A 41,089-nucleotide genomic window follows, 5' to 3' on the forward strand; every position below is an offset into this window, starting at 1 on the left:
GGCGCGCAGCTCTTCCAAGAACCGGTGCGGAAGCGGCGCTCGTCCACATGTTCCGTCCCGATGCGGTATCCACCGGCGAGCAACTGGCGGACCTGCTCGATCGCCTCACCACTTAAACTTGTCGTCATCGTCTGACCGTTTGAACTATAGCCATTAGAATAGGGGGTTGAGCCTGCCTCATTGCGAACTTGGGTCACGCAAGCGATATTTTCGGCACAGCGATAGCCGGAGCGTAAGGCATCATTGACACCCACTACATGGGTGGCAAACTTCACGTCCGTATCTTGTACCGCTGGTAAGCGCTCGGCTTGTTGCTGGTTGGTAATCACCGACCCAGAGGGCACGTATTTTCCCGGGGGAATCTCCACATCTTGGATCAAGGCATGCATCATCACGATACAGCCCTTGCCCACCCGGGCGTTAAATACCGTGGAACGAAACCCGATAAAGCAATCGTCACCCACATAAACCGGTCCGTGGATCAAGGACATGTGGGTAATCGAACAATTCTTGCCGATCCACACCGAGTAGCGTGCGTTATCATCTCCGAGAACCCGGCCTTGTTCCAGACCGTGAATGACCACCCCATCTTGGATATTGGTGCCATCGCCAATGTAAAACGGGTTGCCTTCATCGGCCCGGATCGAGGTTCCCGGTGCAACCAACACATTGGCACCAATCCGCACATCCCCAATGATGTTAGAAAAGGAATGAACGTAGGCACTTTTATCTATTTGAGGCTCGGCCATATTTTTCGACCAAGGTGTCGGCGGAGCCGCTGTGCTGCGGACTACCATAACTGAATTCCTCCTTCCTGAACAATTGTCCCTTGTCCTTTGTCATTTGCGCGATCGCCACGATGCCCACGAGCGATAACAAATGACAAAGGACGAGCTTACGCCTAACGATACTGATCTTTCTTGCTATATAGGATGCGATTTTCGACACTCACCGTGTCCACAATCGCGATGACTGCGGCATCCACTGGTCGATCGCCACGCCGAGGAACCTGACGTGCTGCACTGCCTAGGCTGACGAGTACCCACTCGTCTACACCTGCTCCCACACTATCGGCAGCTACCTGATATTTGGGCAGCGGGTTGCCCTGGTCATCTAGCAATTGCACCAGGAGAAATTTCACTCCTTGCAGACTTGGTTCCTTTTGGGTACTGACGACCGTACCGCGAACTTTCGCAAGTTGCATGGGTTTAGGGGCGACCTAAGCGAATGCCGGTGGTGCTTTCCCGGAACTGCTCCACGGCTTCCGTGTAGCGAATCGGCAGCACGTACTCCAGGTTTTCATGGGGACGAGCAATGATGTGGGTGGAGACCACCTGTCCGCCCCTGACCCGGGTCACGTTATCCTGTGCGGCACCCACAGAAGCTTGCACTTCCGACACATCTCCCCGAACGATTACCGTCACGCGACCGCTGCCGATTTTTTCGTAACCCACCAAGGTTACGCGGGCAGCTTTTACCATCGCGTCTGCGGCTTCTACCACGGCTGGAAACCCGAGGGTTTCCACCATCCCGACTGCGATTGACATGAGTTTGACTCCCTCATAGTGTAGTGGTCTGTTTGCGTCCTGTCGGACTCGGTTGTTACCTACGCGCCATAGCGCCGAGCTAATACGTTCGGAACTGTTCCACGGCCTCGGTGTACCGAATCGGCAGTACGTATTCTAGGTTCTCATGCGGACGGGCAATAATGTGGGTTGATACGACTTCTCCACCATTAACTCGCTTGACCGATTCGACCCCGGCGGCCACAGAGGCTTGCACTTCGGATACGTCTCCCCGAACGATGACCGTGACGCGCGCGCTGCCGATTTTTTCATAGCCGACCAAGGTCACGCGAGCGGCTTTCACCATTGCGTCTGCGGCTTCCACAACCGCTGGAAAGCCTTTGGTTTCAATCATTCCCACTGCAATTGGCATGTCTTGTGTCTCCTGAACTGATGAGTCGTTTTACGACAACTAAGCTGCTATGTGAATATTTACGGGAATCCCCACTCTATTTTTTTGCTTAGTTAACGCTATTGTCTTCCTTTAACCAGAATAGGTGAAGCTTGTATCCCTTGACAATATAAATAATAATCATATTGGCAAATCTACGCAATCAGCCGGACTTATATTGTAAAGAAAATTAATACTTTATTAATAAAATTAATGGTGAAATGTAAAGGAGGTTCCACCGAAAGAGGCGATCGCAGAGCCTGGAACCCCCCGGGGGAGAGGCGGCGAAAGCCTCGAGGCACGGGAGGCATGGAAAGCGCGTCGCCACCACGATCGGCCTCATCGAATCGCGGTTATCCAGGAGGCACGCCCCTGACACGGTTCCCTCCCCCACTGGCATCTCCACCCAGACCCCGCCCTCCGCAGCGCGCCGCCCATCGGCTTTGGGCAAAGCATTCAGCCAACCTTTTACAGAAAAACTTTACAACCACAGCAGTTTCAACGGGCAATTCCAATGAATCAATTTCTCGTGCAAACGAGTTGGTGGGTTCCCCTCTACAGTCTGATCGGAGCAATATTGACCTTGCCGTGGTCAACTGGCTCGATCCGACGCACCGGGCCGCGACCCGCCGCTTACTTTAACCTCTTCACCACCACCCTTGCCTTCATTCATGGCGCATTCTTGTTCCGAACCACCTGGAACCAAGATCCACAACAACTAATCTTCCACTGGCTCAGCACTGGAGATTTAGACCTCTCGGTGGTCCTCGACATCTCCCAAGTCAGTACCGGGGCAATGGAATTAGTCACCGGCTTGAGTCTGCTGGCGCAACTGTTTTCCCTCGGCTACATGGAAAAAGACTGGGCATTAGCCAGATTCTTCGGCCTGATGGGCTTTTTTGAAGCCGCCATGAGCGGTTTGGCCATCAGCAATTCCCTGTTTCTCAGCTATGCCTTGCTCGAAATGCTCACCCTGTCCACCTATTTAATCGTGGGATTCTGGTACGCCCAACCTCTGGTGGTCACCGCCGCGCGGGATGCCTTTTTAACCAAGCGCGTGGGAGATATCTTGCTGCTGATGGGGGTCGTCAGTGTGGGCACTCTGGCGGGCAGCTTTAGTTTCTCGGATCTCGAAACCTGGTCGGAAACTGCCGTACTCTCCCCCTGGATCGCCAACCTCCTGGGTCTGGCGTTAATCGCCGGACCGATCGGCAAATGCGCTCAATTCCCGCTGCACCTGTGGTTGGATGAAGCGATGGAAGGTCCCAACCCGGCGTCTTTGTTGCGAAATTCCCTGGTGGTCACTTGCGGCGCTTACGTGCTGATTAAGTTATCCCCCGTGTTGTCCCTGTGCCCGATTACCCCGATCGCCTTAATTGCGATCGGTACCGTCACCGCGATCGGCGCTTCTGCAGTGGCGATCGCCCAAATCGATATCAAGCGCACTCTGTCTCATTCCACCAGCGCCTTATTGGGTCTGGTCTTTATCGCCGTGGGCATGCAGCATGTGGATGTGGCCTTATTGCTCCTGTTCACCCACGCGATCGCCAAAGGTCTCCTGTTTATGAGCGCCGGTTCGGTCATCATCACCACCAACAACCAAAACATTACCGAATTGGGTGGCCTCTGGTCGAAAATGCCCGCCACTACCCTCGCTTTTGTGGTGGGTAGCGCAGGCTCGATCGCCGTCCTCCCCCTGGGCACCTTTTGGGCAATGGAACGCTGGCTCAATGGCTTCTGGATCGTCCCTTGGTGGCTAGTCCTTATCCTGGTGGCGGTCAATGGTTTAACCGCCCTCAACTTCACCCGGGTCTTTAGTCTGGTATTCTTGGGCGAACCGCAACCGAAAACGCGCCGCGCCCCGGAAGTCCCTTGGCCAATGGCTTTACCAATGGTTAGCTTGACTATCGTCACCCTCTTAGTTCCCCTAATGCTCCAACACTGGCAACTGTTGCTCAGTTGGGCCGGCCCTTGGGCAAGAACTGGTCCGGATCCGGCAGTGTTTTCCCTCCCCTTACTGGTTTTCTCTGGCATTTTGGGCTGTGTGGTGGCCGGCCTGCTTTATATCAAACCCGCACAACGCCAACCCGTCCAACTCCCTTGGCAATCCCTGCAAGATTTGTTCGCCTATGACTTTTACATCGATCGCCTCTACCGCCTCACTGTGGTCTTCGCCGTAGAACAGTTTTCCAAAATCAGCGCCTGGTTCGATCGCTATTTTGTCGATGGATTGGTCAATTTTGTTGGCTTGGCTACCGTCTTCAGCGGCCAAGGCTTAAAATATACCGTCCCCGGTGTTTCCCAACTTTACATCCTCACCATTCTCATCGGCGTCGCCGCTTTGGGTCTGCTGATGAGTTCCCTGTTGTAAGACAAGTCCCCCGCCTACATCCGCAAGCCGTTGGCCCGCAAAACTCCACTCGAACACCTCAATTATTCGGCAGTTGAGCTCATCGCCCATGCTGCCTCATTCCTCCTTTTCCCTGCCCACTTCCTGGGGCGATCGCGGCGGGAAAACCGATGAAATTGCCAGCATCACCTAAACGCTCAACAGTTGCAATCCGCCACGGTTCCGAGGCCCTATTTCCCCCCGGAACCCACCGCGAACTCTCTTCAGCCCTTTTCCCCCAATTTTCCTCGTGCAAAACCCTCGTGACAAAGGAGCCGAATTGATTCATGCTCAGTGCTTTGATAGGGGTGCCGTTGCTCGGTGCCGCAATTGTCGGACTATTGCCCACCCAAATGGATGGAAGGCGATCGCGTCAGCTTGCCATCGCGATCGCCTCTGTCTTGTTCCTCTGGACCGTCTTTCTGGGAACCCAATTTGACCCCCATCAGGCGGGGATGCAATTTTCGCAAAACCTCCCTTGGATCGAAACCTTGGGTCTGGGCTACCGCGTAGGCATCGATGGTCTCTCTTTACCGTTATTAGTCTTAAACGCCCTGCTAACGGCGATCGCCCTCTACAGCACTAAACCCTCTATCTCTCGACCTCGGCTTTACTACTCGTTACTCTTGCTGTTAAACGCCGGCGTCTCGGGGGCGTTTCTCGCCCAGGATTTGTTGCTGTTTTTCCTGTTCTACGAACTCGAACTGATTCCCCTTTATTTATTAATCAGCATTTGGGGGGGCGATCGCCGAGGCTACGCCGCTACTAAATTTTTGCTCTATACCGCCGTTTCCGGCATCCTGATTTTGGCCTCTTTCTTGGGTTTGGTGTGGTTCACCGAGGCGAGTAGCTTCGCTTACCAAACCTTTGCTGGGGCAACCCTTCCCCTGGACAAGCAACAACTGCTGCTGGCACCTTTGCTGATCGGCTTTGCGATTAAAATTCCCATCGTTCCGTTTCATACCTGGTTGCCCGATGCTCATGTGGAAGCCTCTACGCCGATTTCGGTGCTGCTGGCAGGGGTTTTGTTAAAATTAGGCACTTACGGTTTGCTGCGCTTTGGCTTGGGCTTGTTTCCCGATGCCTGGGCCGCGTGGGCACCTTGGTTGGCTACGGTGGCGGCGATCGCCGTACTCTATGGTGCCTTAAACGCCATCTCCCAAACCGATATGAAAAAAATGGTCGCCTTTAGCTCCGTTGCCCATATGGGATATATCCTCTTAGCCTGTGCGGCAAATACGCCGTTGAGTCTGTTGGGTGCGGTGTTTCAAATGGTCAGCCACGGTTTGATTAGTGGTTTGCTTTTTCTGCTGGTGGGGGTGGTGTACAAAAAAGCTGGAACGCGCGATTTGCAAGCGATTGAGGGGTTGTTGAACCCGGAACGCGGTTTGCCGATGGTGGGTTCTCTGATGATTTTGGGGGTGATGGCAAGTGCTGGTATCCCCGGAATGGCGGGATTTATTGCCGAGTTTATTATTTTTCGCGGCAGTTTGCCGGTGTTCCCGGTGCAAACTCTCTTGTGTATGGTGGGCACGGGTCTGACGGCGGTTTACTTTTTACTGCTGATTAATCGCGCTTTTTTTGGCCGATTGTCCGAACCGGTGGTGAATTTGCCTCGGGTTGAATGGGCCGATCGCATTCCGGCGATCGTTCTGGCTGTGGCGATCGTGGTTCTGGGTCTGTGGCCTTCTGGCTTGGTGGCTTATACTGAAGCGCAAACTACTGCCTTGAGTCAGCCCACAGGCGCGATCGCTGTCTCGCCCACTGTGACCTCCCCGACGCCCTAATTCTTCATCCCTCCCACCCATCACCCCCACGGGGAAAGGCTCAGCAAATGTGCAGGTTATTTGACCCCGTAGAGACGCGATTAATCGCGTCTCTAAAAAGCCGAGGTTTCCCCCCCCCATTATGGGAACGAGTTACAGTTAAATTTCAGAACATCATCGTTAAAATTAACCCGTTTTTATTCACAAAAAAAATTTATTCGCTTGTATTGTCTTGCTGTCTTAAAAAAAATAAACTTGTTTAAAACCAATTCAGGGAGGATTCTTTCACCCATGACAAGCACAAAATTAAAACCCTCTAATCATCCATTAGCCCCCTATATTAAAAGGTTGGAATCCGGGGGAGACTTGCTACCGCATTCCCCAGAAAATATGATTGAAGTGGTGGGAATTCTCAAAAGCTACGGGGTAGTCCTTGATGCGTATTCCCGCAATCTTATCTATATTGCCAATCATCAGTTTTTAGTGTTTTTTCCGTTTTTTAAGTATTTTAATGGGGAGGTGAATCTACCAAAGCTGTTGCGTCACTGGGGACACGATCGCATTAATTTCGAGTATGCCGAATACTGCATGAAAGTCATGTTTTGGCATGGTGGAGGTGGGTTGGATACCTATTTAGATTCGCCAGAATTTTGCCAGTTAGCTTGCGAGGCGATCGCGGCTAAATTTAAGCGCAATCCGGTGATTCTCGGACTCAATCGGCTGTTTCCTGACTTTTTGCTCGAACAGGTGCGCTGCTTGGCTTATTACAGCGGTTTGGGTCAATTTTGGCGGGTGATGAGCGATATTTTTCTCTCCCTGAGCGATCGCTATGACAGGGGGGAAATCACTTCGATTGCGCAAGTGGTGCAGCATATCCTCGATGGGTTAGTGGCGGCGGCGAATAAACCGATTACTTATGCGGTGAAGATTGGCGATCGCGAATACCCCATCATCCCCAAGGAGGCAGGGTTAACCTTTCTGATGGATACCGCCGTGCCTTATGTGGATTCGATTTTCTTCCGAGGTGCGCCGTTTCCGGGCACGGTTTCCTACAACGCTCAGGCTCATCAAATTCCAGAACGCCAAAGTGCGTTTAGTTATGGTGCCCTGTATGCGGATCCTCTGCCTACCGGTGCCGCAGGGATTCCGCCAACCTTATTGATGCAGGATATGAGGCACTATCTGCCCGATTATCTGCATCGGGTCTATCGCGAAAGCTGTCGCGGGGAAGACGATTTGCGGGTGCAAATCTGCCAAAGCTTTCAAAAATCTATGTTTTGCGTGACCACGGCAGCGATGAAAGGATTGGCTCCTTATCCCCTGGATACCCAGGATGCACAACAACAACAAGCCAATCGCGCTTATCTCGAACAGTGGATGGATCGATTCGTCACCTCCCGCTTGCAGGAGGTCAACCAACCGACAACTCGCGATTGTCAGTTATTCTCGGAACCCCAAACTCATTAACCCCCACCATACACCGGGGCACCCGATGGACGTCCCCGGTTTGGCGATCGCTCAATGGTTATGGGTTGCGCTTAGCTATGAGGGACGCATGAGGAAGACACAAGCATGGGGGGCAGGCGATCGCCTCTCGGGCGAAAGCCTTTTTACCCCAGAAAGGAGTTAGGATTGCAGTTGAGGTTTTGTTTGATGGAGAAAAGACGCTCGATTGCAAAAGAATAAATAGGAAGACAATTGCAAGGGAGTGATGGAATGCACTTTTTCCGCAATGGGAAAAAGTGCATGATGCTGATTCAAAGCGGATCTCCAGTGGATGAAAGGCGCTGCGCGGCGATCGCGGAACTCCCTGGGCACGAAATAAGGGATAATAGCAACAAAAGTTACCATTAGAGTCTGCGATCGCCGTGCAACACTATGGAGAAGGGAGTCTTACAGTTTTTGCAAGTAAATTTATATTAACGTTTTTCAACTATAAAGGGAAGGCATAGTTTTTTATGACTATAATAGATTTTTAGTTATAGATTTAAGGGTTATTTAGGAGATAAGCATTGAAGCAGGCAACGCTGCACCAGCTTAGGGTATTTGAAGCGGTGGCTCGCCACAGTAGCTTTACCCGCGCTGCAGAGGAGCTCTTTCTCACCCAACCCTCTGTCTCAATGCAAGTGAAGCAGTTGAGCAAATCAGTGGGAATGCCGCTGTTTGAGCAAGTGGGAAAACGGTTGTATTTAACCGAAGCGGGTAAGGAGTTACTGGGCACTTGCCGCGAAGTGTTCGAGCGCTTGGCTCAGTTTGAAATGACGGTGGCGGATCTTAAAGGTCTCAAACAGGGACAATTGCGGCTGTGCGTGATTACCACAGCCAAATACGTGATCCCCCGCTTGTTAGGGACATTCTGTCAGCGCTACCCAGGAATCGATTGTTCTCTAACCGTGACCAATCACGAGGGGTTACAGGAACGTCTCAACGACAATCAAGACGATATCTATATCTTGAGTCAACCGCCAAGCAGTCCAGATGTGGCTTGTCACCCGTTTCTGGAAAATCCGCTGGTGGTTTTGGCATCGGTGAATCATCCTCTGGCATCGGAAACGAATATTCCTCTCGATCGCCTCAATGGCGAACCGTTTATCATGCGCGAACCGGGTTCGGGAACGCGACATGCGGTCCAAAAACTATTTGACGAACACTCGGTTGAGGTGAAGGTCCGCCTGGACCTGGGAAGCAATGAGGCAATCAAACAAGCGATCGCTGGGGAGTTGGGAATCTCGGTTCTGTCTCGTCATGTGTTGGCCCTGGAAGGCTGGCGCAATCAATTGACGATTCTCGACGTGCAGGGTTTTCCCATTCCCCGTCATTGGTATGCAATCTACCCCACCGGCAAGCAATTGTCGGTGGTGGCTCGTACTTTTTGCGACTATCTTCTGAATGAGGGTCGCCAAATTATCGAGCAAACAACGAATTTTAAGCAAACTGCCTTCGACCAATTCCCCGAGGATAAGTCTGTAGGTACCCCGGAAAATTCGTCAGTTTAGCCCGATCGCAGCTCATGCTTTTCCCAGGCGCTTTGCTCCGCCTCGCTTTGTTGCGATCGGCATCAGCCATCAATTGTTCACCGATTTGTGTGCTATTTCGACAATGGTTGACCAAACTATCGCAGACACGGCTTACCGCCGTGTCTTTCTCTTTCATCCAAACTGCTGCACCCCAATGGTGCCATTTCCCCCGTCAGCGATCGCCCAAAAGCAATCCGCCCTTACCAGACCTGCGTGCGGGCGATCGCCTCCCAAACTCTAGCCTCGGAAAACACCCATCTCAAATCCGCCAAATTTACTTGCAGATTGCCAAATACCTCTGCTATAATATATGCCAATTTTCTTATTTTGTCGATTTTTCCCACACTTTTCCACCATTTTTATTTGTCTCGGCCCCTTCGAGCGGCGATCGCCCCCGAGTTAATGATTCGCGATAACAATACCCCGCTTTCCATCACTGCAAATCTTGCCGAAAGCAATCTCGAAACAGTTCGTTAAAATAAAGCGTAGACAACCAATAAAAAACCACGGCGTTGGCTTTCTAAAAAACGGCTATGGCTAAAACCACAGAAAAAACAGAAAAAAAGAGCACAGATCGGCTCAACATCGTCCTCGATACCACCTTGAAGCGCCGATTTAAAGCAAAATGTGGCATGGAAGGCTTAGATATGAGTTTGTGGCTTAAGCTCTCTGATTGAAAAGTGGGTCGAGGGAAAAGTTGCTGAAGATTAATTCTTTTTTAATAAAGGATTAACCCCATTACAGCCCACCCCGGTTGGGGAGTGCATCAAAGCGCCAAAGCGATCGCGCGGTTGCAATACACCGTGCTAGTGTGGGGGAAAATGGGAAAAAACCAGAAACTCCCGAACCCCCTGAGAGTGGGAATTGATAAATCGGGTCAAACATGCGAAAATCGAGCAGCTAATTTATTGGCAGTAGCGAGAAATCCCTTGTTGAAGCTCAATCGAGAAAAGACCTATCTGTTAGCGGTGGCGAGTCAATGGTTGAGCCAACTGTCACGGCTGGCTATTTTATTTGCCGGGATTAGCCTGCCGGCTTACGCGCAACCGATCGCGCCTAGGGAGGATGGCACCCATACGGAAGTCACCCGCGATCGCAATCGCTACGAGATTACCGGGGGTCAAACCTCTGGCGATGGCGCAAATTTGTTTCACAGTTTCGAACAATTTAACCTCAATGCGGGGGAAATTGCCAATTTTCACGCCACACCGGCGATCGCCAATATCCTCAGTCGCATTGTCGGCGGCGATCCTTCCGTGATTAACGGGTTAATCCAAATCACCGGGGGCAACCCCAACTTATTCCTAATCAATCCCGCCGGCATTCTCTTTGGCCCAGAGGCCCGTTTAAACGTTCCCGCGTCGTTTACCGCCACCACCGCCACGGGGATTGGCTTTGACAGGCGCTGGTTGAGCGCGCAAGGCGATAGCGATTACACTCGCTTACTGGGCACCCCGAACCGCTTTGAGTTCCCCGCGCAACCGAGTCCGATTGTCAATCTCGGCAACTTAACCCTCACCCCAGGTCACGACCTCGCCCTCCTCGGGGGCACCATTCTCAATACCGGCACCCTCGCCGCCCCGGATGGCAACCTGATCGTAGCCGCTATCCCGGGTCAACACCGGGTGCGGATTTCTCAGCCCCACCATCTGCTGAGTTTGGACATCGCCCCTTCCCCAGATCCCGCCCGGGTGTCTGCACCGCTGACGTCGGTTTCTTTGCCTCAGTTGCTCACTGGGGGCGAGGTGACTCACGCCCGGGATATCCAAGTTTACCCGGATGGGCGGGTAGAATTAACCGGTGCCGGCTTGTCCGTAGAACCGGGGGATGTGGCCACAAGTTCCCACCGCGCCCACAGTGCTACCCTTTCCGCCCAGGGGAATTTAACCCTGTTTTCATCCCCAGGCGGTGGGGAATCGATGCAAACCACCGGGAATCTGACGGGGGTGGCGCAAGAAACGGTGCAAATTCGCGACAGTGCCACGGATCCTTTGCAGATTCGGGTGGGGGGCCAGTTGACGCTCTCTGGGAAGGAAATCGATATTTTTGCGTTAAATCATCCCGCAAGTGGTCTGGTGGCGGCGGGGGATATGCGGTTGCGATCGCCTAATCCGGCGATCGGCGATGCCCGGTTTTCCACCGGGGGCAATTTCCGCATCGAAACTTGCTCTACCCCGACTTGTACCCACAGCACCCCGGGAGATTTAGTCAGTCCCCAGGATCCGGCAATCTTTGCCCGGGGGGATGTGTCCTTGGGATCCTACGAAGGTGGCTCCTTGGGCATTCTGGCGGGGGGAAGCGTCACCCTGGGGGATGTGACGATTACGGGGCGCGACCCCAATGCCACGGGTTTCCCTCAATTCTCCATTCCGTTACCTGAGGGATCCCAGATAGCGGTGGATCTGGCTTCGCAACCGCAGTTGGTGGTGTTGAGTGGGGTGAATCTCTCGGATCCGCAATTGAATCTTCCGTCGTTGGATGCGGTGCAATCTGCCGGATCCCTATCCCCCACGTTGAGCGCTAGGGCTACCGGTGCGGATATTCAAACGGGCAATATTCGGATCGCCTCTGGGGATGGGGCGGTGATTTTATCCAATACTGTGTTCCCCAATCTCGCCTTACCGGGGGGCACGATCGCTACTGGCGCGATCGATACTAGCAGTGTGACTGGTAATGCAGGATATGTGATTATCTTATCCCGCAGTGAGATTAATACTAGTGGGGGCATCCTCAACGCTACGGCGCGCAATGGCAATGGTGGAAATGCAATTCTCTCCGCTGAGGGAAACATTGTTACCCAAGGGATTCAAACCCTGGGCGATTTGAACGGGGGCGCGATTCGCATTACCAGCACTACCGGCACGGTGGATACGGGCGGGGAACGGTTGGTGAGTGGGGGAGAAATCGCCAATGCGAATACGGGTGAGGTGCTGGCGGTGACGGATAATAGCGGCGAGGTGGCGATCGCGGCGCAGGGGAATATCTCCACGGGCAACATTTTCTCGTTTAGCGAGTTCAATAGCGGCGATATTCTGATTGAAAGCCGCAATGGGACGATTGACACCGGGGCGGGGAATTTAATTGCGACCTCGCGCGGGGAGGGGGGAAGTATCTCTGTGAGGTCGCCGGGAAATATCGTCGCCAATAATATACAATCAGCTAGCTTGGACGGGAGTGGCACGGGGGGAGATATTACGCTGGAAAGCGGCCAAGGCTCTGTGAGAACCGGCAGCGTGCTGTCCTCTGGGGAACTGGAGGGGGGCGCGATCGCGATTTCTGCGCCCAATTCTTTGCAACTCGGCGGCATCGATACCAGTTCCGCACTGGGCAATGGTGGCTCGGTAACGCTCACTTCGGGCGGACCGATTCAACTTTCCTTTATCACCGCTCGAGGCGGCGATCGGGGAACGGGAGGCACGGTGAATATCTCCAGCGCCGGCGTCTTCCAAGCTACCGCTACCCTCACAGAACCCGAGGTTTTCGGTGCTAGCATTTTCACCGCCGGGGGCACGGGGTCAGGTGCGATCTCCCTTCGTCACGGCGGCGGAACCACTAACCCGCCCACCCCGTTTGCGATCGGTGACGCAACTTTCAATGGCACCGCCGGGGTGGTAACTACCGGCGAAACAACCCTGACCCCGCTCCAAGTTTATCCCTCCTCCTTCGAGGAAAATAACGTGCGGTTTCTCACTGAAGACCCCCCCGCCCCCTCGCCAGCACCCAACCCGGAACCAACTCCGGTTCCGGAACCGACTCCGGATCCCGAACCGACTCCGGATCCCGAACCGATGGTAGATTATGAGAATAGACCTCCCTTGAACGAACGGGCGATCGCACCCGATACCCAGTTAGTGGCTCAACCCCTGGATACCGAACCCCTAGAAGTGGAAATCGAACAACTGGAAGCCTCTTTCACCGAACAGTTCGATCGCTATCTGGGATTCCCCACCAGCCCTACCATTAGCTCTGTGGGGGACATTCGCAATTTGGCTGCTAAGGTGGAACAGCAAACCGGCCAAAAACCTGCCTTTATTTATCTCTCTTTCGTTCCTCCAGGTCTGCAATTCAATCCGGGCAACTCCCCCCTCCCCCAAGATACCGACCAACTCGAAATTATCGCACTCACTAGTCGCGGAAAGCCCCTGCGCCGTCGCGTCGCCGGTGCCTCTCGCGCGCGCGCCATGTCTGCTGTGCGAGCTTTTCGCTCGGAACTAACGAAGCCCTCTCGCCGTCAAAGTGAAACTTATTTGTCTTGGGCACAACAGTTTTATCAGTGGATCGTGGCCCCGATTGAAGCGGATTTGCAAGCCCGCAATATCGATCGCTTGGTGTTTATTATGGATACTGGATTGCGATCGCTCCCGATCGCTGCCCTCCACGATGGCAAACAATTCGCGATCGAACGCTACAGTATGGGCATCATGCCCAGTCTGTCTCTCGCAGATACGCGCTATACCGATATCCGCAACGCGAGAGTCCTGGCAATGGGCGCTTCCACCTTCTCCAACCTTTCTCCTTTGCCCGCCGTTCCGGTAGAATTAAAGACGATTGTGGGCGATTTATGGCCCGGGGAATATTTTCTCAATGAAGGCTTTACGATGTCTAATCTCCTCTCACAGCGAGAACAGGTGCCTTTTGGCATCGTTCACCTGGCTACACATGGGGTCTTCAGACCCGGTGACCCGAGCAATTCTTACATTCAACTGTGGGAAGAACGGTTGCGCCTCAATGAAATCCGCGAACTCGGCTGGAATGACCCCCCCGTGCAGTTGCTGGTTCTCTCCGCTTGCAGCACTGCAGTGGGAGATGCCCAGGCAGAGTTAGGATTCGCCGGCTTAGCTATCAATGCAGGGGCGCAAACTGCTGTGGCTAGTCTCTGGTCCGTTAGCGATGAAGGCACTTTGGCTCTGATGAGCAAGTTTTACGAACAATTGCGCCAAACACCCATTGTCGCCGAGGCACTGCGTCAGGCACAACTGGCTCTCTTGCGCGGCGAGGTTCGCATCGAAAATGGTCGCGTGCAAGGTACTGGCAAATCCGGGAGCATTGTTTTGCCGACTCCCCTGGATCTCCAAGAGGGTCGCGACTTCTCTCATCCTTATTATTGGTCAGGCTTTACCACTATCGGCAGTCCTTGGTAACTTAGGTGAGGCTCCAGTTAAGCCAGTGGCTTCATAAAGCAATCTATGCATTGCACATAAGCCCTGGCTGCCGCCACGGCTTTATTATACCCGATGCCCTTTTTTTTGTCAAGTGCTTGAGAAACAATTTGCCGGCCAAATCTTCGAGTTTTCCTCTGGAGTCCATGTTAAAATTTTGGGGATAATCTCGAGCATTCATCTTGAGCGCCAACCAGAAACAAAACTTAATTGTTTTGACCTGCAATGGTTATGCTAGCACCAAAAAAAAGGGTTTTCCGGCTTGCAGACCACAAAACACCAGCTTCGAGGGGGAACTTAGCCGCGCTTCTCTCTCTGGGAAAAAGATAGGTGGGTTTTCATCGGTGCGATCGCAAGTGTTGTTAATATGTCCTCTCGTCGATTGGGACAAAAATTTTTGAATCGGCATGGATGAAATCGCCCTAAAACGGATGTTGTTGACAAATGTAATTGATATCGGGTAGAATGGAACCAATGGGGGAGGCAGGAACCTTGTGCAATGCTTTGCTTGCATGGCGGGGTGGGATGGAAAGCTTGGCATTCCCCACCCTAGGGGTAGTCAATTCCCAATTCTGAATTCTCAATTCCCAGCCGCGATCGCTTCTTGAAGAATTTATCGCCTTCTCCTCTTGTGGGGAACAGATACCAATGGATAAACTAACAACAGAGCCATTGCATTTCTACAGTGGCTCTTTCTCCACGGGAACAATAATGGAGTTTTTAAAGCAGATGGTCTCGAACAAAAGGGTTAAGGGTTGGCAATATCCGGTATGCTTTCCGGGGTTAGTGGCGATCGCGAGTTTTGCGGCAACTGAGGTGAAAGCAACACCCACTGGCGGAGTATTCCACCCCGAGGAAGCCGGGGAGAGAGTAGAGGTGGCGATCGCCGAGGATAGAGAGTCCCCGACAACCGCAGCATTCCAGCAGATTCTCGCCTCAACACCTCAAAATCATTATGAATTCGACCTACACTTTCCGGGGGGCAACACCACCGGCGATCGGGATATGCCACGTATGGGAAACATGCCCCAAACCGATAGGGCGATCGCTCCTTTCATATCTGCTGGGGATAAAGATAATGCCGCCTTGGCGAGAGAATCCTTGCCCTGGCGGGAATGGCACGCCCAGACACAACCCCCCTCACCGCCTCCAGAAGCGCCCTCACCGCCCACAGAGGATCCCGATCGCGACCCCTTTTTGCAACCCGGTCCGCAAGTCGAACCCACCCCACCCGACGAGGAAGAAGAACCCGTCATCGAATCCCCCGACGAGGAGACGGGACCAGAAGAGACTCCCAGCCCTCAAATTCCCGTGCGAGAAATTCGCGTCAGCGGGAGTACCGTGTTAACCGAAGAGCAAATCGAGGCGATTACCGCACCGATTGAGGGAACCTCCGTCACCTTAGAAGAACTGCGCCGAATCGCCGATCGCATTACCCAAGAATATCTCGATCGCGGTTATATCACCTCCCGCGCCGTCTTGGTGGATCAAGTGGTCGAAAATGGCATTGTAGAAATTCGCGTCATCGAAGGAAGCCTGCAAGAAATCGAAGTGCAAGGCAACAATCGCGTGAGAGATTCCTATATTCGCTCCCGCATCGAACTCGGCGCAGGTTCTCCCTTAAACACCGCCAACCTCGAAGATAGACTGCGGTTATTGCGCCTCAATCCCTTATTTGAAAATATCGAAGCCAGTTTGCGCGCCGGGGAAGAAATTGGAGCCAGCATTCTCACCGTGCGCGTGCAAGAAGCCAACCCCTTTGGCTTGAGCGTCGGGGCGGATAACTTATCGCCTCCCAGTGTGGGGTCCGAGCGCTTGGGAGGGGTAATGAGCTATCGCAATATTACCGGCTTTGGCGACGAAATATCGGCGGCATATTATTGGGGCGTGGGAGACTCCCAGGTGTGGGATTTTAGCTATCGCATTCCCATCAATGCCATGAATGGCACCCTCGGAATTCGAGTAGCACCGAATAGTAATGGGATTATTCAGCCCGAATTTAGAGAGTTAAATATTGAAGGAGAATCGGAACTTTACGAAGTGAGCTTTCGCCAACCGTTGGTGCGATCGCCCCGGCAAGAATTTGCCCTTTCCCTGGGTTTTACCCATCAAGAAAGTCAGACCTTTGTGGATGAAGAACCCTTTGGGTTTGGTAGCGGTCCGGATGAAGATGGGATCGGGAGCACCAGCACCATAAAATTCGGCGTGGATTACCTGCGGCGCGACGTGCGGGGGGCTTGGTCATTGCGATCGCTATTTAACCTCGGCACCGGCTTTCTCGACGCCACCGTGAATCCCGATCCGATTCCCGACGGGCGGTTTTTTAGCTGGATCGCGCAAGTACAGCGCGTGCAGCGGATCGGCAATTCTCAACTGTTAATCGTCCAAGGAGACCTACAGTTATCCACCAATAGCCTGCTTTCCTCCCAACAATTTGTCATCGGTGGCGGCGCATCCTTACGCGGCTATCGGCAAAATGTGCGCTCCGGAGATAATGGCTTTCGCGTCTCCGTAGAAGACCGAATTATTCTCATGCGCGATGCTTCCGGAACCCCCATTTTTCAATTAGCTCCGTTTGTGGATGTAGGAGCCGTTTGGAATCACCCAGATAATCCCAACGAATTACCGGACGAAACCTTTTTAGCCGGGGTAGGAATGGGGATACTCTGGCAATTATTCCCCGGTTTGAACCTGCGTCTCGACTACGGTCGTCCGATTTTCGAGATTGACGATAAAGGGGACAATGCCCAAGATGAAGGCTTTTATTTTACCGTAAACTATCAACTGTAGTCAAGCGAAGCGGGGAAAAAATCGGTGTTACCACAGCAGTTCGATTTGAGAATTGATAAGCAAGGGTGGAAACCTTTGCATGCAGCGCGATCGCGCGGAGGCGGAGCCTCAGGAGGGGTGCCTCTGCGATCGCCTGGGAACCAGTTAAATCCCCTGGGAACGAGTTAAACCGATCGAACGCAAGATGATGCGCCCGCTTTCCATCCGCCTGCGGGTATCAGCGTCGCCTCTCCCCTCATCTTCGCCCCCTGCGGCGTTTTGTCCCCATTTTCCCCACCGAAGTCCAAACACCGAGATTCCGGCGCACAGGGGGCTGACGCCGAGTGCAAAACCCGACCCTGAAAGAAAATTGGGCAGAGTCTGGCTACAACCATTACACTCCATCCCTTCATCCGTTGATATCCTAATACTTTTAGCTCTCCTACAATTTTGTGGTATGACTTTGGATTCACCTGTTCTCCCCCATTTGACCGATCGCTGGTTACGCACGGTGCGACCCTTAGGGGTCTATGCCCTACACGGTATGACATTCCTCGGGGATGCGCTGATTGCGATTGATTCCGTGCGCGGACATTTGCTAGAAATTGACTGCACCAACGACAACACCACGGTGCTAAATCCCTATCAAGCGTCCGAGTTTATGGACACCACGGGGGTGGCGTTGTGGGAAAATACCCTTTGGTTGACCAGAGAAAACAGCGTTTATTTTTGTGAAGATGCCGGAAGCGATCTGGGCAAAACCGAGTTGAAACCCCAACATTTTGTCACCCTGTCTTATCCCGCCAATGGGGTGGCAGTGTGGGGATCCACGGTTTATGTTAGCTGCCAAAAAGCCGGCTATATTCTGATTTTCAATCGCAAAACCGGGGAAGAAATTACCCGATTTCCCGCCCCCGGAATTGGGGTGCAAAATTTAACAGTTCGCGAGGAAGAATTGTGGGTTTGCGACAGTGAAGAACAAACCGTGTTCTGTCTCGATCGCGCCACTGGGGAACTGTTATTTAGCGTGCTGACCCCGTTTGAACGACCCTCGGGGTTGGCATTTCACCGCCATCCGGAAACCGGACAAGAGGTGCTTTACGTGGCGTATGCGGGGGAAGAAGCCTATATCCGCGACGATCCGAATGCCAGGGATCCGCATCAGTTGGCATTTCGCGATCGCACCCTGATTCATCCCCTCCACTTTCACTACGAGCCGCAAAAGCATTACGCTTTATCCAACGGCTATTTAATCGAAATGTGTTATGTGGAAGAATTGGCCCCCCTCGATGAAGTGCATTTAGAAAATTTGGAATGGCGAATTGCCTTTCCCGCCGAAACCCCTCGGCAAAAATTAAAGCACATCGAACCCATCGGCATGCCGTTTACCGAAGAAGCGATCGACGGGCAGCGGATTGCAGTGTTTAAGTTCGATACCCTCGACACCGCCGAAGCGCGCATCTTTGGCTGGAAAGCCCTGCTGGAGGTTCGCAGCATCAAGTACCGCTTTGCCCCTCGGGATGCGGAAGATTTACCCCCCCTCCCGCCGGCGTATGAAGAGCGCTATTTGGTGGATAATGACCAATTGGCAATGGATACCAGCATCGTTCAACGAGCGGCGCGCGATGCGATCGCCTCGGAAACCAATCTGCTGCGAAAAGTCCTCAACATCCGCGATTATGTCTATGACAAGCTCGAATACGGTATCAAACCCTATATCGATTCCCCAGATGTGGTGTTGCAGCGCGGCGTGGGATCCTGCGGGGAATATGTGGGTCTGATGCTGGCCCTGCTGCGCTTGAATGGAATTGCTTGTCGCACTGTGGGCCGTTACAAATGTCCCCCCCACCCCGATCGCCAAGGCGTTCCCCTGCAACCCGATTACAATCACGTCTGGTTGGAGTTCTATATCCCCGGATCCGGTTGGGTGCCGATGGAATCGAATCCCGACGACAATCAAGACCTAGCTGTTCACCCGATGCGCTTTTTTATGGGCTTGGCTTGGTATCATATTGAATTGGGCAAGGGCATCCGGTTTGAAAGTCTCAAACTCAATGGGGTTCCCCTTCATAAGAGCGAGCTTCCCATCGGCGATTTGGCAATCAATCACGTCCGATTTACGATTAAAGAAGAATTGCCCCCGTTTGGGTAAACAAGCCGAGGCGACGAGAAGTCCCGAGTCGGCTTGCAATGCCCACCGAAGCGGGCGAATCGAAATGCATACACTGCTCGTTCCCAGGCTCCAGCTTGGGAACGCCCCCCCGAGGCTGCGCCTCCCCCCAACTCAGGCAAGTACAATCAATTGCACCCTTGCCGATCGCGTCTTAACGTTCGTTTAGGAGGAATTGTGGAAACATCGTTCTCGACTATTCTGGCAACTCTCGCCCTCGGATTGATGGTGGTGGTTACGGGTGGAATTGTCTATCTCACCGCCGCTGAGTGGCGCGATCGCCGTCGCCAAAAACGGGACCAAAGCTCTCGTTAACCCACTCCCACGGGAAGTTAAGAATTGAGAATTGAGCAATTTTTCGTAATTCTCAATTCTCAATTCTTCATTCTTTACCTATGCAAAATTCACACAAACTGGCGCTTTATTTAGAAGAAACCGATACGCCAATTGGCCGCTGGACGAATTTTATCTTAAGCGGATTCGTTCTGTTATCTTCCGCCATTTTCGTGGCTCAAACCTATCCCCTCCCCCCAGAAGTCGATGCAATTCTGCGGCAAATTAATACGGCAATTTTAATTATCTTCTCCGGGGAATATCTGCTCAGACTGTGGGCAGCAAAACGTAAAATACACTATATTTTTAGTCTCTATTCTATAATCGATTTAATCGTCATCTTGCCCGTGTTTTTGGGAGCATTTGATATTAGTTTTTTGCGAATATTTCGCTGGTTTCGCGTGCTGCGGTTGCTGCGCTTTGTGGAAGGACAAGTGTTTTTTGGCAGCTATCCAGAAGATAGTCTGATTATTACGCGGATTTTATTTACCCTCTTTTCGATTATTTTTGTGTATTCTGGTTTGATTTATCAGGTGGAACATTCTATCAATCCGGAACAGTTTTCCACCTTTTTGGATGCAGTATATTTTTCCGTGGTGACGATGACTACGGTGGGATTTGGGGATGTGACGCCCTTATCGGAAGGGGGGCGATTGATGACGGTGCTGATGATTTTGACCGGAATTGCCTTGATTCCGGGGCAACTGGGGGCGTTAATTAAGGAATTGGTGAAAAATTCCAATCAGGTGGAAAGTCGCTGTACGGTGTGCGGATTGCCCCGTCACGATCGCGATGCCCAGTTTTGCAAGATTTGCGGCACTGAGTTGAAAAATAATTGAAAATTAAAGATTGGGGGTTGAGAATGGGTTTGACAGAAAAAACGGCTGAAAAAAGCGCCTTTTATGGAAGGGTAAGGCTAAATGGGAACCCGCCAGGGCATGACAAGGGCTATTTTCAAACAGCATTTTGACCGACGGCGGATTTCATATCATTTCAAACAATGGGTGTTAACAACCTCCCCCGAACACAACAATCCCGCCAGAGAATTCTAGCGGGATTGTCTGTTATTTCGATTTACTAAAAAGACCCCTGGGGTCTGTGTTAAACAGAATGCTTTTTGCTTTCTTATGGTTCTACTATATCCAAACCGATTGGGGTTGGGTATCTGTCTGTAGATAGAAGTTGAGGGGGTAATCTCGGATACAGGGATGTTTCGGGAAAAGCCCAGGCGAGTAGAAGTCTCGGTCCGGCTTGCTTTTGCCCGCCTACGGGGGCTAATTTTATTGGCAATCCATCGGCTACCATTTTATTTCCCTGCTGATTTGCTGTCATCCTCTAGCTTGCGGATGGGGCGACAGGGGTTTCCCGCCGCAACAACCCCCGGGGGCACATCTCGCGTCACCACACTCCCAGCGCCAATGGTAGAATACAAATTCGCACCCCTCTTTTCCCTGCGCCGGATCCAGGGGATGGGTGGCGGTGTAAATTTGCACCTTGGGGCCGAGCAATACGCGATCGCCCAGGCGAACCTGGTTGCACTCGAGAATCATGCAATCGTAGTTGATGTAAAGGCTCTCGCCGGCGAAGATATTAAAACCATAGTCCCAGGGAATGCAGTTGTCTAGCCCGCGTAGGGTGCGTCACCCCCCTCGCCAATGGGTAGGAAAATTGCACCCTTTCCTCCGGGGGTGACGCACCAACCCAATGGCTGGAAAGTCTGGGGCGATCGCGAGGAACGCTTCCCGTTATAGCTCATGGAGACAGTGCAAGGGGTGCAGGTTGGTAGGGTGGTTGTAGGGGCGATCGCTCTGTTTTTTGGCGCACTGGGTGGGGCGCTGACACCTGCTGGATTCATTGCGCTTGCATCCCCGCTACTCCTTTCAACTTTCGTTAAGTTACTTTTTTGTCCGATCGGATTAATATGTGAGGAGGAACGCTCGATCGCTTTTCTACCGATAAGTTAAAAAGATTGGAGGAAATCTCCTGAAGAGTCTCCCCGACAAACCCTAGTTAACAGAAACATATGGGCCATATTTGTAGGAAGAGAGAGGATTTGCTGATGTTGAATTACCGTACATTTATCACTTTACTCGGCTTCCTTGCAGTAGCATACTCACTGTTGCCCAAGATGGCTTTAGCTAATGGCAATTTTTTAGTCACCGTTGTAGAAGTTTAACCCTTGATGACAGAACTTACAGTTCGATTTTAAGGGCAGAGTGCAAAACAATGGCAGGTGAATGGATTCCTGCCAGTATCGACATCAATCACTATATTACCAATATTGACGGGCAGTTAGTTTGGCAAGAAAATGGGAGTTTTACTTCAAGTTGTAAGGCAGAGTTGGAAGTTATTACCTCGGAAACACTCTCTTATTCCCCAACCTTGTTAGCTTCATGTCATAAAGACTCCAGTGTTTTTTATTTCCCTTTTCCTTTTCTTCCCACACCCACCACTGATAACCTGTTGAATCTTAACGAACGGCTTGTTAATTTGGATGGAAAACTCAGGTATGTTCGCTAAAAAGATGGAAAAGGGGAATGAATTGCAGATGAGGAAGTAACAGGAATAACCGAATAACCATCCCCCACAAATTCAACTTTTCTAGGATGCTGTAGATAGATGTTGCGATTAGTGTTGCGAGTTCCCGATGTGCGAACAACTTCGGTAGCTGGCAATTCGTCTTTTTTGGCTTCGATGACGGCGAGTTTTTAATTGCGGTAAACTAGCAGCTAATCGCCAGATTCGGGCGTACCTGGTTTTCCACTACCCAATCAGCGATCGCGGGTGATATGCTCGCGAGAAATCCGGCGATCGGGGACAACGCCCCGGTGGTTTTGAGTGCGGGGTGAATTCATTCGGCATGGGTTTCGGGCCGTTCATGGGATAGGTTCAGATAAGGATTACTCTGAATTCTCTTCTATGTGATTTTCTCGCTCGTATTGCTCGATCGCTTCTTTAATCGTTTCATCACTAACATCTGATAAATCCGATTTATAATAAATGGTGGCCCGGATAATATTGTCTTCGGTTTTGAGATAAGAAATCACTCGATATCCGCCACTTTTTCCTTTTTGAAGGTTGCTATGTTTGAGACGAACTTTGAAGACCTGATATTTGACGCCTGCTATTCTATCACCGGGGAGTTGACCGGCTTGAAGTTGCTCGATTAAAGGCTGGATATCGCTACGAATTGAACGATAGGGTTTAGCCAGTTCTCACAGATCCCGTTTAAAGCGAGGAGTTAGGGCGATTTGGATGGGTGAAGGTTCACTCTGCATCAATGCCCTCCCACATTTCTGAGAGGGGAATCGTCTCTCCTGTTAATGCTTCCTGTAACCCTTGGCGAATGCCTTCTATCGCTATTTCGGTTGGGGTCTCATCCGGGTGCATGAGATAAACGTCCCCCATTGTTACCGGGGTGCGCGGTTGGCTTTTTTCTCGCTCCAAACCCAAACGAAAATAGTGAATCAGGTCGTAAATTTCTGCGAGTTTTTCTTCGGGAATATCTTGTAATTCTTGGATGATTTTTTGCAGTAACATAAATCCTCCTGCATTGAATGGTGATATTAACTAAAGAGACAAGGATGATTTAGGCGGCTGCCTCCTTAACCGTTCCTTGTATGTTTTGCCTGGGTTTTTTAATGTTAACGCATCTGCTGTCTGGAATATCCCTTCATCAATTTTATCGGGTCATAACCTAAGGATTAGGGGGTGCTGCTTCCCCCTGATTCACCCGGCGGACCTACAAGCCTCACCGGGGGGCGAGCTTCTCTTGGAAAAGTCCCAGTCACGCGCCCAGGTTACGGATGAGGTGGGGGGTCTGGATGGGGGTTGGTTCATGTTCTTTACTCTATCATCACTCAGGTGATTGCGATCCTTAATTGCGACTCCAGCAACGAGAACACATACAAACGAGAGCGAAGAATTAGCCCGCGTAGGCGGGCTTGGCTTGCTCAGGCACGATTTCAATCGCCCGCTTCTGGGAACGAGAACATAAACGAGAGCAATGTGAGATAAAGAGGCGGGGTCTCGGAAAGGATGTTCCCAGGCTGGAGCCTGGGAACGAGAGCAGCTTCTGGGAACGAGAACACAACGAGAACACATAAGAGCAATTCGATCGCCGGCGGAAATTGCAAGTTGTAAATAATTAACTCTAAACTTGCGATAAGTTGCAATGGATCCCGGGGTGGGTGAGGAACAGATCGGGAGAATGTAGGGAAAAGCGATCGCGGGTTGCAAAAAAACGCAAAAAATGTAAAACTACCTTAAAAATATGCTACAAAATACAAAACTTGGCAAAAGCGACAGGGTAGAGGAAGGATTTTTCCGGAATCGGCTTCGCAGGGGATTGTATTGAAAGTCCGGTTGAGAATGGGGTTGGCATCTGCTCGGGAGTTTGACCGGAATCGAATATAGGGGAGCATCGCTAAATCGGAATCGGGTAGCACCAGGGTCAATAAACAACAGCAGGGAGGAGCGATCGCCACAGAACGAACCAGCAGCGGGAGAGAGTGCATGTTCCCGCTCAGCGGGCGTTTTGGAGGGGTCAGGGTGAGGATGACGGAGCGAATGAAATGAGAGTCGATCGCGTCGCGTCATGTATTTTAGTAGAAAAATGCACAGGGTCACAACTATCATAGAGGAGGTTTTCAGCCATGCAGAATATATCAGTGCAGGCAAATACTAAGACCACAATAGAGCATCACCACCCCCAGAACTGGCGATCGCTTCCCAAATCCAGCGAAGCGATCGCCACTCAGAGCGAACAAATGTTTCGCCAATTTGTGGAACAGGTGCCAGTAGCGGTAGCGATGGTCGATCGCAAGATGCGGTATTTAGCCATGTCCCAGCGGTGGCGAAACACCTATTGCTTCGGCGATTGCGAGGCGATCGGCGCGTCTCATTACGATTTGTTTCCCCACCTATCAGAAAAATGGAAGGAAATATATCATTGCTGTCTGAGCGCTGGAGAAGCAAAAAGCGACGAAGATTGCTTTATCAAGCCCGATGGTACCGTAGAGTGGGTGAAATGGGAAATCCAGCCGTGGACCGATAATTTTGGGAAAATCGGCGGATTAATCCTTTATAGCGAACCGATTGGCGATCGCAAACAACTCGCCGACGCCCTCCAACTGACGCAATTCGCAATGGATAAAGCGGCGGATGCAGTATTTTGGATGACCGCCGATGCCAAACTCAGCTACGTCAACGAAGCCGCCTGTCAGTTACTCGACTATTCCACAGAAGAACTGAACTCCCTCACTGTCAGCGACATCGACCCCACCTTTAACCGAGCGATTTGGGCAGAACATTGGTTAGCCATCAAACAGTTTAAAAAATTCACCTTTGAATCCAACTATCGCACCAAAAACGGAGAAATCATTCCCGTAGAAGTGCGCGTTAACTATTTAAAATTTAACGGAGAAGAATATCACTGTGCCTTCGTGCGCGACATCACCGAACGCAAACAAGCCCAACTAGCCCTGCAAAATGCCAACGAGCAACTGCAAGCCGTATTAGATGCAGTTCCCGGCTTAGTGTCTTGGGTGAGTTCCGATTTGCGCTATGTCGGCGTCAACCATCACTTATCAACCGCATTTAAAATGCCCTTAGAAAGCTTTCCCGGGCAGCGGGTAGGCTTTTTAGAAAACAGTCCGAAATTCGCGCAACTGGTAGAGGAATTTTTCGCCAGTGAGGAAAAGACTATCTCCCAAGAAGTGACGATTGCGATCGAGGGTAAACCCTGCAGTTATTTAATCGTGGCTCAGAAATACAATCAAGGCAAAAATGCGGTATTTGTGGGATTAGACATTAGCGATCGCAAGCAAATGGAAGCCGCATTGCGCCGCAGCGAAACCCTATACCGCACCCTGGCCAAAAACTTTCCCAACGGGGCGGTTTGCCTGTTCGATGCCGACCTTCGCTATACCCTAGCCGAAGGCACGGAATTAAGCAAAGTCGGCTTATCCAAAGAATACCTAGAATCTCGCAATTTGCGCGAGGTATTCGGTGAAGAAATCGCCACCCTTTGCGAACCCTTTTATCGCGCCGCCCTAGCCGGAAAAGAAACCGTCACCGAAGTGCCTTATGCCGATCGCCTTTACCTCGCCCATCACATTCCAGTTCGCAACGACAATGGCGAAATCTTAGCCGGAATGGTGATGACGCAAAACATCACCGAACGCAAACAAGCAGAAGTCGCCTTGCGAGATTCCGAAGAACGCTTTCGCCAACAAGCGCAACAGCTAGAACGCACCTTAGACAAACTGAAAAAAACCCAAAGCCAACTAATTCAAACCGAAAAAATGTCCAGTTTGGGACAACTCGTCGCCGGGGTAGCCCATGAAATCAACAATCCGGTGAGCTTTATTTACGGAAATATTGCCCACGCCCAACAATATGCCAATGAATTACTAGATTTGGTCGCACTGTATGGGAAACATTATCCCGACCCCGAACCGGAAATCGAAGCCTATCTCGACGATATCGGATTGGAATTTTTACGGGAAGATTTTCCCAAACTGATGACATCGATGCAGGTGGGAGCCGATCGCATTCGCGAGGTCGTACTTTCCTTGCGAAACTTTTCCCGCTTAGACCAAGCGCAGAAAAAGCCCGTCAACATTCACGAAGGCATTGACAGTACCTTATTGATTTTGCAAAATCGCCTGAAAGCAAAAGCGGGACGACACAGCATAGAAATCATCAAAGAATACGGCGAACTGCCCTTAATCGAATGTTATGCAGGACAGCTAAACCAAGTCTTTATGAACCTGTTGACCAATGCCATTGATGCGGTGGAGGAAAAAGAGAAAAAAGCGGAAAAATATGCCGCATTTGCCCCGCCATCCTCACCCTGTATTCACATTCGCACTGCTGTCACTAAAGGTAAATGTATTACCCTGGAAATTACCGATAATGGAGTGGGAATGACGGCGGAAACGAAAAAACGCTTATTCGACCCATTTTTTACCACAAAACCTGCGGGACAGGGAACTGGATTGGGATTATCGATTAGCTATCAGATTGTAGTGGAGAAACATGGGGGAAAAATTCGTTGCGATTCCACGCCGGGAGTGGGCACTTTGGTGAAGATTACCCTGCCGATCGCGTAATCTTTTTATCCGACGAGCGGAAAATGGGGTAAGATGAGGGGAAGGCTCGATGAGTGTTTCAGAGGGCTTCGCGCCCTGATTGAACCAACCAAAGAGTGAGGATGCAGATAAGCGGAATTTAGCATAACGGAGGGACATGGCATCGCCGTGTCCTTATCGTTCCCAAAGCGCGATCGCTGGCAGACTGGAGTCAGGAAACCAAAGCATCGGACACTGAGGCGCTAAAATATTTTATTGTTTATCTGCAATCGATGGCAGAGGGAATAACCCGGGCGATCGCAGCGGTTAATTCTGTGTCGAGTGCAACAAAGATCCTCTGCCAATCTGTCCTAAGATAGAAAGTTATCAGAGGAAATGTCTGGTGGGGCAGATGAAAAAACCGAGGGTAAGACAACCGATGAGTGGGAGGACGATTGTAGGACTGTTGGCGATCGCCAGTGTCGTCACCTTTACCAGTCTCTTGTCCCTCTACAAACCCCTAACACAACACCGAGAAAGAGAACTCCTGTGGACCGTGCAGACCAAAGCGTTAGCCATGCAGGGCCTTTGGGTGACAGCGAGAGAAACCGGGGAACATCTCTGGGAAGATTCCCAGTTGCGCCAAAGTTGGGCAGACTATAACCAAGGTAAAATCAGCCGCCAAGACTATCGCGAATCCATCGCGCCACAGTTGGAAGCGCGACTCGATGAATTTCTGGTGGGTATCGCGCATTGGGATGAGAATGACCAGCCGGTGGTGCAGGTGGGGGTGCAAATTCCGCAACCATCCGAGTGGCTTTCCCGAGACCGGGAAGCGATCGCAGTACATGAGCAATCTTACTTAATTTTGCGGCAAGAAATTGGCGGCGATCGCGGCTTGGGAAGCAATTTGATGATATTTGCCCTGAACAATTTCCCGCCAATTCTCTCTCAAACCAGCAATACCAACTTAGCCGAGAATAGCGGGGTCGCGCTGATTGACCATCGCGACAAACTCGAGGTATTTCCCCTGGGGAATTTTCCCCCAACTAATCGGTTAAGTGTAGCAGAAAAGCGGGCGCTAACCGAAGTCTTAGACAACCAATCTGCGTTTCCCAGTACCGCGATAAACTGCCGCGATTGCAGCCAAGTGATGGCCTATGCGCCGATGATAGATAGGGAGAACTGGGGAGTAATTGCGATCGCAAACAAACGGCAATTGTACCGAGGGATAGATGGGCAAATGGCCCTGGTAGGAGTGGGTGCGATCGCAGCAACGATCGGGTTAGGGAGTCTGATGGCGATCGCCTTGCGAAGGCGGGTCGGGGAGTTTCTCTGGGCGCAACCGGGCGATCGCTGTACCCTCGAGCATGCCTTAGAACAAGAACAACAATTTAGCAGAGCGTTATTTGAAGCCAATCCGGCATTTTTCGTGGCGATTCGAGCCGACGGTAAAGTATTGTTAATGAACCAATCCATGCTCGACCGATTGGGCTATACGTTAGATGAAGCAATCGGGAGAGATTATTTATCCAACTTTGTGCCGAAGCCAGAGCAAGAAACGGTGGCAAAATTATTCGTGGAATTGCTACAGCACGATCGCCCGACGCGCAATCAAAACCACGTGCTAACCAAAGACAAGCGAGAAATTTTAGTGGAATGGCATGGGAGAACGATTTTCAATAAAGAAACCGGGGAGGTGGAATTCTTTTTTGGGGTAGGAATCGATATCAGCAATAGCGATCGCGCTGCAGCAGAAACGCGCCTGCTGCAACAGATTACCCAAGATGTGAGCGAAGCGGCAGATTTTGAATCGGCGATCGCCGTCGCCCTGCGGCGGGTGGGAGAAACCACCGACTGGGAATTTGGAGAAGCGTGGATTCCCAATGAAGAGGGAACCGAGCTTTCCTATAGTCCGGTGTGGTATTATCGAGAACCGAAGTGGGAGAGATTTCGGCGCTGCAGCGAAAACTATACTTTGGCCGCCAATGAAGGATTGCCCGGACGAGTGTACTCATCTCGGCATCCCGAATGGATTCAGGATGTATCGCGAGTTTCGGGGGAAGTGTGCGTGCGGCATCAGATTGCGGCAGAGTGCGGGCTGAAAGCGGGGTTAGGAGTACCGATCGTCCAGAGCGATCGCGTGTTGGCGGTGTTAGTGTTTTTTATGAGTGCGCCGGGAGAAGAAGACCGGCACGCGATCGACCTGGTATCCTCAGTGGCGATGCAGTTAGGGGGGCTATTTCAGCGCAAACAGGCGGTGCGCGCCCTGCAGCAAGCAGAAGCGAAATATCGCAGCATTGTAGAAAATGCGGTGGAAGGGATCTTTCAAATTACGCCGCAGGGACAGTATCGCAGTGCCAATTCCGCATTGGCGAAAATCTACGGGTATGCCAGCGTAGGGGAGATGATGACCTGCTTTCGCCAAGTGGATTATCAGCACTATGTTGACCCGAATCGCGGCCAGGAATTTTTGGACTTGCTGCGAGAAACCGGGCGGGTGTCGGGATTTGAGGCGCAAGTATATCGGCAAGACGGGAGCAAGATATGGGTATTGCAGAACCTGCGAGCGGTGTGCGATGGGGGAGAGCTGTTGTATTACGAAGGGTCGGTGGTGGAGATTACCAGTCGCAAGTGGACTGAGGAACAACTGCGATACAATGCCTCTCACGATGCGCTGACGGGACTGTGGAATCGGTCGTTTTTCATGGATCGGCTGGTCAAGGCGGTGTCGCGCAATCAGATGGAGGAAGAGTATGGGTTTGCGGTGTTGTTTTTGGATTTGGATGATTTTAAGTTAGTGAATGATAGTTGGGGTCATGCGGTGGGCGATCGCTTGCTGATGGCGATCGCGGGGCGACTGGAAAGGCGCTTGCGTGACGGGGATACCTTAGCCAGATTTGGCGGCGATGAGTTTACCATTTTGCTGGAAAACATTGGCGGAATCGAAGCGGCGATCGCCATTGCGGAGGAGATACAGGAGGGGTTGAGCGAACCATTTCACGTCAGCGATCGCGAAATCTTTGCCAGCGCCAGTATCGGTATCGTCCACAGCATCAGCGGGGATTGTCACCATCCCGACTTCTTGCGAGATGCCGATATTGCCATGTATCGGGCTAAGGCAATGGGGAAAAAGGGCTGGGCGATATTCGATGCGGCGATGCGAGAAGAAACCGTGCGGCGATTGGAGTTGGAGACGGATTTGCGCCGCGCGATCGAGCGCGAAGAATTCGAGATGTGCTACCAGCCGATCCTCCGCTTGGGGACCTTCGAAATTAGCGGGTTTGAAGCCTTAATGCGGTGGAATCATCCTCGGCGAGGGGTGGTGTCTCCGGGCGAGTTTATTCCCGTCGCCGAGGAAGCCGGTTTAATCGCACCGTTGGGAGAATGGTCTTTGCGCGAAGCTTGTCGCCAGTTGCGGATTTGGAAAAAGCAATTTCCCACCTATCCTTGTTTGAGAATGAGCGTCAATTTGTCCGGGAAGCAGCTTACGCCGGATTTGAGCGATCGCATCGGTGCCATTCTGCGCGAAACCGGGGTAGAAGGATGGGATTTAAAGTTAGAAATTACCGAAACCGCGATTGTTGCCGATCCTCAAGGGGCGATCGCGATTTTCAAGCAGCTCAAAGCCCGGGATATTCAGCTTTGCATCGATGATTTTGGCACGGGTTATTGTTCCTTGAGCTATCTGTATCAATTTCCGGTGGATATTTTAAAAATCGACCGCTCTTTTATTTGTAAAATGGCAGATTCTAGCCATGACAACGCGCAAATTGTCCGGACGATTATTGCCCTCGCTCACGGCTTGGGGATGGATGCGATCGCCGAAGGCATCGAAAATATCGAGCAGGTGCAGCACCTAGAATTGCTCAAATGCAAATACGGACAAGGGTATTTTTTCTCTCCACCGCTCAACAGGAAACAGACAGAAGTGTTTTTAGCGCAGCATCAATTGAGTCAGACGCCAGTGGTGTGATACTCCCCCATTTTTGCGCTCAATTCCCGGGGAGAAGATGTGGCAATATTATATCGCGTCCGGTGGATAGTTAATTAAAGCGGGCGATTGAAATAGCCCGCTTTTGATTGGTATTTGACCCACCATGAGATTACAACTCATATCATCGCCGTTGAATAGCCGGGAATATTGGTTGGGTGCGAGATCTCAACCGCACGGGCCGGGGGAGAACCATCCGCAACCACAAGGCAAACCGATTGCGATCGGGCAACCCTACCATCCTTTGGGAGGGAAAATCAAAGGAAAAAACCGCAGGGGTATTGCGGTTAAACAGCGTGTTACATGTTATTTTCAACTGCTACAAGAGGGCAAGCAAACCAACTCAAACCAGTAGCGACAGACTTCTTGCATCATCCATACTAATTTCTCGAATGTCATGGGTTTTACCAAGAAAGAATTAACTCCCGCTTGATAGCAATTAAAGATATCTTCCTCTTGGTGGGAAGTGGTTATTACCACAATGGGAATTGCTCGCATTTTCGGGTCAGACTTGAGGCGTTGCAGGGCTTCGCGCCCATCCACTCGGGGCATATTCAAATCCAGCAAAATCAAATCCGGTGTCGGGAAAGCGGTTACATCTGCATAGGGATCGCGGTGATACAGATAATCCAGGAGTTTTTCACCATTATGCACAGCGTAAAAATGGACCGGTAAATCCACTTCTGATAATGCTTCTTGCATCAAAACGCAAAATCCGCTATCGTCATTGGCCATTAAAATAGTGAACAGTTTGGTGCTTGATTTCATTGTTGTTTGCCCATATCGGTCTCTATCTCGAGGTTTTTCGGATCGAGAGAGGGAGGATTGAGACTTGAGAACCGCTCGAAAATTAGTTTGTGGCTGATAAAGCCTGAAAGCAGTATAGCTTGTTTTGTCTTTATTTTCCCAATTTAATCGGGTGAATGAGGGGGAGAGGGGTATCGCCCCATAGGGCCGCCCAGCGCAAAGGGCGATCGCCTGCTATCAAATATAGTTGAAATTGAGCCGACTTTTGTTATCCATAGAGAATGGGCGATCGATTCACCTGCGGCGCTCAATCGCTGTGATTTTTGCATTGTAATTCTTTCTCATTCCGGGAAGGATTGACATTGGGAAGGGTAAAATAAAAGGTGGTGCCTTCGCCGGGAAGCGATCGCAGCCCAATTTTCCCGCCATGAAGTTCCACAATCTTTTTACAAATTGCCAATCCAATCCCGCTTCCGGGATATTCCGTTTCCGTATGCAAGCGCTGAAAAATTTTAAAAATGCGCCCTTGTTGTTTCGGGTCGATTCCGATCCCATTGTCTTCCACGGAAATCACCCAATCATTCTCCTGGAGAACCGCACTCACGCGAATCACTGGGGGTTTACCTTCTTGATGATACTTGATCCCATTGCTAATTAAATTTTGAAACAACTGCACCAAACGAATCGAATTCCCCCAAACCCGGGGTAAATTTCCCTCGGATGTGACCACTGCTTGGGTCTGGCGAATGGTTTGTGCCAGATTGGATATGGCCAACGCAAACACCCGATTGCAATCTATCATTTCAAACCCTTTATCGCGGCTTCTTCCCAACCGGGAATATTCCAGCAAATCTTGAATCAAACCTTGCATTCGCAGACTACCGCCAATGATATTGCCTATATATTTTTTTGCTTTAGCATCCAGGTGTTCCTCGCTGCGATTTTCCAGCAGTTCCGCGTAGCTAGCGATAGTTCCTAAAGGCGCTTGCAAGTCGTGGGAAACCACATAGGCAAATTCTTCTAATTCTTGATTTGAACGTTCCAGTTTTTGGTTTAACTGCTGCAATTGCTGTTGTGCTGCTTCGCGATCGCGGATTTCGGCGTGCAAGCGCTCGTTTTGATAGGTAAGTTGCTGCTGCAGACGGCGAATCGTCAATTGATTCGCCACCCGCACCACCACTTCTTGCACTTGAAAGGGTTTTTTAATATAGTCTACTGCTCCCACGCGAAAGGCTTTTATCTTATCCATTGTCTCATCAATAACGCTGATAAAAATCACCGGAATAGCCCGCGTTTTTGGATTGGATTTCAGTTGCTCGCAAATTTGATAACCATTCATTTCTGGCATTTGGATATCCAGCAAAATCAAATCCGGCGTAGTATTTTCCAGCACCTTCAGCGCCATCTCCCCGCTTCTGACACAGCGAACTACATACCCTTCTCGCTCCAAAATATTCAGTAACAGCCGCAGGTTTTCTAGGCGATCGTCTACAATTAATATTTCCGCGTTTTCCCCTTTCATGTTTCGCTCAACTTTTATGGAATTTCGCAAAATCCTGAAATCAATGCTAATAAACTTCCTGTAATATCTTTGATTTTATCCCTAAATATCTTAATCGTCAATTGTTTGAGGGAACCGAGGTGGGGAAGTTGAAAGGGGAAGCTTTCAACTCCAGAATCCGTCAAATATTCTCCCTCATTCGGTTAAATTATGAACGATTCATACCCACTTTTGCCCTAATTACCCAACATTTGCAACTTGTACAAACTGGCATACAATCCCTCCCGCGCCAAGAGTTCTTCGTGAGTGCCTTGTTCTACCAATTCCCCTTGTTTGAGAACCAAAATCCGATCCACATTTTTAATCGTCGAGAGGCGGTGGGCAATAATAATCGCCGTGCGGTTTTCTAATAGGCGATCGAGGGCATCTTGAATCAGCGCTTCCGTGCCCACATCCAAACTAGCGGTGGCTTCATCGAGGACTAAAATTCGCGGGTTGCGAATCGCCGCGCGGGCGAATGCCAAAAGTTGCTTTTGTCCCGCAGAAAGATTCGTCCCTCTTTCGCGCAATTGGGTATCATATCCTTCGGGCAATGCTTCGATAAAACTCTCCACATTCGTCGATCGCGCCGCTTCACGAATCTGCGCCATCGAATAGGTTTCGCCTAGGGTGATATTGCTTTTCACATCCCCGGCGAAAATAAATCCATCTTGCAGGATAACTCCGAGGTGCTGACGCAGTTCAGCTTGGCGCATATCGCGCACGTCGATGCCATCGACTAAAATGCGACCTTTGCTGGTTTCGTAAAGGCGACATAACAATCGAATAATCGAACTTTTTCCCGCTCCCGTGGGACCGACGAGGGCAACTTTTTCCCCGGATTTGATGGTAAAGTTCAAGTTTTTGAGGACGTATTCATCCTCTTTGTAGGCGAAGGAAACGCGATCGAAGCGAATTTCCCCGGCGTGGGATTGACTGAGGGTTGCCCCGCGATCGCGCGGTTCGTTTTCGGTTTGAGCCGGCACGGAAACGTAGCGCATGATTCCGCCTTCGGTTGGCTGATGTTCCGGGTCGCGAATTTCGATAGGTTCGTTGAAAATATCGCTAATCCGTTCCATGGCGGTAAATCCAGCTTGAATGGCGGTGAATTTGTCTGCAAACTGGCGCAGGGGGTCGAACAATCGCTGAGAAAATAGGATAAATTCGGCTAATTTACCAAAGGTTAGGGTATCGGCGAGAATCAACCTTCCGCCCAACCACAAGACACCGGCGATCGCCACCAATGCAATCCATTCTAGAGTTGCCGAGACCGAAGCATCATACAAAATCGTTCGATCCACGGCTTTGATGTAGCGCTGGTTATTGTTTCGGAATAATTCAGCGTTAAAAGTTTCCCGGCGAAATAGTTGCACTACCGAGACGCCGGTAATGTTTTCTTGCAGTTTGGAATTGAGCGCTGAAAGTTCTTCCCGGGCGCGATAGTTTTCCTGGCGATATTGCTGCTGGAAATAAATCACCACCCCCGCGATCGGGATTAGCATCAGCAACAGCAATGTTGCCAGTTGCCATTGACGATAGAACATCACCACCAAAATCACCACAATGGAGAATAAATCGGTGATGATGCCGATCGCCCCGGTGGAAAACACCTCCCCGAGGGCTTCCACATCGCTGGTGAGGCGGGTAATCAAGCGGCCCACCGGGGTGCGATCGAAAAATCGCACCGCCAAGGAGGTTACGTGGTCGAATAAATCATTGCGGATATCCGCCGTGATTTTCTGACCCACCTCCTGAACCAGATATCCTTGCACCGCTTGTAGGGTGAATCGCACCGCGATCGTGGCGAATAATAACCAGGCGAGAATATTCAACCCGCGCGAGAGCGTTACCCCTTGCAAAAAGGGAATATTCGTCGGTTCAGAACGAATTAGGGACACCGCCTGACCGATGAGAATCGGTTGAACCGCACCCGCCAGGGAAAGGGGGATTAATAATAACAGCGAAATCAGCAGCAAACGCCCGCTGCGACGGGCATAGGGTACCAACCGCAAAAACAAACGCCAGTCATTTTCGCGACGGCGCGATCGCTTTTGCTCTGTTGTGGGCGGTGATAAGCTAGTCATCGAAAAAAACCTTTTGCCAAGCAGAAATACACGCCCTCCCACTGTAGCGCAACCGCCGATTTTCTCCTCATCCCCCAGATAGAAAACCGATGGGGCATCCCGCCCGCCAGAGGGAACGGATTGCGCGCAATATTCCCCTTCACTGCACCGCTGTCCCCGTTCCTGTTTCTGCCAAGGGTTAATTTTTGCCGAATATTTCCACGGATTTCGATTGGGTTTCTCGGATTTTATATCGCCGCCGTTATTCGCAGAATTATCCAGAAATCCTCTCAGGAAAAAACTCGGTTTTTTTCTATTTTACCCGATTTTTCCCTCAATTTCACCTTTAAACTGTTGCCAAACTGGCTTCGCGTATTTGGGAAGTCAAGTCGGACAATCCATCATTATTCAGGCGATAATTTAAGGGATTGGCAATCAATCGGGCGGTACTTTCAAAGAGGATTTCGATTTCGATTAACCCGTTTTCTTTCAGGGTACGACCTGTGGAGACTAAATCCACAATTGCCTCAGACATGCCGGTAATCGGACCGAGTTCTACCGAACCGTACAAGGGCACGATTTCTACGGGTAAATCGAGTTTTTGAAAGTGTTCGCGCGCGCAACGAACGAATTTGCTCGCGACTCGTCCGTGGGCGGGTAAATCCAGCGATCGCCGATAGGGACTCGACTCTTTCACCGCCACCGACAACCGACATCCGCCAAATCCTAAATCGATTAAATGGGCCACTCGCGGTTGTTTTTCCCGCAAAACGTCATCACCGACGATTCCCAACTGCGCTTGACCGTATTCGACATACACCGGCACGTCTTGCGCGCGCACCAGTAGTCCCCTCGCCTTTTCCGTGGGGTCGAGAATTTGCAACTGTCGATTGGATGAATCGAGAAATGCACTAAAATCTAATCCCACTGACTGTAGCAGTCGGATGCTATCGCGTAATAGAGATCCTTTGGGCAAAGCAACGGTAAGCATAGGACAATGATAAAGTAATGGTTCTATAGTTTACTCGCGATCGCGCGCCGAGTGGAAATCCCTGGTGGGGTGAAGGATGAAACCACACCGTCCCAACTCCCAAGTGTTTTCCCGCTCTTATTCTCCCCGCCTCAGTGTCTCTGAGTCAACCCTACTCGCCAATTCTGTATTATCTCTATGCGAATTCTGTTAGTTGATGATGAAGTCGAACTCACCGATCCCTTGTCTCGGGTGCTCACTCGCGAAGGGTATCGCGTTGATGTGGCTTATGATGGCGCAACTGGTGGCCAATTGGCAACTCGAGAACATTATGACCTGCTGATTTTAGATTGGATGTTACCGCAAAAATCGGGCATCGAAATTTGTCAGGAAATTCGCGATCGCGGCGATATGACCCCGGTGCTGTTTTTAACTGCAAAAGATACCTTGGACGATCGCGTACTCGGTTTGGATGCTGGGGCTGATGATTATTTGGTCAAGCCTTTTGAATTGCGCGAATTACTTGCCCGGGTTCGGGCGCAATTGCGGCGATCGCTCGTCGGCGAAACCGCCCCCAATCCCGATCGCCTGCGCGTGGATGACTTGGAATTAGACCCGGACAATCAGCTCGCCTACCGAGGCGATCGCGCTATCGAACTCTCGGAAAAAGAAACCAAACTCCTGGAATATTTTATGCGCCACGCGGGTCAGTTACTCACCCACAACCAAATTTATCACCAGTTGTGGACTGAAGAAACTAAACCCAGCAGCAACGTTCTCGCCGCTCAAATTCGCCTCCTGCGTCGCAAAATAGAAGCCCCCGGCGAAGCTCCTTTAATTCATACCGTCTATGGCAAAGGGTATCGTTTCGGTTCTGGTATCGAATGATAAATTTGTCATTTGTTATTGGTCATTGGTCATTGGTCATTGGTCAATGACCTCTGCCCGGAAGTTGGAAAAATTTTGCAATTCTTATTTTTCGATGGAGTTTTCCCCACAGATTCCACATGGATTTCCACAGGGGAACTGAAGTTTTCCACAGATTAAACAAGGTTTTCCACAGGCGATCGCGCTCGAGGTGGAGTGTTTCGGTGGAGTTGGGGATTTCTCCGCCGCCCAGCCGCCAGGGAACTGGCGGATCCTTTTTTATGAACTTTTGTAACAAAAAGTGGCTTCAAAGGCTGATTCTTTCGTAGGGGGTAGGAGCCGTGTGGGTGAGTTGTAACATTTCGCAACGTTGACAATCCCACCCCTTCTAAGCGCACAATGAATCCGCCGACCTAAAAATTCTGGCAGCGGCATACAGCTATCTAAAGATTTGTCAACCCCCCAGAGGAATCGAAAAGTGACGTCAGCAAAAGAGACGGGAAATTCGAGACTGAGGGAGGGGGGAGCGAATCGGGCAACTGGGGGATATCTGGAGAGGGGCATCATCACACAGGTGCCTCGATCGGGAGAATGCAGCCCCCAGAAGACTAGAAAGTTAGGAAAGCCGTTGTACGCGCAAGGAGGATTTCGAGAAATGAACCCAAACGTCAGCATATTGGCCGAGATTCCAGAAGAACTGCATCAATCGCTCAAGGGGTACTTAGATGCTCATCCCGAGTGGGACCAAGACCGAGTATTTGCGGCAGCCCTGTCCCTGTTTTTGTTGCAAAATGGGGACAATAGCACGCCGGAGTCCTCGCGCAACTATCACCAAGCAGCGAGGGTGTATTTAGAGACCCTATTTCAGCATCCGGTGTAGAGGGAAGCGAGAGCAGTCTAAAATCGAAAGGCTAAGCTCTAAATAGTAAAGATTGAAATGACCGAAGCAGCGAATCCATCTACCACAGTCGATGTCTTGATAGTGGGTGCAGGGATTAGTGGGCTAAGTATGGCGCACGACTTACAGCACCCCCGGAAAAGCGATCGCCCGTTTAACATATTAGTCGCCGAAAGTCAAGGGCGAGTTGGAGGACGAATCGTCACCGCATCCGGGGATGGGTTTCTCTGGGAGTCCGGGCCAAATAGCTTTGCCCCGACCCCAGAGCTGATGAAATTAGCGGTAGATGTGGGGTTAAAAGACGAACTACTGCTTGCCGATCGCTTCCTGCCCCGGTTTGTGTATTGGCAAGGGGAGTTGATGCCAGTACCGATGAGTCCTCCAGCAATGGTCAAGTCAAAGCTGTTGAGTGTGCCGGGGAAACTCCGGGCATTAGTCGGGGCATTAGGATTTGTAGGGCCAAAGATGGGGTCCGAGGAGCGAGAGGAAACCGTAGCGGAATTTTTCCGACGTCATTTAGGGGATGAGGTTCTCAAGCGACTGGTGGAGCCATTTGTTTCTGGAGTTTATGCCGGAGATCCGAATCAACTGAGTGCATCGGCAGCATTTTCGCGAGTAAAGCGACTAGAAGAGATAGGCGGGGGGTTGGTTGCGGGGGCAATCCTGTCAGCCAAGAACAAGAAAAAACCTGCCGTGGCAGTGGATCCGAACGTACCGCAAGCGAAGCGGGGGCAATTGGGGTCATTTCGGGAGGGATTAGAAGCCCTACCCAAAGCGATCGCCGGCACCCTAGGAGACGCGGTGAAACTGAACTGGCACCTGTTGCGCCTCAGTCCCAGGGAAAAAGGCACCTACATTGCCGAATTTTCCACACCAGAGGGAGTAAAGCAGGTAGAGAGTCGCAGCGTAGTGCTGACCACTCCCACCTATGCGTCGGTGGAGATATTAGAGCCGCTCGATGTGGAATTAGGGATGGCATTAAAGGGGATTACGTATCCGTCGGTTGCTTGTGTGGTGTTGGGATATCCCACAGAAGCATTCAAGCGGCCCATGAAAGGATTTGGGAATTTAATTCCGCGAGGGCAGGGAATTCGCACCCTTGGAACCATTTGGGGATCGAGCTTATTTCCCGGACGTGCGCCGCAGGGGTGGGAGATGGTGATTAACTTTATTGGGGGAGCCACCGATAATGCGATCGCCAACTTAAGCGAAGAAGAAATCGTGAATGCGGTGCATCGAGACCTGTGCCAAACCCTACTCGGGGAGGATGTAGAGCCGAAGGTATTAGCGGTGCATTTGTGGAAGCGAGCCATTCCGCAATACAACCTCGGACACCTGCAGCGTCTCCATCGCATCGAGAGACAATTGCAGCAGTTTCCCGGATTGTACCTGTGTGGCAACTACAGCGATGGTGTCGCCTTAGGAGACTGCGTGCGTCGCGCCCAAGAGGGGGCTGAAAAGCTGCGGGAATATTTAAGGTAAAGGAGAGTCGGTAAGCCAAAAGAAGCGATCGAGCCGTGGGAGTCTGGAGAACTTCTCCACCCTGCCAGGGAGAAGCGCCACGGGTTCTACGGCTCGCGACTCAGTGGGTTCATGTTGACTCAGTAGATTGGGGGTTTTGGCTCGGTTCGAGTTCGAATTTATAGCCCACACCGCGCACGGTTTGAATTAGTTTGGGATGATGGGCATCCGGTTCGATTTTGCGGCGGATTTGACCGATATGCACGTCCACCACGCGGCGATCGCCCACATAGTCATAGTCCCAGACTTCTTGAAGCAGTTCGGTTCTGCGCCAAACGCGACCGGGATGACGGGCTAAAAAATAAAGTAAATCGAATTCTAAGGCAGTTAAAGAAACCGGGAGTTCGTCGAGGGTGACTTCTCGACGGACCGGATCGATTTGCAGGTGACCGAAGTCCAGACAGGGTTGTTCTGCGGTTTGAACCACTCGTTGGCGCTTTAAAAGCGCCCCGACGCGGGCACCGAGTTCAACCAAACTAAAGGGTTTGGTAATGTAATCATCCGCCCCCAAGTTAAAGCCTCTAATTTTGTCGGCTTCGTCGGTGCGGCTAGTGAGCATCAATACAAAAACCCCGGTTCGGTTTTGCATGGCTTGACAGAGCTGATAGCCCGTCGTATCGGGCAAATTGACATCCAAAACCACTAAATCCGGGTTAAATTTCTCGAATAACTCGAGCGCTTTTTTTCCATCTTCAGCCGACTCCATTTGATAGTTTTGCTTGCTTAAAAAGCGATGGATTAAATTGCGGATGGCAGGGTCATCATCAACGACAAGAATCTTGGCAGGGGCCATAGCTAGAACTGTGCTGGTGTGAACTGGTCAAGAAGCATGATTCAGGCTGACACGAAAAGCCAGATGGCTTTCTGGGAGAATTCAGCAGCTTTCTCGGTGGGAAATAAGCGGCCTCTACAATAACTTTACCCAGCATTTTAAAATATTATCGATTGGCAACAGTCACGCGGGGTGGGGTCGAACCGGTCGCCGCTCCTTGGAACCGGGGGGGGGGAAATGGGTTTGACAATTCCGGGAAACTGGACGGCGCGCGCCTCCAAAATGAAAGGGGGCGTATGGCTGACTATACAACAGATTGGCATCCAGCCACTAGGGGAAAGTCAAACAAAGGGGAGGGGAGTGGATGTTTTCAAGGTAAATTGAAAAAGAGGCCGTTGCGGCGAGTGGTTGCACGCGCCTGCGGAACTGGATGAGGCGGCCTGCATTGCCGCTTCTGCAATCGCTCCTAGGTTATCCCCGAACAGAGGCTCCCTTGCACCCTGGTTTAAAATGCGCTGACGCTCTCCTGAGAGACGACAGCGTTCAGTGGCGGCAGGGGTCGCTGCCTTAGAAAACTGCAAGCGATCGAGGCAGGGACTTGAAAGTTCCAAACCATACCTTAGCTTAAAACTGTCTTGGGGTTGTAGGGGACAAAAGGCTATAACGGAGCTAGAGGCTTCGACGGGCTTGGCGATTGCGAAAACGGCGTGCGGCTTTTGCGATCGCCTCCAAACAGGAAACGAAAACCCGTTGATTCCGATTGCGGGAAGTGGCAGGATGCCAAACCCCAACTCAACCCCGGATAGCTCCCTCAGCGGGGTGTGACAGGCGTAGCGACCCTTGATGCAGACCCATAGGCGTGGAGGTCTTCTCCTGCCCTCGTAGCAGTGTAATGGTGAATATACCAAGATTGTAGAGAAAATAGAGGGTAGTCCATCCGGCCAACAATGGACGACGGGCGATCGCAAATGCTATTCGACCGAACACAGTTGGCAGCCAATATTTGCCAATATTTAGCTTCTCGGCGGGAAGCCCCGCGCTCTACCCGTGCTTGGTGAGCGTCGGGATGAGAGCCAGGGGAAATG

29 protein-coding genes and 1 pseudogene are annotated in these 41,089 nt (G+C 51.2%); 16 read left to right on the forward strand and 14 right to left on the reverse strand.

The features are described 5' to 3' along the window. The 4 genes from LKK83_RS27740 to LKK83_RS27755 form a co-directional block, all read right to left on the reverse strand. Positions 1-797, reverse strand: a 797-nt coding sequence (locus tag LKK83_RS27740; protein WP_442957371.1) for a DapH/DapD/GlmU-related protein, incomplete at its 3' end; no start/stop codon positions are given. Between the two features lie 104 nt (positions 798-901). After that, positions 902-1,204 carry a EutN/CcmL family microcompartment protein gene (locus tag LKK83_RS27745; RefSeq protein ID WP_324634698.1) on the reverse strand — a complete coding sequence of 101 codons (303 nt, stop codon included), beginning with the start codon at positions 1,202-1,204 and terminating at the stop codon, positions 902-904. A 4-nt stretch (positions 1,205-1,208) separates the two neighbouring features. Beyond that, the gene (locus LKK83_RS27750; RefSeq protein ID WP_324634699.1) at positions 1,209-1,547 is read right to left on the reverse strand and encodes a carbon dioxide-concentrating mechanism protein CcmK; all 339 of its coding nucleotides are present in this window, start codon (positions 1,545-1,547) and stop codon (positions 1,209-1,211) included. Between the two features lie 79 nt (positions 1,548-1,626). Continuing rightward, positions 1,627-1,938 carry a carbon dioxide-concentrating mechanism protein CcmK gene (locus LKK83_RS27755; RefSeq protein WP_324634700.1) on the reverse strand — a complete coding sequence of 104 codons (312 nt, stop codon included), beginning with the start codon at positions 1,936-1,938 and terminating at the stop codon, positions 1,627-1,629. Positions 1,939-2,470: 532 nt separating this feature from the next. On the opposite strand from LKK83_RS27755, the gene LKK83_RS27760 reads away from it, so the two are divergent. The 10 genes from LKK83_RS27760 to LKK83_RS27805 all read left to right on the forward strand — a co-directional run bounded on the left by LKK83_RS27760 (position 2,471) and on the right by LKK83_RS27805 (position 20,398). Beyond that, on the forward strand, positions 2,471-4,327 hold the full coding sequence (locus tag LKK83_RS27760) for an NAD(P)H-quinone oxidoreductase subunit F (RefSeq protein WP_324634701.1): 1,857 nt from the start codon (positions 2,471-2,473) through the stop codon (positions 4,325-4,327). Between the two features lie 305 nt (positions 4,328-4,632). Beyond that, positions 4,633-6,132 (forward strand): NADH-quinone oxidoreductase subunit M, encoded by a 1,500-nt coding sequence (locus tag LKK83_RS27765; RefSeq protein WP_324634702.1) that lies wholly within the window; start codon positions 4,633-4,635, stop codon positions 6,130-6,132. Between the two features lie 270 nt (positions 6,133-6,402). Further along, the gene (locus LKK83_RS27770) at positions 6,403-7,578 is read left to right on the forward strand and encodes a CO2 hydration protein (protein WP_324634703.1); all 1,176 of its coding nucleotides are present in this window, start codon (positions 6,403-6,405) and stop codon (positions 7,576-7,578) included. 545 nt (positions 7,579-8,123) lie between these two features. Continuing rightward, positions 8,124-9,107, forward strand: coding sequence for a LysR family transcriptional regulator (locus tag LKK83_RS27775; protein ID WP_324634704.1), 984 nt, complete (start codon positions 8,124-8,126; stop codon positions 9,105-9,107). A 554-nt stretch (positions 9,108-9,661) separates the two neighbouring features. Next, positions 9,662-9,805: a hypothetical protein gene (locus LKK83_RS27780; RefSeq protein WP_324634705.1), complete on the forward strand. Its 144-nt coding sequence runs from the start codon at positions 9,662-9,664 to the stop codon at positions 9,803-9,805. An 84-nt stretch (positions 9,806-9,889) separates the two neighbouring features. After that, positions 9,890-14,269 carry a CHAT domain-containing protein gene (locus tag LKK83_RS27785; RefSeq protein WP_324634706.1) on the forward strand — a complete coding sequence of 1,460 codons (4,380 nt, stop codon included), beginning with the start codon at positions 9,890-9,892 and terminating at the stop codon, positions 14,267-14,269. A gap of 666 nt (positions 14,270-14,935) precedes the next feature. Next, positions 14,936-17,077, forward strand: a complete 2,142-nt coding sequence (locus tag LKK83_RS27790) for a ShlB/FhaC/HecB family hemolysin secretion/activation protein (RefSeq protein ID WP_324634707.1) — start codon at positions 14,936-14,938, stop codon at positions 17,075-17,077. 436 nt (positions 17,078-17,513) lie between these two features. Beyond that, a complete protein-coding gene (locus LKK83_RS27795) occupies positions 17,514-19,208 on the forward strand; it encodes a transglutaminase domain-containing protein (RefSeq protein ID WP_324634708.1) in 1,695 nt (564 codons plus the stop codon). Between the two features lie 195 nt (positions 19,209-19,403). Next, positions 19,404-19,541, forward strand: a complete 138-nt coding sequence (locus LKK83_RS27800) for a hypothetical protein (protein WP_324634709.1) — start codon at positions 19,404-19,406, stop codon at positions 19,539-19,541. An 80-nt stretch (positions 19,542-19,621) separates the two neighbouring features. Beyond that, complete coding sequence (locus LKK83_RS27805) at positions 19,622-20,398, forward strand: ion transporter (protein WP_324634710.1); 777 nt, start codon at positions 19,622-19,624, stop codon at positions 20,396-20,398. 489 nt (positions 20,399-20,887) lie between these two features. Here the strand turns inward: LKK83_RS27805 and LKK83_RS27810 are convergent, their stop codons facing one another. Beyond that, positions 20,888-21,109 (reverse strand): hypothetical protein, encoded by a 222-nt coding sequence (locus LKK83_RS27810; RefSeq protein ID WP_324634711.1) that lies wholly within the window; start codon positions 21,107-21,109, stop codon positions 20,888-20,890. Positions 21,110-21,722: 613 nt separating this feature from the next. Between LKK83_RS27810 and LKK83_RS27815 the strand changes: the two are divergent. Then, positions 21,723-22,079: pseudogene (locus LKK83_RS27815) on the forward strand (CVNH domain-containing protein); the annotation flags it as partial. A gap of 380 nt (positions 22,080-22,459) precedes the next feature. On the opposite strand, the gene LKK83_RS27820 reads toward LKK83_RS27815, so the two are convergent. Together LKK83_RS27820 and LKK83_RS27825 are read right to left on the reverse strand one after the other, a co-directional pair. Continuing rightward, entirely contained in the window at positions 22,460-22,606 is a 147-nt protein-coding gene (locus LKK83_RS27820; RefSeq protein WP_324634712.1) for a hypothetical protein, read from the reverse strand. Positions 22,607-22,826: 220 nt separating this feature from the next. Continuing rightward, positions 22,827-23,099 carry a hypothetical protein gene (locus LKK83_RS27825; RefSeq protein ID WP_324634713.1) on the reverse strand — a complete coding sequence of 91 codons (273 nt, stop codon included), beginning with the start codon at positions 23,097-23,099 and terminating at the stop codon, positions 22,827-22,829. A 1,115-nt stretch (positions 23,100-24,214) separates the two neighbouring features. Here LKK83_RS27825 and LKK83_RS27830 point away from each other — a divergent pair. Further along, entirely contained in the window at positions 24,215-26,674 is a 2,460-nt protein-coding gene (locus LKK83_RS27830) for a PAS domain-containing sensor histidine kinase (RefSeq protein WP_324634714.1), read from the forward strand. Between the two features lie 370 nt (positions 26,675-27,044). Further along, positions 27,045-30,608, forward strand: coding sequence for an EAL domain-containing protein (locus LKK83_RS27835; protein ID WP_324634715.1), 3,564 nt, complete (start codon positions 27,045-27,047; stop codon positions 30,606-30,608). A 330-nt stretch (positions 30,609-30,938) separates the two neighbouring features. On the opposite strand, the gene LKK83_RS27840 is transcribed toward LKK83_RS27835, so the two are convergent. The 4 genes from LKK83_RS27840 to hisG form a co-directional block, all read right to left on the reverse strand. Then, positions 30,939-31,394: a response regulator gene (locus LKK83_RS27840; protein ID WP_324634716.1), complete on the reverse strand. Its 456-nt coding sequence runs from the start codon at positions 31,392-31,394 to the stop codon at positions 30,939-30,941. A gap of 286 nt (positions 31,395-31,680) precedes the next feature. Further along, on the reverse strand, positions 31,681-32,895 hold the full coding sequence (locus LKK83_RS27845; RefSeq protein WP_324634717.1) for an ATP-binding protein: 1,215 nt from the start codon (positions 32,893-32,895) through the stop codon (positions 31,681-31,683). Between the two features lie 215 nt (positions 32,896-33,110). Then, entirely contained in the window at positions 33,111-34,997 is a 1,887-nt protein-coding gene (locus tag LKK83_RS27850) for an ABC transporter ATP-binding protein (RefSeq protein WP_324634718.1), read from the reverse strand. A gap of 325 nt (positions 34,998-35,322) precedes the next feature. Then, positions 35,323-35,967 (reverse strand): ATP phosphoribosyltransferase, encoded by a 645-nt coding sequence (gene hisG, locus LKK83_RS27855; protein ID WP_324634719.1) that lies wholly within the window; start codon positions 35,965-35,967, stop codon positions 35,323-35,325. Positions 35,968-36,144: 177 nt separating this feature from the next. Here hisG and rppA point away from each other — a divergent pair, with 177 nt between their 5' ends. After that, positions 36,145-36,834 carry a two-component system response regulator RppA gene (rppA, locus tag LKK83_RS27860; protein WP_324634720.1) on the forward strand — a complete coding sequence of 230 codons (690 nt, stop codon included), beginning with the start codon at positions 36,145-36,147 and terminating at the stop codon, positions 36,832-36,834. A 43-nt stretch (positions 36,835-36,877) separates the two neighbouring features. Here the strand turns inward: rppA and LKK83_RS27865 are convergent, their stop codons facing one another. Beyond that, positions 36,878-37,111, reverse strand: a complete 234-nt coding sequence (locus LKK83_RS27865; RefSeq protein WP_324634721.1) for a hypothetical protein — start codon at positions 37,109-37,111, stop codon at positions 36,878-36,880. 357 nt (positions 37,112-37,468) lie between these two features. On the opposite strand from LKK83_RS27865, the gene LKK83_RS27870 reads away from it, so the two are divergent. Continuing rightward, entirely contained in the window at positions 37,469-37,693 is a 225-nt protein-coding gene (locus LKK83_RS27870; protein ID WP_324634722.1) for a DUF2811 domain-containing protein, read from the forward strand. 57 nt (positions 37,694-37,750) lie between these two features. Further along, positions 37,751-39,193, forward strand: a complete 1,443-nt coding sequence (gene hemG / locus LKK83_RS27875; protein ID WP_324634724.1) for a protoporphyrinogen oxidase — start codon at positions 37,751-37,753, stop codon at positions 39,191-39,193. A 109-nt stretch (positions 39,194-39,302) separates the two neighbouring features. Here hemG and LKK83_RS27880 read toward each other — a convergent pair whose 3' ends face one another. Further along, the gene (locus tag LKK83_RS27880; protein WP_324634725.1) at positions 39,303-40,025 is read right to left on the reverse strand and encodes a response regulator transcription factor; all 723 of its coding nucleotides are present in this window, start codon (positions 40,023-40,025) and stop codon (positions 39,303-39,305) included. Positions 40,026-40,815: 790 nt separating this feature from the next. After that, a partial coding sequence (locus tag LKK83_RS27885) for a hypothetical protein (RefSeq protein WP_324634726.1) occupies positions 40,816-41,089 on the reverse strand: 274 nt, incomplete at its 5' end.

Source organism: Phormidium sp. CCY1219 (assembly GCF_035615515.1).
In the GTDB taxonomy this organism is placed as follows: Bacteria; Cyanobacteriota; Cyanobacteriia; order Cyanobacteriales; family Laspinemataceae; genus CCY1219.

Excerpts from the sequence above, each read along its gene's own strand:
- LKK83_RS27750 (WP_324634699.1), bottom strand. The coding sequence starts at position 1,547 with ATGTCAATCGCAGTCGGGATGGTGGAAACCCTCGGGTTTCCAGCCGTG.
- LKK83_RS27755 (WP_324634700.1), bottom strand. The coding sequence starts at position 1,938 with ATGCCAATTGCAGTGGGAATGATTGAAACCAAAGGCTTTCCAGCGGTT.
- LKK83_RS27835 (WP_324634715.1), top strand. The coding sequence starts at position 27,045 with ATGAAAAAACCGAGGGTAAGACAACCGATGAGTGGGAGGACGATTGTA.
- hisG (WP_324634719.1), bottom strand. The coding sequence starts at position 35,967 with ATGCTTACCGTTGCTTTGCCCAAAGGATCTCTATTACGCGATAGCATC.
- LKK83_RS27850 (WP_324634718.1), bottom strand. The coding sequence starts at position 34,997 with ATGACTAGCTTATCACCGCCCACAACAGAGCAAAAGCGATCGCGCCGT.
- rppA (WP_324634720.1), top strand. The coding sequence starts at position 36,145 with ATGCGAATTCTGTTAGTTGATGATGAAGTCGAACTCACCGATCCCTTG.
- LKK83_RS27795 (WP_324634708.1), top strand. The coding sequence starts at position 17,514 with ATGACTTTGGATTCACCTGTTCTCCCCCATTTGACCGATCGCTGGTTA.
- LKK83_RS27770 (WP_324634703.1), top strand. The coding sequence starts at position 6,403 with ATGACAAGCACAAAATTAAAACCCTCTAATCATCCATTAGCCCCCTAT.
- LKK83_RS27810 (WP_324634711.1), bottom strand. The coding sequence starts at position 21,109 with ATGATTCTCGAGTGCAACCAGGTTCGCCTGGGCGATCGCGTATTGCTC.
- LKK83_RS27790 (WP_324634707.1), top strand. The coding sequence starts at position 14,936 with ATGGATAAACTAACAACAGAGCCATTGCATTTCTACAGTGGCTCTTTC.
- LKK83_RS27745 (WP_324634698.1), bottom strand. The coding sequence starts at position 1,204 with ATGCAACTTGCGAAAGTTCGCGGTACGGTCGTCAGTACCCAAAAGGAA.
- LKK83_RS27780 (WP_324634705.1), top strand. The coding sequence starts at position 9,662 with ATGGCTAAAACCACAGAAAAAACAGAAAAAAAGAGCACAGATCGGCTC.
- LKK83_RS27760 (WP_324634701.1), top strand. The coding sequence starts at position 2,471 with ATGAATCAATTTCTCGTGCAAACGAGTTGGTGGGTTCCCCTCTACAGT.
- LKK83_RS27840 (WP_324634716.1), bottom strand. The coding sequence starts at position 31,394 with ATGAAATCAAGCACCAAACTGTTCACTATTTTAATGGCCAATGACGAT.
- LKK83_RS27825 (WP_324634713.1), bottom strand. The coding sequence starts at position 23,099 with ATGTTACTGCAAAAAATCATCCAAGAATTACAAGATATTCCCGAAGAA.
- LKK83_RS27805 (WP_324634710.1), top strand. The coding sequence starts at position 19,622 with ATGCAAAATTCACACAAACTGGCGCTTTATTTAGAAGAAACCGATACG.
- LKK83_RS27870 (WP_324634722.1), top strand. The coding sequence starts at position 37,469 with ATGAACCCAAACGTCAGCATATTGGCCGAGATTCCAGAAGAACTGCAT.
- hemG (WP_324634724.1), top strand. The coding sequence starts at position 37,751 with ATGACCGAAGCAGCGAATCCATCTACCACAGTCGATGTCTTGATAGTG.
- LKK83_RS27845 (WP_324634717.1), bottom strand. The coding sequence starts at position 32,895 with ATGAAAGGGGAAAACGCGGAAATATTAATTGTAGACGATCGCCTAGAA.
- LKK83_RS27765 (WP_324634702.1), top strand. The coding sequence starts at position 4,633 with ATGCTCAGTGCTTTGATAGGGGTGCCGTTGCTCGGTGCCGCAATTGTC.
- LKK83_RS27880 (WP_324634725.1), bottom strand. The coding sequence starts at position 40,025 with ATGGCCCCTGCCAAGATTCTTGTCGTTGATGATGACCCTGCCATCCGC.
- LKK83_RS27830 (WP_324634714.1), top strand. The coding sequence starts at position 24,215 with ATGCAGAATATATCAGTGCAGGCAAATACTAAGACCACAATAGAGCAT.